Source organism: Hymenobacter convexus (assembly GCF_030580955.1).
In the GTDB taxonomy this organism is placed as follows: domain Bacteria; phylum Bacteroidota; class Bacteroidia; order Cytophagales; family Hymenobacteraceae; genus Hymenobacter.
In genome coordinates this window covers 173,015-230,685 of record NZ_JAUQON010000006.1, presented here as the reverse complement: position 1 = coordinate 230,685, position 57,671 = coordinate 173,015, and the positions used below count along the sequence as shown (strand labels likewise).

At 62.7% G+C, this 57,671-nt stretch carries 46 protein-coding genes (2 of these 46 running past the window's edge); 21 read left to right on the top strand and 25 right to left on the bottom strand.

Annotated features, from left to right (window positions below; translation table 11 throughout):
• The 3 genes from Q4S41_RS14670 to Q4S41_RS14660 form a co-directional block, all read left to right on the top strand.
• On the top strand, positions 1–388 hold the 3' portion of the coding sequence (locus tag Q4S41_RS14670) for a BlaI/MecI/CopY family transcriptional regulator (protein ID WP_305031873.1). The gene continues 38 nt to the left of window position 1, outside the view; only the last 388 of its 426 coding nucleotides appear in the window; the start codon falls outside the window, past its left edge; it ends in the stop codon at positions 386–388.
• Positions 375–3,257, top strand: a complete 2,883-nt coding sequence (locus Q4S41_RS14665; RefSeq protein ID WP_305031872.1) for a M56 family metallopeptidase — start codon at positions 375–377, stop codon at positions 3,255–3,257. Before Q4S41_RS14670 ends, Q4S41_RS14665 begins: the two co-directional genes overlap by 14 nt.
• Positions 3,258–3,417: 160 nt before the next feature.
• Positions 3,418–6,015: a DUF5916 domain-containing protein gene (locus Q4S41_RS14660; RefSeq protein WP_305031871.1), complete on the top strand. Its 2,598-nt coding sequence runs from the start codon at positions 3,418–3,420 to the stop codon at positions 6,013–6,015.
• Positions 6,016–6,109: 94 nt separating this feature from the next.
• On the opposite strand, the gene Q4S41_RS14655 is transcribed toward Q4S41_RS14660, so the two are convergent.
• From Q4S41_RS14655 to Q4S41_RS14645, 3 genes are all read right to left on the bottom strand, one after another.
• The gene (locus Q4S41_RS14655) at positions 6,110–6,490 is read right to left on the bottom strand and encodes a hypothetical protein (RefSeq protein ID WP_305031870.1); all 381 of its coding nucleotides are present in this window, start codon (positions 6,488–6,490) and stop codon (positions 6,110–6,112) included.
• Between the two features lie 99 nt (positions 6,491–6,589).
• Positions 6,590–8,224 carry a S8 family peptidase gene (locus Q4S41_RS14650; protein ID WP_305031869.1) on the bottom strand — a complete coding sequence of 545 codons (1,635 nt, stop codon included), beginning with the start codon at positions 8,222–8,224 and terminating at the stop codon, positions 6,590–6,592.
• Between the two features lie 125 nt (positions 8,225–8,349).
• Positions 8,350–9,240: a carboxypeptidase-like regulatory domain-containing protein gene (locus tag Q4S41_RS14645; protein WP_305031868.1), complete on the bottom strand. Its 891-nt coding sequence runs from the start codon at positions 9,238–9,240 to the stop codon at positions 8,350–8,352.
• A 392-nt stretch (positions 9,241–9,632) separates the two neighbouring features.
• Between Q4S41_RS14645 and Q4S41_RS14640 the strand changes: the two genes are divergently transcribed.
• Positions 9,633–10,106, top strand: a complete 474-nt coding sequence (locus tag Q4S41_RS14640) for a hypothetical protein (protein ID WP_305031867.1) — start codon at positions 9,633–9,635, stop codon at positions 10,104–10,106.
• A gap of 139 nt (positions 10,107–10,245) precedes the next feature.
• On the opposite strand, the gene meaB is transcribed toward Q4S41_RS14640, so the two are convergent.
• Positions 10,246–11,238 (bottom strand): methylmalonyl Co-A mutase-associated GTPase MeaB, encoded by a 993-nt coding sequence (meaB, locus tag Q4S41_RS14635; protein ID WP_305031866.1) that lies wholly within the window; start codon positions 11,236–11,238, stop codon positions 10,246–10,248.
• A gap of 197 nt (positions 11,239–11,435) precedes the next feature.
• Between meaB and Q4S41_RS14630 the strand changes: the two genes are divergently transcribed.
• The gene (locus Q4S41_RS14630; protein WP_305031865.1) at positions 11,436–12,878 is read left to right on the top strand and encodes a DUF5723 family protein; all 1,443 of its coding nucleotides are present in this window, start codon (positions 11,436–11,438) and stop codon (positions 12,876–12,878) included.
• A gap of 142 nt (positions 12,879–13,020) precedes the next feature.
• Here Q4S41_RS14630 and Q4S41_RS14625 read toward each other — a convergent pair whose 3' ends face one another.
• Both Q4S41_RS14625 and Q4S41_RS14620 read right to left on the bottom strand, forming a co-directional pair.
• Positions 13,021–14,109 (bottom strand): TolB family protein, encoded by a 1,089-nt coding sequence (locus tag Q4S41_RS14625; protein ID WP_305031864.1) that lies wholly within the window; start codon positions 14,107–14,109, stop codon positions 13,021–13,023.
• A 159-nt stretch (positions 14,110–14,268) separates the two neighbouring features.
• Positions 14,269–15,012, bottom strand: a complete 744-nt coding sequence (locus Q4S41_RS14620) for a L,D-transpeptidase family protein (RefSeq protein WP_305031863.1) — start codon at positions 15,010–15,012, stop codon at positions 14,269–14,271.
• Positions 15,013–15,276: 264 nt separating this feature from the next.
• On the opposite strand from Q4S41_RS14620, the gene Q4S41_RS14615 reads away from it, so the two are divergent.
• Positions 15,277–17,754: an alkaline phosphatase family protein gene (locus tag Q4S41_RS14615; protein ID WP_305031862.1), complete on the top strand. Its 2,478-nt coding sequence runs from the start codon at positions 15,277–15,279 to the stop codon at positions 17,752–17,754.
• A 146-nt stretch (positions 17,755–17,900) separates the two neighbouring features.
• Positions 17,901–18,566: a DUF2461 domain-containing protein gene (locus Q4S41_RS14610; RefSeq protein WP_305031861.1), complete on the top strand. Its 666-nt coding sequence runs from the start codon at positions 17,901–17,903 to the stop codon at positions 18,564–18,566.
• 40 nt (positions 18,567–18,606) lie between these two features.
• Here the strand turns inward: Q4S41_RS14610 and Q4S41_RS14605 are convergent, their stop codons facing one another.
• From Q4S41_RS14605 to Q4S41_RS14585, 5 genes are all read right to left on the bottom strand, one after another.
• Positions 18,607–19,104, bottom strand: a complete 498-nt coding sequence (locus Q4S41_RS14605) for a DUF6702 family protein (protein WP_305031860.1) — start codon at positions 19,102–19,104, stop codon at positions 18,607–18,609.
• Between the two features lie 151 nt (positions 19,105–19,255).
• Complete coding sequence (gene rseP / locus Q4S41_RS14600; RefSeq protein WP_305031859.1) at positions 19,256–20,599, bottom strand: RIP metalloprotease RseP; 1,344 nt, start codon at positions 20,597–20,599, stop codon at positions 19,256–19,258.
• A gap of 130 nt (positions 20,600–20,729) precedes the next feature.
• Entirely contained in the window at positions 20,730–21,896 is a 1,167-nt protein-coding gene (locus tag Q4S41_RS14595; RefSeq protein ID WP_305031858.1) for a 1-deoxy-D-xylulose-5-phosphate reductoisomerase, read from the bottom strand.
• Between the two features lie 120 nt (positions 21,897–22,016).
• Positions 22,017–22,727 (bottom strand): GAF domain-containing protein, encoded by a 711-nt coding sequence (locus Q4S41_RS14590; protein ID WP_305031857.1) that lies wholly within the window; start codon positions 22,725–22,727, stop codon positions 22,017–22,019.
• 200 nt (positions 22,728–22,927) lie between these two features.
• Positions 22,928–23,635: a GAF domain-containing protein gene (locus tag Q4S41_RS14585; RefSeq protein WP_305031856.1), complete on the bottom strand. Its 708-nt coding sequence runs from the start codon at positions 23,633–23,635 to the stop codon at positions 22,928–22,930.
• A gap of 171 nt (positions 23,636–23,806) precedes the next feature.
• Between Q4S41_RS14585 and Q4S41_RS14580 the strand changes: the two genes are divergently transcribed.
• From Q4S41_RS14580 to Q4S41_RS14560, 5 genes are all read left to right on the top strand, one after another.
• Positions 23,807–24,973 carry an NAD(P)/FAD-dependent oxidoreductase gene (locus Q4S41_RS14580; RefSeq protein WP_305031855.1) on the top strand — a complete coding sequence of 389 codons (1,167 nt, stop codon included), beginning with the start codon at positions 23,807–23,809 and terminating at the stop codon, positions 24,971–24,973.
• A 97-nt stretch (positions 24,974–25,070) separates the two neighbouring features.
• Positions 25,071–25,829: a helix-turn-helix domain-containing protein gene (locus tag Q4S41_RS14575; protein ID WP_305031854.1), complete on the top strand. Its 759-nt coding sequence runs from the start codon at positions 25,071–25,073 to the stop codon at positions 25,827–25,829.
• A 32-nt stretch (positions 25,830–25,861) separates the two neighbouring features.
• On the top strand, positions 25,862–27,034 hold the full coding sequence (locus Q4S41_RS14570) for an FAD-dependent oxidoreductase (protein ID WP_305031853.1): 1,173 nt from the start codon (positions 25,862–25,864) through the stop codon (positions 27,032–27,034).
• 159 nt (positions 27,035–27,193) lie between these two features.
• Positions 27,194–28,210 carry an SMP-30/gluconolactonase/LRE family protein gene (locus Q4S41_RS14565; RefSeq protein ID WP_305031852.1) on the top strand — a complete coding sequence of 339 codons (1,017 nt, stop codon included), beginning with the start codon at positions 27,194–27,196 and terminating at the stop codon, positions 28,208–28,210.
• A 335-nt stretch (positions 28,211–28,545) separates the two neighbouring features.
• Entirely contained in the window at positions 28,546–29,109 is a 564-nt protein-coding gene (locus tag Q4S41_RS14560; protein ID WP_305031851.1) for a hypothetical protein, read from the top strand.
• A 62-nt stretch (positions 29,110–29,171) separates the two neighbouring features.
• Here the strand turns inward: Q4S41_RS14560 and Q4S41_RS14555 are convergent, their stop codons facing one another.
• The gene (locus tag Q4S41_RS14555) at positions 29,172–30,641 is read right to left on the bottom strand and encodes a glutamate synthase subunit beta (protein ID WP_305031850.1); all 1,470 of its coding nucleotides are present in this window, start codon (positions 30,639–30,641) and stop codon (positions 29,172–29,174) included.
• A gap of 230 nt (positions 30,642–30,871) precedes the next feature.
• Positions 30,872–35,413: a glutamate synthase large subunit gene (gltB, locus tag Q4S41_RS14550; RefSeq protein ID WP_305031849.1), complete on the bottom strand. Its 4,542-nt coding sequence runs from the start codon at positions 35,411–35,413 to the stop codon at positions 30,872–30,874.
• A gap of 440 nt (positions 35,414–35,853) precedes the next feature.
• Between gltB and Q4S41_RS14545 the strand changes: the two genes are divergently transcribed.
• Positions 35,854–36,420 (top strand): urease accessory protein, encoded by a 567-nt coding sequence (locus Q4S41_RS14545; RefSeq protein WP_305031848.1) that lies wholly within the window; start codon positions 35,854–35,856, stop codon positions 36,418–36,420.
• 144 nt (positions 36,421–36,564) lie between these two features.
• Complete coding sequence (locus tag Q4S41_RS14540; RefSeq protein ID WP_305031847.1) at positions 36,565–37,305, top strand: urease subunit beta; 741 nt, start codon at positions 36,565–36,567, stop codon at positions 37,303–37,305.
• A 56-nt stretch (positions 37,306–37,361) separates the two neighbouring features.
• Here the strand turns inward: Q4S41_RS14540 and Q4S41_RS14535 are convergent, their stop codons facing one another.
• The gene (locus Q4S41_RS14535) at positions 37,362–37,742 is read right to left on the bottom strand and encodes a hypothetical protein (protein WP_243514725.1); all 381 of its coding nucleotides are present in this window, start codon (positions 37,740–37,742) and stop codon (positions 37,362–37,364) included.
• 44 nt (positions 37,743–37,786) lie between these two features.
• Here Q4S41_RS14535 and ureC point away from each other — a divergent pair, with 44 nt between their 5' ends.
• From ureC to ureG, 3 genes are all read left to right on the top strand, one after another.
• Positions 37,787–39,502 (top strand): urease subunit alpha, encoded by a 1,716-nt coding sequence (gene ureC / locus Q4S41_RS14530; RefSeq protein WP_305031846.1) that lies wholly within the window; start codon positions 37,787–37,789, stop codon positions 39,500–39,502.
• Between the two features lie 70 nt (positions 39,503–39,572).
• Positions 39,573–40,244, top strand: coding sequence for an urease accessory protein UreF (locus tag Q4S41_RS14525; RefSeq protein WP_305031845.1), 672 nt, complete (start codon positions 39,573–39,575; stop codon positions 40,242–40,244).
• A gap of 74 nt (positions 40,245–40,318) precedes the next feature.
• Positions 40,319–41,071 carry an urease accessory protein UreG gene (ureG, locus tag Q4S41_RS14520; protein ID WP_305031844.1) on the top strand — a complete coding sequence of 251 codons (753 nt, stop codon included), beginning with the start codon at positions 40,319–40,321 and terminating at the stop codon, positions 41,069–41,071.
• A 65-nt stretch (positions 41,072–41,136) separates the two neighbouring features.
• On the opposite strand, the gene Q4S41_RS14515 is transcribed toward ureG, so the two are convergent.
• The 3 genes from Q4S41_RS14515 to Q4S41_RS14505 all read right to left on the bottom strand — a co-directional run bounded on the left by Q4S41_RS14515 (position 41,137) and on the right by Q4S41_RS14505 (position 43,899).
• A complete protein-coding gene (locus Q4S41_RS14515; RefSeq protein WP_305031843.1) occupies positions 41,137–41,880 on the bottom strand; it encodes a LytR/AlgR family response regulator transcription factor in 744 nt (247 codons plus the stop codon).
• Positions 41,881–42,049: 169 nt separating this feature from the next.
• Positions 42,050–43,078: a sensor histidine kinase gene (locus Q4S41_RS14510; RefSeq protein WP_305031842.1), complete on the bottom strand. Its 1,029-nt coding sequence runs from the start codon at positions 43,076–43,078 to the stop codon at positions 42,050–42,052.
• Positions 43,079–43,107: 29 nt separating this feature from the next.
• Complete coding sequence (locus Q4S41_RS14505; protein WP_305031841.1) at positions 43,108–43,899, bottom strand: head GIN domain-containing protein; 792 nt, start codon at positions 43,897–43,899, stop codon at positions 43,108–43,110.
• A gap of 231 nt (positions 43,900–44,130) precedes the next feature.
• On the opposite strand from Q4S41_RS14505, the gene Q4S41_RS14500 reads away from it, so the two are divergent.
• Positions 44,131–46,551 (top strand): TonB-dependent receptor, encoded by a 2,421-nt coding sequence (locus Q4S41_RS14500; protein ID WP_305031840.1) that lies wholly within the window; start codon positions 44,131–44,133, stop codon positions 46,549–46,551.
• A gap of 123 nt (positions 46,552–46,674) precedes the next feature.
• Here Q4S41_RS14500 and Q4S41_RS14495 read toward each other — a convergent pair whose 3' ends face one another.
• Positions 46,675–47,577, bottom strand: a complete 903-nt coding sequence (locus Q4S41_RS14495) for an urease accessory protein UreD (protein ID WP_305031839.1) — start codon at positions 47,575–47,577, stop codon at positions 46,675–46,677.
• Between the two features lie 155 nt (positions 47,578–47,732).
• On the opposite strand from Q4S41_RS14495, the gene Q4S41_RS14490 reads away from it, so the two are divergent.
• The gene (locus Q4S41_RS14490; protein WP_305031838.1) at positions 47,733–48,479 is read left to right on the top strand and encodes a J domain-containing protein; all 747 of its coding nucleotides are present in this window, start codon (positions 47,733–47,735) and stop codon (positions 48,477–48,479) included.
• An 84-nt stretch (positions 48,480–48,563) separates the two neighbouring features.
• Positions 48,564–49,064: an ankyrin repeat domain-containing protein gene (locus Q4S41_RS14485; protein WP_305031837.1), complete on the top strand. Its 501-nt coding sequence runs from the start codon at positions 48,564–48,566 to the stop codon at positions 49,062–49,064.
• A 162-nt stretch (positions 49,065–49,226) separates the two neighbouring features.
• On the opposite strand, the gene Q4S41_RS14480 is transcribed toward Q4S41_RS14485, so the two are convergent.
• The 7 genes from Q4S41_RS14480 to Q4S41_RS14450 form a co-directional block, all read right to left on the bottom strand.
• A complete protein-coding gene (locus Q4S41_RS14480; RefSeq protein WP_305031836.1) occupies positions 49,227–49,772 on the bottom strand; it encodes a hypothetical protein in 546 nt (181 codons plus the stop codon).
• Between the two features lie 262 nt (positions 49,773–50,034).
• Positions 50,035–50,826, bottom strand: coding sequence for an SDR family NAD(P)-dependent oxidoreductase (locus tag Q4S41_RS14475; protein ID WP_305031835.1), 792 nt, complete (start codon positions 50,824–50,826; stop codon positions 50,035–50,037).
• 91 nt (positions 50,827–50,917) lie between these two features.
• A complete protein-coding gene (locus Q4S41_RS14470) occupies positions 50,918–51,337 on the bottom strand; it encodes a SpoIIAA family protein (protein WP_305031834.1) in 420 nt (139 codons plus the stop codon).
• Positions 51,338–51,362: 25 nt separating this feature from the next.
• Positions 51,363–51,725, bottom strand: a complete 363-nt coding sequence (locus tag Q4S41_RS14465) for a DUF1304 domain-containing protein (RefSeq protein WP_305031833.1) — start codon at positions 51,723–51,725, stop codon at positions 51,363–51,365.
• Positions 51,726–51,881: 156 nt separating this feature from the next.
• Positions 51,882–52,322: a hypothetical protein gene (locus Q4S41_RS14460; RefSeq protein WP_305031832.1), complete on the bottom strand. Its 441-nt coding sequence runs from the start codon at positions 52,320–52,322 to the stop codon at positions 51,882–51,884.
• A gap of 3 nt (positions 52,323–52,325) precedes the next feature.
• A complete protein-coding gene (scpA, locus tag Q4S41_RS14455; RefSeq protein WP_305031831.1) occupies positions 52,326–54,503 on the bottom strand; it encodes a methylmalonyl-CoA mutase in 2,178 nt (725 codons plus the stop codon).
• 149 nt (positions 54,504–54,652) lie between these two features.
• Positions 54,653–56,434 carry a methylmalonyl-CoA mutase family protein gene (locus Q4S41_RS14450; RefSeq protein ID WP_305031830.1) on the bottom strand — a complete coding sequence of 594 codons (1,782 nt, stop codon included), beginning with the start codon at positions 56,432–56,434 and terminating at the stop codon, positions 54,653–54,655.
• Between the two features lie 290 nt (positions 56,435–56,724).
• On the opposite strand from Q4S41_RS14450, the gene Q4S41_RS14445 reads away from it, so the two are divergent.
• Positions 56,725–57,671, top strand: partial view of an outer membrane beta-barrel protein gene (locus Q4S41_RS14445; RefSeq protein WP_305031829.1) — the 5' portion only. 214 nt of this gene lie beyond the right edge of the window; only the first 947 of its 1,161 coding nucleotides appear in the window; the start codon lies at positions 56,725–56,727; its stop codon lies off the right edge, out of view.

Sequence of the window (57,671 nt, the reverse complement as noted above, 5' to 3'; positions counted from 1 at the left end):
ACTGGAAATCCTGCACGTGCTCTGGCAGCACGGGCCCGCCACGGTGCGGGCCATCAACGACCACCTGAGCCAGCGCCGCCAGGCGGAGGTGGGCTACACCACCACGCTCAAGCTGTGCCAGCTGATGCTGGAAAAAGGCTTGGTGCGGCGCGACGACGCCGACCGCAGCCACGTGTACCGGGCCGCAGTGCGCGAGCAGGAAACCCAGGGCCTGCTTCTCGACAAGTTCGTGGACGCCACCTTCGGCGGCTCGGCCCTGAAGCTGGTGATGCAGGCCCTGGGCAGCCGTCAGACCTCGGCCGATGAGCTGGCGCAAATCCGCCGCCTGCTGAATGACATTGAAATCCAGAATTCCACTCCTAACCCCGACGACGATGACCGCGCTTGAGAATTTCGTTTCGCCTGCTCTGACGCGGGCTTTGGGCTGGACGCTGCTGCACTCGCTGTGGCAGGGCGCTCTGGTGGCCGCCGTGCTGGCCGGCGCGCTGCTGTTGCTGCGCCGCCAGCGGGCCGAGGTGCGCTACGTGGCGTCGGCCGGGGCGCTGGGCATAGTGGTGGCGCTGGCCGGCATCACGTTTGGGCTGTATTTCAACTCAGCTGCTGAACAGAATGGGGCGCTAGTGCCCACTGCTTTGAAAGTTTCGCAGCTGCAATTGCGGCAGGCCGAAGCTCCTGCAAAACATGCTACGCCAGCCACTGCCATGACATCGGCAGCGGAGGCGATGGGCTCAAGAACAACGGTAGCCAACGCCGCAATGCCGCTTCCTGCGGCAAGACCGCAGCGGCCAGCTTCGGCCAATTGGCTGGTGGCTGGGCTGCGCTATTTCGACAAGCACATGCCGCTGCTGGTGGTGGGCTGGCTGCTGGGCCTGCTGGCCATGAGCCTGCGCATGCTGGGCGGCCTGCTGTATGTGCAGCGGCTGAAGCGCTACCGGGTGCGGGCCGTGAGCGCGGCCTGGCAGGAGCGGCTGGCGGCGCTGGCGGCCCGCGGCGGCCTGCGCCGGCCGGTGGCGCTGCTGGAATCGGCGCTGGTGCAGGTGCCGCTGGTGGTGGGCCACGTGCGCCCCGTGATTCTGCTGCCGCTGGGCGCGGTGGCGGGGCTGTCGGTGGCGCATCTGGAAGCCATTCTGGCCCACGAGCTGGCCCACGTGCTGCGCCGCGACTACCTCGTGAACCTGCTGCAGACGGTAGCCGAAGCGCTGTTTTTCTACCACCCGGCCGTGTGGTTTATGGCCAACTGCGTGCGCACTGAGCGCGAAAACTGCTGCGATGACACCGCCACGGCCCTGTGCGGCGGCGATGCGCTGCGGCTGGCCCGCGCCCTCACGGCGCTGGCCGAATGGAGCCAGAGCGCCGTGGTGCCCACCGCGCCGCGGCTGGCGCTGGCCGCCATGGGAGGCCGCGGCGCCCTGCTGAACCGCGTGCGCCGCCTGGTGCAGCGCCGGCCGGCCGCGCCCACGCTCGCCGAGGGCTTTATGGCCGGGGCGCTGGTGCTGGGCGGGCTGGGCTTGCTGGGCGGCAGCGTGGCGCTGGCCGGGCCGCTGGCCCAGCCGGCTACTCCCGCCAAACCGGCCGCAATTGACTGGCAAACCGGCCCGGCCACACCCAAAGCCCCCGGGGCGACTGATACCACGAAAACCATCACCAGAACCGCTACCTCGACGACCAGCTCCGTTTCCGATTCGGCTGAGCCCACCGAACGACGTCGCAAATCCATTGCGACCCAAAACGGAGCCGCCCCCGACCAGGACCGGCCGCGCCCCCGGCGCCGCGACCGCCGCGCCGGTGAGCATACCCAAATCATCAGCCCGATGCCTTTTGCTGGCAACCCCGGCACGGTTGTCATCACCAAAGACAAGAAGGGCCGCGTGACCGACCTCGTGGTGAATGGCCAGCGCGTGGAAACCGAAACCGGCAAGGTCAAAATCAAGGTGAAGAAGGACCGCGACGACCTGGGCCAATCGGTGCAGATTATTCAGGTGCCGATGACGCCCGAGGCGCGGGCCTTCGTGTACCGGACCGATACCGACGGGCAGCGGCGGCTGTTTGGGCGCAGCATCCAACGCGGGCAGAGCTTCCAGTACCAACTGCAGGATTTGCAGCCGCTGCGCAACCAGCAGTTCCAAACGCTCGCGCTCAACGGCAACCGGGGCTTTCAGACACTGACGCTCAATGGTAATCGTAATCTCGATTTGGCGCTCAATGGCTCGTTGAACCGCGCCTTGCAACTGCAGCCCAAAGTCGCCTTGAGCCTGCGGCAGGACGGCGGCGGGCAGCGCGAAGCCCTGCGCAGCGCCGAGCGCGCGCTGCAGGAGGCCAGCACGGCCAAAAACCTCAGTGCCGCGCAACGCAAGCGCATCAGCGAAAGCCTGGAAAAAGTACGCGCTCAACTCAAGCAGTCCAGCCAGGTAGCTTCGACGCAGCGCCTGCGCCTCAGCGGAGCTGATGACCAGGACCTGGCGCAGGAACTGCGCGACCGGGAGCAGGAACTGCGCGACCGGGAGCAGGAAATACGCGACCAGCAACAAGCTTTGCTGGACCGTCAGCAGGAAAAGCGCGACCGGGAACAGGAGATTCGCGAGCGCCAGCAGGAAGCGCGGGTACTCCGGGAGGAATTGCGGGAGCGCATCCACGAAGAGAAAGCCGAGCGCGCCGAGCGCGAGCGGGAACGCGCCGACCGCCGCCGTGAGCAGGACGATGCCCTGGTCGACCAGCTGCTGAAAGACGGTCTGATTAAAGACAAGGACAATTTTCAGCTCAAGCTCACGGCCAGCAGCCTCACGGTGAACGGCAAGGTGCAGTCGCAGAAAGTGTTTCAGAAATACCTGAAGCTGTACGAAAGCACGCACCCCGACCGCAAAATGGGCCCCACCGGTTCGATGGTGATAACCCGCAACGGCAGCCAGTCAACTTTCCGCGACGGTGAGGGCCCCCGGCCACCGCGCCCGCCCCGGCCGCCTCGCGCCCCGCAGGCGCCCGGCGCGATGATGGCGCCGCCGGCTCCCATGGCTCCACCGGCGCCCATGTCGCCGCCGCCGCCGCCGCCCGCGCCGCCCCGTGTCGATTCGGAGGATTTGCGGAGCGAATTGCGCAAGGACGGCCTGATTGGGGCCGACGACAAGAGCTTCCAGCTACAGCTCAGCCCCACGGGTATGACGGTGAACGGCAAGGCCCAATCGGCCGAAGCGGCCGTGAAATACCGCAAGCTGCTGGGCCACGAGAAAGGCACTTATAACATGACGATTTCCAACGACTAAGCCGTTGGAAGCTTAAACGCAAAAGCCGGTTTCCTGCGTGGGAATCCGGCTTTTTGCCATCGTAGGAGTGTGCGAAACGGAATTATTCGCTTGAAATAAGCAACTCTTGGGCCAGGCCTGCATCTCTTGGCCTCCCCGAATCAAATAACCGGGACCGTATATGCTTCGTCTTTTACTGTGTTGTTGGTTGGTGTTGTGTGGGGGCGTGGCCCTGGGCCAGGAGAAGCCAGCGCCGGCTGGCGCTTCAGCTACCACGCCCGCGCCCAAGCGGCAGCTGCAGGCCGTGCGCACCAGCACGCCGCCCAAGCTCGACGGCCTGCTTGATGAAGCCGTGTGGCAGTCGGCGCCCATTGCCACAAAGTTTACCGAGCAGGAGCCCACGCCGGGCCGCCCCGAAAAATACCCCACCGAAGTGCGCGTGCTGTACGACGACAACGCCATTTACGTGGGCGCCATCATGCACGACATGTCGCAGGACTCCATTTTGCGCGAGCTGAGTAACCGGGACAATATTGGCAATTCGGACTGGTTTGGGGTGTTTTTTGATACCTACAACGACCATCTGAACGGCTACGAGTTCATCGTGACCTCCGGGGGCGTGCAGGTCGATTTGCGGCAGTCGCCGGCCAATGGCGAGGACGGCTCCTGGAATGCGGTGTGGGACTCGCGCACGGCTTTGCACGGCAACGACTGGGTGGCCGAATTGCGCATTCCCTACTCGGCCATTCGCTTCAGCAAGGCCACGGAGCAGGTGTGGGGGCTGAATTTTGGGCGCCAGCGCCGGGCCAGCCGGCAGAAGTTTTTCTGGAACGAGGTGAAGCCGCAGGTGTCGGGTTTCGTGAACCAGTGGGGCGAGCTGACCGGCCTGCGCGACCTCAAGCCGCCGCTGCGCCTCTCGCTCACGCCCTACGTGAGCACCTACGTCAACCATTACCCCTTCAACGAGCAGGGCAAGAAGAACATGAGCACCAGCTTCAACGGCGGGGCCGACGTGAAGTGGGGCATCAACGAAAGTTTCACGCTGGACGCCACGCTGGTGCCCGATTTCGGCCAGGTGCAGAGCGACAACCAGGTGCTCAACCTTTCGCCCTTCGAGGTGCAGTACAACGAAAACCGGGCGTTTTTCACCGAAGGTACCGAACTGTTCAATAAGGGCAACCTATTCTATTCGAGAAGGGTAGGGGCCACGCCCATTGGCTTTGGCGGCGTGAGCGGGCAGCTGCGCGTGGGCGCGCGGCAGGCCGACGGCACCCGGCAGGCCGGCGAATTCATCGTGCAAAACCCCGGCGTGACACGCCTGTTGAACGCCACCAAAGTATCGGGCCGTACCAGCAAGGGGCTGGGCGTGGGCGTGTTCAACGCCGTCAGCAACGACGTGTACGCCACGGTGCAGGACAGCACCACCGGTGCCCGGCGCGACGTGCTGACCCAGCCGCTGAGCAACTACAACATCGTGGTGCTCGACCAAAGCCTGAAAAATAACTCCTACGTCTCGCTCATCAACACCAACGTGACGCGCGCCGGCGCCACCTACGACGCCAACGTGACCAGTGCCCTCTTCCGCCTCGCCAACAAGAAGAACTCCTACGCCGTGAACGGCGGTGTAGTGTATTCCAACCGCCGCGGCAAGCTGTTTGGCAAGCCCGACGAGGTTTCGGACCGCGACGGCTACAAGTACTATGTGGGCTTCAATAAAATCTCGGGCAATTTCACCTGGGGCATGGACCACGGCATCGAGTCGCACAGCTACAACCCCAACGACCTGGGCCTGCTCTTCGGCAACAACAATATTTCACAGTCGCTCTATGCCAATTACCGCATCTACAAGCCGTTCTGGAAGCTAAACAAGCTGAGTACCTATGCCAGCATCAGCCATTCGCTGCTGGAGCGGCCCACGCTGTACCAGGACATGGGCTTTTACGCGGGCGGCAACACCACCTTCACCAAAAACTTCCTCAGCGTGGGGCTCGATTTCTCGGCCAACCCCGTCACCCGCGACTACTACGACCCGCGCCGCGCGCCGCTGGGCCGCTACTACGTGCGCAAGCCCGCCGGCGCCAGCTTGAGCGGTTTCATCTCGTCCGACTACCGCAAGAAATTCGCCTATGACATCAGCGGCGGCGTCCGGCTTTTCGCGGCCGACGGCGACCGCACCGGCCGTCGCTCCATGTCGCTCACCCTGAGCCCGCGCTACCGCGTGAGCAACCAGCTCAGCTTCGTGTACGCGCTGAGCATGGAGCGCAACCAGAACCAGATTGGCTACGCCGGCGGCCTCGACGGCAGCCTGCCCTACGACAACGGTTTCCTCACCACTTTCGGCGGCGACGGGGCCGACGTGCTGCTGGGCCGCCGCAACGTAACTACTTTCACCAACACGGCCACCGGCACCTACACCTTCACCAACCGCATGTCGTTCAACATCCGGCTGCGCCACTACGTGAGCAACGTGCACTACCGTGACTTCTCGCGCCTGCACCCCGACGGGCTCGAAACGCCCGAGCCCACCTACGCCCGCAACCGCGACAACACCTTCAACGCCTTCAACATTGACGCCGTGTACTCGTGGTGGTTTGCGCCGGGCTCGCAGGTCAGCATCGTCTGGAAAAACGCCAGCGCCTCCTTCTTCGAGGCCAACGCCGCCACCCCGCTCTACTTCGACAACCTGAACAACACCATCAACACGCCGCACAACAACAACGTGTCCATCAAGGTGCTGTATTATCTGGACTACTTGGCCCTGCGGCCCCGGCGGGGGTAGGAATGTAGCGTGGACTCTGCGAGTCCGCACCTGAGCGAACGATTCAGGCGCGGACTTTCACAGAAAGTATTTGAAACCAGATGTGTTTAAGTTGTCAATTCAACTTTCTGATTGACAGTTGGTCACCATAATCGATGGTGTGCGCGATGGTTATCCCGTTTCCAAGGTGAAAAGTCAAATTCCCCTCTTCGCCTTCGGTTAAATCAACTATCGTTTGTCCTTTGAAAGTAAGTGCTTCGGGTAAATCCCAATTCTCATTTGTTAACTCAATTAGCGTATCGGCGGCCTTCCATTCAAAAAGAGAGTCATAGTCAAAAACCCATTGGCTTTTGTCGTCCAATTCCATGATTGTTGAAAAAAAATAGGCCGGGCGAATCCCCGGCCTATAGTCATAGGGTCCATCCTGCTTGGTGAAAAACAAATTCGTGAGGGTTTTGCCTTTCACCAATCTGCGATATTTTTCAGCATCGTTCATTAAATAGTATGGGTTATTGATTACCATAAGGTGCGAGACAGTATCGCGCGCCTTCCTTACTAACCGACCAAGCGCGGACTCGCAGAGTCCACGCTACAGTTACTTCTTCGCCGTCAGTTGGTCGGCCAGCTTTACGGCTTCGTAGAGGTTGGCGATGCCGCCCGATTTGGAGAGCGTGGCGAAATCGACCATTTCCTTGGTGCCGGGCTTGAGGACCTGCGTGTGGTAAGGCGTGGCCGACTGCTCGATAATCTGCTTGAGCTGCACGGCCGTGAGCTGCGGGAAGTACGACTTGAGCACTGCCGCCATGCCGGCCACCACCGGCGCCGCCATGCTCGTGCCGCTGAGTGGGGCGTAGGTGTTGCCCGTGGTGGACGAGTAGATGTCGACGCCGGGTGCGAAGACGTCCACCGTCTGCTTGCCGTAGTTAGAGAAAGGGGCGGCCAGGGCCGAGGTGTTGAGGCGGCTGCTGGCGCCTACCGTGATTTCGTTCGGGATGAACTTGCCGTTGAGGTAGCGGGCCGAGGGGTAGTTGTTTTCCTTGTCGGTGTTGAGGCTGCTGTTGCCGGCGGCGTGCACCAGCAGCACGTTCTTTTTGGCGGCGTACTGCATGGCGTCGTCCACCACGCCCTTTTCCGGCGAAAAGTCTTTGCCAAAGCTCATGCTGATAATTTGGGCGCCGTTGTCCACGGCGTAGCGGATGGCGTTGGCCACGTCCTTGTCGCGCTCGTCGCCGCTGGGCGTGGAGCGCACGCCCATGATGCGCACCATGTCGCCGGCCACGCCGTCGGCGCCCAGCCCGTTGCCGCGCACGCCCCCGATAATGCCCGCGCAGTGGGTGCCGTGGGTGGCGTCGGGCCCTTGAATGTCGGCGTTGCCGTAGTGGCTTTCGCGCAGGTCGGCGAGGTTGTCGCCCACAATGGCGCGCGGGTTGTAATCGGGGTTGAGGCTCATTTCGACCCGGTCGTGCGAGCGTTTGATGGCGGCATTCAGCGCTTTCACCGCGTCCTCGTCGCTGGCGAAGCCGGCCCGGCGCATGAAGGCGTACACCGGGCCGGCTTCGGCCACGGCGGGCTGCCGGGTGGCGGCCTGGTGCATCAGGGCCGAATCGAGGCGCGTCACGCCCAGGGTTTGCTTCAGCCGCTCGAAGGTGGCCGTGTTGCTGGCCAGGGCGTCGGTGTAGCGGGCCAGCCGGGCTTCTTCGGCTTTTTTGTCTTTCTCATAAGCCGCCTTGGCTAGCTCGTACACGTCGAACTTAGCCCGGTCGGCCTTGGAGAGCTGCTGGCGGGTTTTGCCCTCGAACTGCCCGCGGTACTGGGCATAGATGCGGGTTTGCTCCAGGGTTTCGACGGCGATGTTGCGGCCGTCAGGGCCACCCAGGAAGCTCCAGCCGCGCACGTCGTCCACGTAGCCGTTCTTGTCGTCGTCGAGGCCGTTGCCGGCCATCTCTTTCGCGTTGCGCCACAAAATAGGCTTCAAATCAACGTGCGCTGTGTCAATGCCCGAGTCGATGACGGCCACCAGCACCGGCGTGGGCACGCGGCTGCCCAGCAGCTCGCGGTAAGCCTTGTCGGCGCTGATGCCGGGCACGCCGTCGGCCTGCAGGTCGAGGTGCTGCCAGCGGCGCACCTGCTCAGCCGTTGGGGCCGTTTGGGCGCGGCCGCTGTAGGCACTGATGGAAAGCAGGCCCAGCAGGGCCAGACGCGAAAACGGCAAACGGGCAGCAAACGACATAAGCGGTGGGAAAATGCAAGGAAGAAATGAAAACCCAAGCCGGGAGGAATGGGGCAACGAAGCTATTTAAAAAGAAGCAAAGGCGCCACCGGTGGCATTTCGCCGCGCCGGGTCCGGGTGGCGGGTTAGTCTTTCACCGTCGTGTAAAGGGCCAGGGCCGGCCGCAGGCCCAGCAGCGGCACGTTGCTTTTGAAAGTCGGCTTAATCCAGGCGGCCTGGCTGGTGCGCCGCATGTAGAGCTGCAGGCCGCCCGCCTTCAGCGCGCCCCCGAAGCCGATGCGCTTGGTGAAATCAGCTTCGGGCGCGCCTTGGGGCGCTTTCACCCACTCCAGCGCCAGCAGAAAGTCCTGGTCGAGCACCACCCGGTTGGCGCCCAGGTCCACGCTCAGCACGCCGGCCTGCGGCTGGGCCGTCACGAAAACGTCGTGGGCCATTAGCTTTTCAGTGGTGGGCACGCCCTTGGCGTCGAGCCGGTATAGGTTGAGGCGGAAGGTGAGCGGGCCGGCCTCGTTTTTCACCACGGCCACGTGCAGGCTTTGCACCAGCGCCGGGTGCCGGTCGAGGTGCACAATGGTTCCGATTTCGGTGCCCAGCTCGTTGGACATCATGTGAAAGTTCAGGTGAGAACTGGGCTTATCCAGCCCCACCGTGTGCGTGCGGCGGTAAGCCCCGGCGGCCGTCACGCTCACTTCGTTGAGGGCCACCTCTTCCGGCACGAGGCGGATGGCGGGGGCGGCCAGCAAAGCCGCAAACGGCACGAGTTGCGCCCGGAAACCGACGCTGGAAATCCGCACCGTGTCGGTGGCGTACGCGGCGTTGTAGGCCAGGCGGTAGTGGCCCTGTTCGTCGCTCACGGTGCCCAGGCCCCGGCGGGGCAGGCCAATGTTCACGAACGGCACGCCCTGCTGGGTGGCCTCGCTGGTAACGGTACCGCTGAAGGTTTGGGCCAGAATGCGGCCGGGTAACAGGCAAAAAGCAGCCGGCAAAAAGGTTAGCAACAGGGAGCGAAGGACCAAGACAGGCGAATAGAGAAGGTGAGCCGGTAAAAAACGAAGGTAGCAAAACCGCACCACCAGTCGCGGCCAGCCCCGGCTTGCTGTCCAATAGTAGTGTTCGCCTTGTTAAAAATGGCTTTTTCAGGCCTGAAATCTACCTTTTCAAATTGGTGTAGCCCGGAGTGTTCGGATTTGAACACCTGCCCGACAGTGAACAGAATTATACAGCGTGATTTGGTTGTTATGTTAATTAAAGTACTGATTTTGAAAGAGATAAAAAGTTGGCACAGGAATAGAATTCTACCACATGACCCTGGGCCGCTACCGCTCAAAACCGGACACGAGCGGCGCGCTGGCGCCGGCCTTGCCAGGGACGACCATTCATCCAACAAACCCCTTTTTTCTGCAAAACCATGAAAACTACCTTCCACTTCCGCCTGGCCCAACTTGCCACTCCAGTTTCAGCCGCTGCCCAAGGCGCTCGCGCATTCGCCATCGGCGCCCTGGTCCTGCTGGGGGCCGCCGTAACTCAGCCGGCACAAGCCCAAACGTTGGCCACCGAGCCCGTGCAGGTGACCCAGCCCGACGCCGAAAGCCTGCGCGTCCGCATCAGCAACCCCGCTCAGCAAAAGGCCAGCATGCAGGTCATTGACCTCAACACCAACCAGACGCTGCTCAACGAAACCTACCGCACGCCGGCCTACGGCACCCGGCTCAAGTTCAACGGCTTGCCGACGGGCCGCTATGTGGTGCAGTGCCGGGTGGGCGCCAGCCGCTACCGCTACACTGTAGACGTGGATGCCAGGCAGGTCGGCAGCACCAGCATCGCCGTGCGCGAAACCGCCACGCGCCGCGTGGAAAGCGGGCTGGCGACGGCGGCGCTGTAGGGGTTTAGTAAGCGCCGTCCGCCGGTCATGCTGAGCGCAGTCGAAGCATCTCTGCCGCAATAGTAAATCCTTGTCGATTGGATTAGTGCTGCGGTAGAGATGCTTCGACTGCGCTCAGCATGACCAGTTATGAACCGGCCTATTCTCCCGCCGTCAGGTCCAGCAGCTCCGTGGCCGCTGCGAAGGGCGTAACCCTTCCGGCGGCCACGGCTTGTTGGAGGGCGGGCAGGCGCTGGCGCACGGCGGCATCGGCGTAAAAGCGCGTTTCCAGCTCCTGGGCAATGCTTTGGTGCAGCCATTGGAGCTGTTGCTGCTGGCGGCGCTGCTCGAAATAACCGCTTTGCCGGGTGGCCGCGGCGTAGGCTTCGATGGCCTGCCACACCTCGGCCAGGCCCGTGCCGCTCACGGCCGAGGTGAGCAACACCGGCGGCACCTGCCCCGACGGCGCGGCCGGAAACAGGTGCAGGGCGCTCTGGTAATCGACTTTGGCGCGGCGGGCGGCCTGCTCGTTGCCGTGGTCGGCTTTGGTGATGCACAGGGCGTCGGCCATTTCCATGATGCCGCGCTTCATGCCCTGCAGCTCGTCGCCGGCGCCGGCCAGCAGCAGCAGCAGAAAGAAATCGACCATGCCGTGCACAGTGGTTTCGGACTGGCCCACGCCCACGGTTTCGACGAAAATGACGTCGTGGCCGGCGGCTTCGCACAGCAGCACGGCCTCGCGGGTGGCGCGGGCCACGCCGCCGAGGCTGCTGCCGGCGGGGGAGGGGCGGATGAAGGCGGCCTCGTGCGCGGCCAGCCAGGGCATGCGGGTTTTATCGCCCAGAATGCTGCCGCCGCCGCGCTGGCTGCTGGGGTCCACGGCCAGCACGGCCAGCCGGTGGCCCTTGGTTTCGACCAAAAAGCGGCCCAAAGCTTCAATAAACGTGCTTTTGCCCACGCCCGGCACGCCCGTGATGCCCACGCGCAGGCTGCGGCCGGTGTGGGGCAGCACGGCCTGGAGCACCTGCTGGGCCAGGGCCTGGTCGGAGGGCAAGGTGCTTTCGACCAGCGTGATGGCCCGGCCCAGCACCGTGCGGGACCCGGCCCGGATGCCGGCAGCGTATTCGGCGACGGAAAGACGTTTGGGAGGCAAAATATTGAAAAGGAGGCGTTAGCTTGCGGCTGCAAAGAACGGGCGTTTCGGCCATCAAGGTCGAAGCCCGGCAGTGGTCGACGCTCCCCCGGCGTTGGGCGACTGTGCTTGGCACCGCTGGCCGCACGCGGGTTCTTTGCGCACGCCCTTCCCCTCCCGCCTCCCCATTCGTCCACCTTTTTCACCTGCCTTCAACTATGAAAGCACCTTTTCACTATGCGCTGCTGGCCCTCGGGCTGGCGCTTCCGGGCTCGGCGTGGGCCCAGAACGAGTTGAGCAACTTCTCGGCCACTGGCCGGGGCGGTGTCATCAACACCTTCGCCACCGACTACCAGGTCATCGGCATCAACCCGGCCAACCTGGGCCGCGGCACCGACTTCAAGGTGGCCTTCACCATCGCCGAAACCGGGGCGGGCGCGGGGTCGCAGTCGCTCACCAAAACCATGTTCAAGCACATCCTCTACGATGGCAAGCAGGCCCTGACACCCGCCGACCGCACGCTGCTGGTGCAGCAGCTTTCGGGCGACAACGTGCTGAACCTGAACGTGGACGTGACCACGCTGGGCCTGGCCGTGACCTTGCCCAACGGCCTGGGCGGCATTGCCTTCAGCAACCGCCAGCGCGTGGCCGGCCACCTGGCCCTGAACGGCAACGCGGCCGACATCATCGTGAACGGCCAGAACGCGGCCATCGTGAAGCAGTATTACCCCACGCCCAACACCAGCGGCAACGCCACGCCCACCAACCCCAACGCCCCCCTGATTTCGACGGTGCTCGATGGCACCAACATCCAGGCGGCCTGGACCAGCGAATACAATATTTCCTACGGCCTGCAGGTGCTTGATAAGACGGGCTTCAAGCTTTCGGCCGGCGTGGGCTACCGTTATATTCAGGGCATCGGCATTGCCGATGTGCGCGTGAGCGGCGGCAACTTGTATGCCTACAGCGCACTGTCGCCACTGTTTAATATCAACTACGGCAGCCTAGCTACCAACCCCAACTTCAACCTGGAAAGCGGCACGGGCCTGCGGCCGGTGGGCAAAGGCAACGGGTTCGACTTCGGCCTGGCGGCCGAGGTGGGCAAAATCGTGCGGCTGGGCGCGTCGGTTACCGACATCGGCTCGATGACCTGGACCGGCAACGTGCTGCAAGCCAGCGACCAGAAGCTGCAGCAAACCGCCTCGACCGGCCTGACGACCTACGACGTGTTCACCGAAATCAGCAAGCAGTTCGACCAGGACAAGCAAAGCCTGTTCACCTACGAAGCGGCCAAGGAGCGCAAGGCTTCGTTGCCGGCCAAGTTGCGGCTGGGCGGCGGCGTGCGCATCAGCCAGTTTTTCGAAGCCGGCCTCGACGTGACCTTGCCCCTCAACAAAGTGGCCGGCAACCTCACCTCGCCCTTCGTGGGCGTGGGCGTCGACTACAAGCCCCTGCACTGGCTCAAGCTGAGCAGCGGCTTCACCGACGGCGCCGGCTACGGCAAAAGCCTGCCGCTGGGCCTCACCTTCGTGACGCCCGTGTGGGAAGCCGGTATCAGCACCCGCGACCTGGTGGGTTTGCTGAGCGAAGAATCACCCTATACTTCGGTGGCATTCGGCGTGCTGCGCTTCAAGATTGGCGGCGAGTCGACGACGAACTAAGGGCTGAAGAACAAGAGAAAACGCCTGTCATCCTGAGCGCAGCGAAGGACCTTATCCCGTTGACAGCAGTAATTACTGCAAATGTTCTATCGTGATAAGGTCCTTCGCTGCGCTCAGGATGACAGGCGGTTTGTTTCTACGCCTACGGCACCACCACAAACGCCGGCAGGCCCAGCTTGCTGCGCCGGCCGCCCAGCTTCAGGCCTTCGTCCACGTACTTGCAGTCCTTGCCCAGGGCGTTGGGCTGCTCGATGACGCCGAGGTTGGGGTTGTCTTCGCGGGCCACGTAGATGCGGCCGTCGGGCCCGAGTTGTAGGGCGCCGATTTTGCGGTTGGCCGAGGTGCCGACCAGCGTTTTGCTCTTGGTTTTGAGGTCGAACTGCCAGATTTGAGTTTCGCCGCCGCCCACGCCGTTGCAGGTGCCGTACACCTTGGAGCCGTCGGGCGAAAACTCCACGCCGTAGGCTTCGGCAAAGGGCCCGAAGCTGCGCGGGTTGGTCACTTTGCCGGTGGCGCGGTCAAAATCGTAGATTTCAAACTTGTTGGTTTCGCGCCAGAGCGCGGCGGCCAGGTGCTTGCCGTCGGGCGAGAACTTGAGGGCGCCGATGGCGTTGCGGCCGGGGCCGGCGTTCATGCTGCCCACGTTGCTCATGATGGGCTTGCCGGCCACGCCCTCGGCCGTGACGAGGTAGCTCACGAAGGCGTTGGAGTTCCAGCGGTGGGCCACCACCCAGGTGTCGCGGCCGTTCTGGTGGCGCACGGCGGCCAGCTTTTCGGCCACCGGCTGAATGAGCAGCAGGTTCACGCGGGGCAGGTCGCCGAATCCGTCGTCGCGGGTCATGTCCACTATCGAGTAGCGCAGACCGTTGGGCGTACCCTGCGGCGCCACCGTGAAGATGTAGAACACGTTGCCGGAGCCGGGGTCGGGCACGATGAGGGCCGATTGGGTGCTGCTGCCGCTGCCCATCAGCTTGCGGCCGTTGGGCATGGGCTGGTGTTTGCGGTTCCACACGGTTTCGCCGTTGGTGTAGAAGAGCAGCTCGCCCTTGGCGGTGGTGGCCACGGCGCAGCCTTCGTAGGTGCTCATCTTGCCGTCGTTCAGCGGCTTGGGGGTGCCGTCGGCGAAGGTGAGGCCGGCTTGCTGGCCGAAATACCACAGGTCGGTAGGCCGTTGGGCCTGGGCAGCGAGGGTGAAAAACAACGACGACAACGCAAGAAAAAGGCGTTTCATGGGCAAGGGAAATCAGGTTGGTTTTGCGGCTAAACGAAAAAACCGTGCCCAATGGTGCGTTTGGAGGTAGGGGTGACCCGTAGCGTGGACTCTGCGAGTCCGCGCATTGCTGGAACGTTCGCCCAGGCGCGGACTCGCAGAGTCCATGCTACAAGCCCTCTACCGCGCCACTACCAGCGCCCCGGCTCCCATTACCTCATGGTGCTGCTCGAAATACGCGTAGCCCGGCAGCAAACCCCGCCAAAAGGCCTGGTGCGGGCTATTGCGGCGTTTGGCCAGCTCGGCTTCGGTGATGGCAAAGGGGAAAAGGTGCACCGGAATGACAGCCTGCCCGGCGGCCCGCGCCGCCACGGCCAGCAGGTACACCTCCTCGATGCCGGCGTCGGTGATGGGCAGGCAGCCGATGGAGGCCGCGCCGCCGTGGATGAAGATGTCGCCACCTGGGTTGGGCTCGCCCAGGGCGCGGTCGGCGGCGTTGGGGTAGTTCAGGCCCAGCGAGAGGTGGTAGTTGCTTTTGGGATTGAAGCGGTCGATTTCGTAGAAGCCCTCGGGCACCTGGTAGTCGCCGGCCCGGCGCTTGGGCCCTAGCGTGCCCGACGTGGCCGATAGCGGGTAGGTTTCGAGCAGCTGAAAAGGGCCGCTGCCTTGGTTGCGGGCCCACACTTCCAGCTCGGCGCGGCTTTTTATCATTCGAATGAAGATTTCCAACTGCTTGGAATCGAGCGAGTGCGTACGCAGCCGCGTGGCCAGCGCCGGCCCTATGGCTGCCTGCGCCGCCCGCACCCGCGGAAACCGCAGCTGCTCTTTCCAGAAAGCCGCCGGGTTTTTGCCAATCAAACTATCGGCAGCCGTTGTGCTGCTCATGGTGCAGCCCTGGGCAAACAGTTGGAAAACAGACAGCATGAGCAACCCGCAGCACGACAGACGACGCAGCATAAAAACCCGATGATGAGATGGAGAGTGCGCTTACAACGGCACTCGGGTGTTTCTATTTTGTGGCTGAATGCAAATGGTTGTTCTGGTGAGGCGTTTTTCGTAATCGTTCGGCTTCCTCTTTCCTTTGGGAGAGGTGGCCGGGCGGTGAGGTGCCCGTAAGAACGACCTCCCGCGCCCACCGGCTACCTTCGCATCGGCTAGCGCCGCCAAGCCACGGCGCTGCTTTTGCTTATGATTTTATCCAAAATAAACCGCCGCCTCGCCCCGCTACTGCCGCTGCTCGCGCTGCTCAGCTGCACCGGCAACTCCGGCCAAAAACCTGCGCCCGAGGCGCCCGGCGTGCTGCCCGGCCCCATTGCCGGCACCACCCAAACCCGCCTGCCCAACGGCTGGAAGCTGAGCCCGGCCGGCACCGCCACCCCGCTCGGCGACCTGCCCCTGAACCTGCAAATCAGCCCCGACGGCCGCCTGGCCGCCGTGGTGAACGCCGGCTGGGGCAAAAACTCGGTGCAGCTGCTGGACGTGGCCACCGGCAAGCTGCTCGACACCCAGGAGGTGCCGGCCGCTTGGGCCGGGCTGGCCTTCGCGCCCGACGGCCGCACGCTTTACGCCTCCGGCGGGCAGCACAACCGCATTCATTCTTTCAAAATAGAGGGCCAGAAACTGCGCGTCGACAGCGCCCTGGTGCTGGGCCAGAAGTGGCCGAAGCAAAAAATCGGGGTGACCGGCCTGGCCGTGGACGGCCGCCGCCAGCAGCTCTACGCCGTGACGCGCGAGGATAATTCGCTCTACACCTTCGACCTGAAAACGCGCCAAATCCTGCGCACCCTCAAGCTGCCGGCCGAAGCCTACGCCGCCCTGCTCAGCCCCGACGGCGCGCGCCTCTACATCAGCCTGTGGGGCGGGCACGCGGTGGCGGTGTACGACGTGGAGAAGCAGCAGTTGCTGCCCAGCGTCCCCGTTGAAAGCCATCCCAACGACCTGGCCCTGACCCGCGACGGCCGCCGCCTGTTCGTGGCCAACGCCAACAGCAACTCGGTGTCCGTCATCGATACCCGCGCTGGCCGCGTGACCGAAACCCTGAACACGGCCCTGTTTCCGGCCTCGCCCGCCGGCAGCACGCCCGACGGCGTGGCCCTGAGCGCCGACGACTCCCAGCTGTTCATCGCCAACGCCGACAACAACTGCGTGGCCGTATTCGACGTGCGCGACGCGGCGGCCAGCCGGCCGCTGGGCTTCGTGCCCACCGGCTGGTACCCCACGGCGGTGCGCGTGGCCGGCGCGCAGCTGTTGGTAGCCAATGGCAAAGGCAGCACCTCGCTGCCCAATCCCAACGGCCCCAACCCTGTGCGCGACGTGGGAGAGAAGGGCGCCGGCTACATCGGCGGGCTGCTGAAGGGCGCGCTCACGCGCCTGCCCCTGCCCGATGAGAAGGCCCTGGCCGCTTTCTCGGCCCAAGTGTACGCCAACACGCCTTTCAGCAAAAACCGGGAAGCGGCGCCCGACGTGCCGGCCGGCAGCCCCGTGCCGCAGCGGGTGGGGGAGCAGTCGCCCATCAAGCACGTCTTCTACATCATCAAGGAAAACCGCACCTACGACCAGGTTTTGGGCGATTTGCCGGCTGGCAACGGCGACGCTAGCCTCTGCCTCTTCCCCGAAAAGGTGACGCCCAACCACCACGCCCTCACCCGGGAGTTTGTGCTGCTCGATAATTTTTACGTCGATGCCGAGGTAAGCGCCGACGGCCACAACTGGAGCACGGCCGCCTACGCCACCGATTTCGTGGAGAAAACCTGGCCCAGCAACTACAGCGGCCGGGGCGGCGACTACGACTTCGAGGGCAGCAAGGGCGAAGTGGCCGAGCCCAAAGATGGTTTCCTGTGGGACTACTGCCTGCGCGCGGGCCGCACGTTCCGCAGCTACGGCGAGTTCGTGTTCGGCGGCAAGCCCACCAAGCCGGCCATCGCGGCCAACTACTGCAAGGAGTACGCGGGCTTCAACCTGCACGTGAAAGACGTAGACCGCGAGAAGGTGTGGGAAAAGGATTTCGACCAGCTCGTGGCCGCCGGTAAGCTGCCCGACCTCAGCATCATTCGCCTGCCCAACGACCACACCTACGGCGCCCGCAAGGGCGAGCTGCACCCCCTGAGCTACGCCGCCGACAACGACCTGGCCCTGGGCCGCCTCATCGAGCACCTTTCGAACAGCCCCGTCTGGAAAGAATCGGTGGTGATGATAGTGGAAGACGACGCCCAGAACGGCCCCGACCACGTCGATGCGCACCGCTCCACGGCCTACCTCATCGGGCCCTACATCCGGCGCAATGCCGTGGTGCATACGGCCTACACCACGTCGGGCATGCTGCGCACGCTGGAGCTCATTCTCGGCCTTCCGCCCATGAGCCAGTACGACGCCGCGGCCCTGCCGCTCTGGGCCTGCTTCACGCCGAAACCCAATTTCAAACCTTACACCCTGCGTCCCGCCACCACCCCGCAGGACGTGCGCAACACCGCCTTCAACGCCCCCGCCCGCCGTTCCCTCAAGTTCGATATGAGCCGCGAAGACGCCGCGCCCGATTTGGCTTTCAACGAAAATATCTGGCAGGCCATTCGAGGCGAGAAGAGCGTCATGCCCGCCCCGCGCCGCGCCGCTTTTCTGCGCGAGGCAAAGGCCGAGCGCGAGGAGGCAGAGGAGGGCGACGACGACTGAAAGAAAAGAAAAGCACTTCATGCTGAGCACAGCCGAAGCATCTCTACCGCGCAACTAATCAGATTTAGTATGGCAGTAGAGATGCTTCGGCTGTGCTCAGCATGACGTTCAGTGTAGAAACACTTTATCGCCCGAACCCACCGCTCATGCAGCTCAAGCCACTTTTTACTTTCCTCACCGCCCTCGCCAAGCACAACGACCGCGCCTGGTTCCAGGAGCGCAAGCCCACTTACGACCAGCTGCGCAAGCAGTTCGAGGAAGACGCCGATTTCTGGTTCAGGGAACTGCAGAAGCTCGACCCCGCGCTGGCCGGGCCGCAGGGCCGCAAAAGCATCTTCCGCATCTACCGCGACGTGCGGTTCAGCAACAATAAGGACCCGTACAAGCTGCACTTTTCGGCCTATTTCACCGCCAGCGGCAAAGACATTGAAACGCCCGGCTACTACGTGCAGCTGGGCCCCAACGGCAGCACGCTCATCGGCGGCGGCCTCTACCAGCCCGACAAGGAGCAGTTGGCCGCCATCCGCCAAGAAATCGACTACAACGCCGACGAACTCAAGGCGCTGTTGGCCGCGCCCGATTTCCAGCGCTATTTCGGTGGCATGAGCGGCGAGCGGCTGAAGAAATCCCCCGCCGCCTACTCCGTCGACCACCCCGAAATTGAGCTGTTGAAGCACAAAAGCTTCATCGCCTCGCACCACATGGCCGATGCTGACGTGCTGGCGCACCCCGATTTCCGGGCGCATGTAGTGGACGTGTTTCGGGCGATGGTGCCCTTCAGCCAGTTTCTGCGCGGGGCCTTGGACAAGTAGCCGGAGGGCCGCGGAATGAAATTTTTTGGTGCCCGGTGGTTTACCAGTTGATGGTTTCCTGTTCGTGGCCGGCGCGGAAGAGGGCGCTCTGTTTCTTGCCATTGGCTTCGATGTTGACGATGTTCATCTCGTCGCCGAACACATCGAGCATCATGGCCTGCCGGAGCTGAATGCCAGACAGCGCATCTGCCACCGGTACCTTGCAATAGAGCCAGTAGCCGTCGTTTTCGGCCTGCATGCCCAGCACCTGCACCTGCAGCGGCGCCCCCGCAAGGGTCCGAATCTGCAGGGTGCGCTGCACGTAGGCCGTGGCCAGGGCTAGCGGGCGCGGGCCGGCGGCAGCCAAGCTGACGGAGGCCGGCTGGCCCTGCGACAGCGCCTTCTCAAAATCATCGGTAAACACCTTCACCGACAGCTCCAGCTGCTTCTTGGCCGCGTTGTAGCGCAGCTCCGTGATGGTGCTGTGGTAGGCGTGCAGGGCCGCGCCGGTGAGGGGCAACAGCAACACGAGTGCAACAAAAGCAGCAAGCAGGCGCATGAGATGGGAATAGGGAAAGGGGAAAAAAGAACGTCATGCTGAGCGTAGTCGAAGCATCTCTACCGAGGAAGTAAATAATTACTACTGCGATAAAGATGCTTCGACTTCGCTCAGCATGACGAGCAGGCTACTTTCGTGCCAGCGCAGCCGCTTAGTTAAATAGCTTCAGCACCTGCTTGAACACCAGTACGTAGGCCATCAAAGCCAGAATCAGAAACGTGCCCACGCGCTGGGCGCCTTCCAGAAACGCATCCGACGGCTTGCGGCGCAGAATCATCTCGTAGAGCAGGAACACCACGTGACCGCCGTCGAGGGCCGGCACGGGCAGCAGGTTCATAAACGCGAGCACCATGCTCAGAATGCCGGCCAGGCCCCAGAAGTGCTGCCAGTCCCATACGCCGCCAAACTGCTGGGCAATTTCGACGGGGCCGCCCAGGTTCTTGGCCGAAGCCTTGCCGGTCAGAATCTTGCCGAAGGCGCGGGCCTGCACCCACACAATGCCGAAGGCCTTCTTCGTACCCACTGGCACGGCCTCGGCCACCGAGTAGTGGCGAGTGCCAAAGGTGAGCGTCGACTTGCGCTCGAAGCCGATGTGGCCTTCGCCGTCCACCGCCACTTGGAGGGTGGTGGGCTGGCCGGCGCGCTGCACGTTCAGGTCGATGGTTTTGCCTTTGTTGGCCAGCAGGGTGGCCTGTAGCTCGTCGAAAAACTGCACCGGCCGGCCCGCCACCGTCGTGATGACGTCGCCAACCTGCAGGCCGGCTTTGGCAGCGTTGCCGCCGGGCGTCACGCGGTCCACGGCAAAGGTTTCGCGGGGGCGGAGCAGCAAGCTGTCCTCGGTTTGTTTGCTCGATTTGTCGAGGAAGTTGGCGGGCAGCTTCACGTCGGCCAGTTGGCCGTTGCGCTCCACGGTGAAGTAGGTGTTGTCGCCGAGCAGCACCTCGGGCTTGTAGATTTCGTCGAACTCAGTGAACGGGCGGCCGTTGATTTTCACCACCTTGTCGCCGGTCTGGAAGCCCACTTCGCGGGCCAGGCCGTTGGGCAGCACGCCGTATTTCACGGCCGAAGCCGGCAGGTAGGTTTCGCCGTAGTAGGCCGTCATGGCCGTGAAAATGGCAATGCCCAAAATGACGTTCATGATGATGCCGCCGAGCATCACCAGCAGGCGCTGCCAGGCCGGCTTGCCGCGGAATTCGTCGGGCTGCGGCGGGCCGGCCAGCGCGTCGGCGTCCTGCGTCTCGTCAATCATGCCGTGAATCTGCACGTAGCCGCCAAGCGGAAACCAGCCGATGCCGTACTCCGTCCCGCCAATCTTCTTTTTGACCAGCGCGAAATTGGCCACGTTGGGCATCGGAAACAGAAAGTCGAAGAAGATGTAGAACTTATCGACCCGGATTTTAAAGAGCTTAGCGAAGGCGAAATGGCCGAATTCGTGCAAGCCAACAAGGATGGAAAGCGCCAGCACAAGCTGGCCAATCATGGTGAGGATAGCCAAAGGAAATTTTTGTTAATCTGTCATCCTGAGCGGAGCGAAGGACCTTATCACGCTCGCGCTGCCTATTGTGAGTAAATCTGACGAAGGCAGCCGTGATAAGATGCTTCCTTCGTCAGCATGACAACGATTATTAAACCAAGGTTTCGGCCAGTCGGCGCGTCTCCGCGTCGGTGGCCACCAGGTCGGCCAATATTGGCTCCGCAAGGTACGATACCCGCGCCAGGCATTCGGCCACGAGGTCGGACATCTGGCGGAAGCCGACCTGCTCCCGCAAAAATGCGGCCACGGCCACTTCGTTGGCTGCGTTGAGCACGCAGGGCGCGTTGCCGCCCCGCCGCATGGCTCCAAACGCCAGTTCCAGGTTGGGGAAAGCCACGCGGTCGGGCGCCTCGAAGGTGAGGGTGGGGTAGTCGAGGAAGGAAAAGCGCGGGAAGGTGTTGGCCAGCCGCTGCGGGTAGCCCAGGGCGTACTGGATGGGCAGTTTCATATCAGGCAAACCCAGCTGTGCCTTCAGCGAACCGTCCTCGAACTGCACCAGCGAATGCACGATGCTCTGCGGGTGCACCACCACGTCAATCTGCTCATTGGTCAGGCCGAACAGCCACTTGGCCTCAATTACCTCCAAGCCCTTGTTCATGAGCGAGGCCGAATCGATAGTGATTTTGGCGCCCATGTCCCAGTTAGGGTGCTTCAGGGCCTGGGCCTTGGTGACGGCTTCCATGTCGCGGGCCGAGCGGCCGCGAAAGGGGCCGCCCGAGGCCGTGAGAATAATTTTCTCAATGGGATTCTGCTCTTCGCCCACCAAACACTGGAAGATGGCCGAGTGCTCCGAGTCGACGGGCAGCAGGCGCACGTTGTGCTGCTTGATGAGGCCCGTAATCAGTTCGCCGGCTACCACCAGGGTTTCCTTGTTGGCGAGGGCAATGTCCTTGCCGGCTCGGATGGCGGCCACCGTGGGCAGCAGCCCGGCGTAGCCCACCAGCGCGGTGAGGACGATGTCGATTTCGGGCCGGGTCACCACCTCGGCCAGGGCGGCCGAACCGGCCAGCACTTCGGTTTCGGGCTGGTCGGCCAAAGCGGCTTTCAGGGGCTGGTAAGCGCTTTCATCGCCGATGACGACCACGGCGGGCCGGAACTCGCGCGCCTGCTGCGCCAGCAGCTCCCACTGCCGCTGCGCGCTGAGCACCGCCACCCGAAACCGGCCCGGCTGCTGCCGCACCACCTCCAGCGCCTGCGTGCCGATGGAGCCCGTGGCGCCCAGCAACGCCAGCGTTTTTACCTCGTTTTTTTCAACCATAATGCTACAGACACAGAAACGTCGCAAAAGTACGCCTGTTGTTATTCCGACGCGGGAGGAATCTGGTAAAACGGCTTCATGGCTTTCTCCGGATTCCCTCCGCGTCGGAATGCCAGAAAGCTACACCCGTTTCAAAGTGGCGGCCACGAACTGGTCGACGGTGCCGGCAATGGCTTTCACCTCGGCCACCACGGCGTCGGTGAGCTGGGCGGAACCGCCGGGGGGGGTGGTGCGCTCGGCCAGCGCATTGAGGCGAGCCAGCTGCCCGCCGATGGCGCCGTACACCGGGGTCCAGAGCACGGCGGTGCTGTCGGCGTGGGCGCCCAGGGTGCGGCGCAGCTCCAGCAGGCGCATCACCAGGCCGGCCAGGGTGGCCAGCAGGGCGCGCTCGACGGGCGAAAACTGCCGCGGTGGGCCGTCGTACACGCACAGCGAGCCGAGGTTGAAGCCTTCGGGGGTGCGCAGGTTGTGGCCGGCGTAGAAGCTCAGGCCCAGCTGCTGGAGCAGGGAAATATCGACGCCGGGGGCGCTGGCCAGGTTCATGTTTTCGTACACCGCCGTCTCATCCTGCAAAATGGTGGCCGAGCACAGGCTTTGGTTCCGCGGCACCCGCTCAATGGCCACGGGCAAGTTGTAGGGGGCTTTCACCAGCACCTCGTCCTTCTCCACGATGGAGAGCATGGCGTTGGACACGCCGAAGAGCCGGGCGGTGGCGGCCACCACGTCGTCGAGCACTTTTTCGCTGCGCGCGTCCAGCAGCTGGTAGCCTTCGAGGGCCTGCAGGCGGGCCGCGTCGTTGGCCGGTATGAGGGAGGGGGAATTATCAACCAAAATAAGGAGTCAAGGAGAGCCGACCGGCATGAAACAGCCGCTTGCCGGCCGCGAGGCAAATGCCCACACTGCTGCGCTGTCAGCTGCTGCTTGTACCGCTGGCGCGGGGGCAGGGTTGCGTAGCCGAACTGGTATTGGGCCATTTTCCTCCGACAAGCCTTTTTCCGCAGATGTTCCCGCATCGGTAGGCGGCGCGGCAATTAGCGGCGTTGCAGCGTCGAAGCCAGAAACTGGTCGATAATACTCACGATGGCACTGGCTTCCAGCGCCACGGCCGGCGAGAGCTGCCGGCTGGCCGCGGGCCGGGCGCGCTGGGTGAGGGCGGCCAGCCGCTCCAGCTGCTCACTGATGGCCCGGTACACGATTTCCCAGAGCGACGACGTGGCGCCGGCGTGGGCACCCAGGGTGCGGCGCAGCTCCAGCAGGCGCATCACCATGCCGGCCAGGCGGCTCAGGAGCGTGCGTTCGGAGGGGGTGAACTGGCGGGGCGGGCCATCGAGCAGGCACAGCGTGCCGAGGTTGAGGCCGTCGGGGGTGCGCAGGCGGTGGCCGGCGTAGAAATGCAGGCCCATCTGCCGCACCAGCGTCAGGTCGACGCCGGGCACGCCGGTTTTTTCCACGTCTTCGAACACCGTCGTGTCGTCCTGTAGAATGGCGGCGGAGCAGATGCTCTGCTCGCGGGGCACCCGCTCAATGGGCGCGGGCAGGTTGTAGGGGGCTTTCACCAGCACCGTGTCCTTCTCCACGATGGAGAGCATGGCGTTGGACACGCGAAACAGGCTGGCGGTGGTGGCCACCACGTCGTCGAGTACTTTTTCGCTGCGCGCGTCGAGCAGCTGGTAGCGGTCGAGGGCCTTTAAGCGGGCATCCTCGTTGGCCGGAATCAGGGAAGCGAGTAGAGAATTCACAGTCCGGAAGGGTAAGGAGATGGTAGCAAGCTAACGAAAAAACAGAACGGTTGGCTGCCCCGGCGCGGCTTTGGCCCAAATTGGGAAAACAGCCTGGTACTCTTGTTTCGAAATAAAATCGCCCGTTGGCGCATGAAAAGCCGCACGGCGCCACTCGTTACCTTTGGCATCGTGTCTGTTTCTCCCGAAAATACTCTTGCCTACGACGTCGCCATCATCGGGGCCGGGCCGGCCGGCGCAGCCTGCGCGCTGGCCCTGCGCCAGCGCGGCCTGCGCGTGGCGCTGCTGGACAAAGCCCAATTCCCGCGCGACAAAGTGTGCGGCGACGCCATTCCCGGCCAGGCCTTCAAGGCCCTGCGCCAGCTCGACCCCGCGTTTGTAGCGCAGCTCTGGCCGCTGCAGCCGCGCGACGATGTGCGCGATTCCCGCCTCGTGGCGCCCAGTGGTGCCAGCCTCACGCTGCAATGGAAGCTGCCCAGCTTCAACAGCCCCCGCGAAACGTTTGACGCGGCCCTGCTGGGCTTGGTGCGGATGCATTCCGACACCACTATTTTGGAAAATACGGTGCTCAAAAGCGTGCACATTGATGCGGAGTGCGTGCACCTGCACCTGGCCGAAGGTGCCGAACTCACCTGCCAGGTCGTCATCGGCTGCGACGGGGCCAACTCCGTGGTGGGCCGCAAGCTGCTGCCCGCGCCGCTCGACCGTGCCCATCACTGCGCGGGGGTGCGGGCCTACTATGAAAACGTGGCCGGCGCCAGCAGCGGCACCACCGAGTTTTTTCTCAGCAGCGACTATCTGGCGGGCTATGTGTGGTTGTTTCCGGTGGGCGCGGGCCGTTATAATGTGGGGCTGGGCATGCTGTCCGAAATTGTGGCCAAGCACAAAGTCGACCTGAAGGAAGTGATGATGCGCGTGCTGGCCACCCATCCCGAACTGGCCGGCCGCTTCGCCGGGGCGCGGCAGCTGGGGCCCATTGTGGGCTTTGGGCTGCCGCTGGGCGGCGGGCGGGAGCGCAGCATCAGCGGCGCGCGGTTTATGCTGTGCGGCGACGCGGCTTCGCTCATCGACCCGCTGCAGGGCCACGGCATCGATACGGCCATTCAGAGCGGGATTCTGGCCGGCGAGCAGGCAGCGGCCTGTTTTGAAAAACAGGATTTCAGCGCCGAACGCATGCGGGAATACGATGCGCGGGTGGCCCACAAAATCGGCCGGAAGCTGGCCAAAAGCTACCGCCTCATGCGTTTCCTCAGCAATAAGGCGTGGCTGGTGAATGCGGCCGTGCGCCTGGCCCGCGTGCCCGGGCTGAAGCCGTGGGTGCAGCGGGCGATAGGGTAGGCCCGTTTGGCCAGCGAAGCGGTTTGTAGGATGAGGTGCCGTCGAACGACGTAGGGGCGTACAACGATTAAGAAACCGCTCCAATCAACTGTATCCAATGGCTTTCAGCGACATCGAATACCGGGAGATGAAGCCGCCGGCGGCGCTGGTCGAATTCGTGGAAAGCTTTTGGATGCTCGTCAATCATTCCGCTGCCGAGCAGCCGGTGGTGCTCGTGCCCGACGGCCGCGTGGACACCTTTTTCTCCTGTTCGGCGGCGGAGCCCTACCACGTCATGCTGCGGGGGCTGGATGGCGGGCCGGGCGCTCAGGTGGTTTCCGGGCGAATAACCACATTTGCCATTAGCTGGAAGCTGCTGGCGGTGGAGTACCTGCTGCCGGTGCGGCTGGCCGGCCTGCTGGATGGCGGCTGCTACCTGCCGCCGGATTTTCTGGGCATCACGGAAGCTGACCTGGGCAACTTTGATGCGTTTTGCGCCAAAGCCACTGCACGCATTGCGCAACTGATTCCCCCTGAAATCGATGCCCGGAAGCGCCAGCTATTCGACTTGCTCTACGCCTCCGATGGGGCGCTGCCGGTGGAGGCCCTAGCCAAGGCGGCGGGCTGGAGCAGCCGGCAAATCAATCGGTACTTCACCCGGATGTTTGGCCTTTCGCTGAAGAACTACGCCAATATTTTGCGGTTTCGGGCGTCGCTGCCGCAGCTCAAAGCCGGCCGGCTTTTTCCCGAGGAAAACTTCGCCGACCAGGCCCATTTTATTCGGGAAATTAAAAAATACGCGGGTGTGGTGCCCAAGGAGTTGGCCCGGAACCAGGACGACCGATTTATACAATTATCCGCTTTGCCGAAGAAATAATTTTGGGCTGAATCTTACTTATTCAGTCAGTTATGTTGCTTCAAAACAAACAGGTAGCCATTGTGGGCGGCGGCCCCGGCGGCCTTACCCTGGCCCGCCTGCTCCAGCAGGCGGGCGCTGCCGTCACCGTGTATGAGCGCGACCTGAACCGCCACGAGCGGGTGCAGGGCGGCACGCTGGACCTGCACGACGAATCGGCCCTGGCCGCCCTGCGCGCGGCGGGCCTGCTGGAGGAATTCAAAGCCCGCTACCGCCCCGGGGCCGACAAGCTGCGCCTGACCGACCAGCACGCCACCGTCGTGTTTGATGAGCACGCGGAAGCCCCCACCGGCACCTTCGGCGATGCCGCTTTCCGCCCCGAAATTGACCGCGGCCCCCTGCGCGACATGCTGCTTGATTGCCTTCAGCCCGGTACCGTGGTTTGGAACAGCCAACTGGCTTCGATGCAGCCCGTGGGGGCCGGTTGGCAGCTCACGTTCCAGAATGGCGCCACGGCCCCGGCCGACCTTGTCATCGGAGCCGACGGGGCCAACTCCAAAATCCGTCCGCTGCTGACCCCCATCCGGCCGTTCTACTCGGGCGTGACGGTGGTGGAGGGCACGGTGTTCGATTCGGCGCGCAATGCGCCGCGCATCCACGAGCTGCTGGCGGGTGGAAAAATTTTCGCGCTGGCGGACTCGAAAACACTGGTCGTAAGTGCCAAAGGCGATGGCAGTCTGAACTTTTACACCGGCTGCAAAACAGCCGAAACCTGGGCTCACGACAGCGGCATCGACTTCGCCGAGGCCGCGCAGGTGCGGGCCTGGTTCCGTCAGGCGTTTGCGGGTTGGGACGACATCTGGCAGGAGCTTTTCGCTTCCGAAACGACGCGTTGCGTGCCCCGCCCGCAGTACTGCATGCCGCTCGACCAAACCTGGCCGGCCCAGCCCAACCTCACGCTCCTCGGCGACGCCGCCCACCTCATGCCGCCCTACGCCGGCGAGGGCGTGAACATGGCCATGCTCGACGCGCTGGAGCTGAGCAGCTGCCTGACCAGCGCCCAATTTCCGGATGTGCAAGCTGCCATTGCCCACTACGAAGCCCAGATGCGCCAGCGGTCCTCCGCTGTGGCCGCCGAAACGATGGAGCAGACCGAGGCTTTGCATTCGCCGGGGGCGCTGGAATATTTGGTGGGCCTGTTTGGCGGCCACGAAATGCCGGAATAGGATAGGATTGAAGTGCAGTTGACAATGCCTGGCAAGTGCGTCGGCAGCGTTATTGAAAGCCCGTATTTTAACGTGTTTTTAATTCCGTTTTTAACGGCCTTCTTTTTAATAGCACGTACAAGCAGTTGGTTCATTCAATGACTATTAACGCTGCTTATTATGCTGTTTTCTTTCCTTTCGCCCAAAGCCTGGCCGGTACTTCTCCCACAAATTATTCGGCCGGCTGCGCTGGCAGTTGGTTTTTTGAGCCTGCTGGCCAGCTGCTCCAAAGACGACACGCCCGCCACCCCGGCCGCCGCCGCTCCGGCGCGCATCAGCGTGCCGCAGGCCGGTATCTATCCCGAAGGCATTCAGTGGGACGAGGCCAGCAAGCGCTTCTACGTGAGCTCCCGCGCCAAAGGCACCGTGGGCACCGTGCGCGACGACAGCACCTACACGGAATTTGGCAAGGATTCCCGCCTGATTTCCACCATCGGCCTCAACCTCGACGCCAGCCGCCAGCGCCTGCTGGCCGCCGTGTCGGACAACGGCTTCAACCCCAGCGTGGTGAACGCCCCCACCAAGGGTAAGCTGGCGGCGCTGGCCGTCTTCAACAGCAGCACCGGCGCGCTCACCAGCTATGTCGATTTAGGGAGCCGTGCTGACCCCGTAAGGTACCCCAACCACTTCGCCAATGATATTGCCGTGGACAAAGACGGCAACGCCTACATTACCGACAGCATGTCACCCATTATTTACAAAGTGGATTTGCAGGGCAACGCCACGGTTTTTCTGGAGAATGCGCAGCTAAGCGGCGGTGTGGGCTTCGGCCTGAATGGCATCGTGTACCACCCCGATGGCTACCTGCTCACGGCCAAAACCAGTGACGGCACTTTGTTCAAGGTGCCCATTAACAACCCTTTGAATTTTACAACGGTAACCAAAACGCAAAGCCTCGTAGGTGCCGACGGCCTGCTGCTGTTCGATAACACTACGCTGCTGGTGGTGGCCGGCAGCCAGAGCACCGTGTACCGCATGACCAGCGCCGATGCCTGGGCCAGCACCACCGCCACGGGCAACTTTGCCACGGGCGCGGTCAGCCCCACCACCATCACCAAGCGCGGCTCCGATGCTTATGTACTGTACCCCTACACCGCCACCGCGCCGCGGTTTAAGATTGTGAAGGTGAGTTTCTAATCGTAGGTGAGCTTGTTGAAACGGCGGGCTGCTGGCGTACCACAGGTGTCGCCAGCAGCCCGCCGTTTTTTTTGAAGCCGGCGTCAGGTATGGTTGAGACGCCCTCCACAAGCTGACCGAACGCTACCACCGCGCCGGCAAAACCCTGCACCTGCGCCACCTCAGCCCCGATTGCCGCCAGCTGCTGAGCAACGCGGGGGCGCTTATTGATATGAACGTGGAGGAAGACCCGCTGTACACTGTGGCGGGGGAGGAGCGGGCGGGTTGATAGCAAGTATTTCGTCGCCCCACAGTATGTTTAGGTGCAAAACACTTCACACTTTGAGCTAACTGCCATGGGAATGGATTACTACATAATACCGGAAGAGGAAACAGCCTGTGAGGACAGTTTTCCCGATGGCCTTTCTTTCTTTTTTGAACAGGTAGGCGGCTATGGCGAAGCAGCCGAAGTAGAACAGATTAGCAGAATATTGCAGATTGATTTATCTGTATTTCAGGAAACAAGCCTCAATGAAGACGCTGGATTTGAGGATGAGGACGGGACGATGTATGAAGGAAATGAAGCAGAGGATATTTGGCACGATACTGATGCTGTCGCTGCGGTAGTCGATGAGTTTTTGACCAAGATTGAGGCATTTCCCGATTACTATAAGCAGGTTCTGCACAATCCGAACCGGAATCAGGACCTTGAATCATTGTTGCAGATAACTACTATCGGCGACGAAGCCAAAATGGTCCGGCAGTTTCAAGAACTGGAAAACCAACCGCTTTTTTCTTACCCTCCCGACCATGGGTATTTGAGCCAAGGAAAAATTGTGGAAGACTTGAAAATGCTACGGCAAACTCTAGCGTGCTATAAAAGCAACGGTGTTACCCGATTTAAGCTACTTTATATGTAGTCAATTGAAAAGGCCCGGAATTGGTTAATTCCGGGCCTTTTCAATTGATAGCTATAGGACATTTACGCAAACATCCCCACCGCATTCTTGCTCGGCAGCGCGGTCTTGCCGGTCAGCAGCAAATCCACTTGCCGGGCGGCTTCGCGGCCTTCCGAGATGGCCCAGACGACCAGCGACTGGCCGCGGCGCATGTCGCCGGCCACGAAGACGTTGGGCTGATTCGTAACGAAAGTTTTGTCGTCGGCCAGCACGTTGCCGCGCTGGTCGAGGTCGATTTCCAGCTCGTTCAGGAGTCCTTCCACGCGGGGGCCAGTGAAGCCCAGGGCCAGTAGCACGCGCTGGCAGGGGATTTCGCGGTCGGAATTGGGCACTTCCTCGAAGCGGATGCGGCGCCCCATGACGTCGGTTTCCCAGGTCACGTCGCTCACGCGCAGGGCCCGGAGCCGGCCGGCCTCATCGGCCAGAAACGCCTTGGTATTGATGCCCCAGTAGCGCTGGCAGCCTTCTTCGTGCGAGGTGCTGCTGCGGAAAATATGCGGCTCCAGCGGCCAGGGCGTGTGGGCGGGACGCTCGGCGCCGGGCTGGTGCATGAGGGCAAACTGCGTGACGGAGCGGGCCCGCTGGCGGTTGGCCGTGCCCACGCAGTCGGAGCCCGTGTCGCCGCTGCCGATGACCACCACGTCCTCGCCTTCCACCCAGATGGGCGCATCGGGCAGGTCCAGCTCGCTCACCCGGCGGTTGTGCTGGGTGAGGTAGTCCATGGCGAAGTGGATGCCCGGCAGCTCCCGGCCGGAAATGTGGAGGTCGCGCGGCACGCTGGCGCCGCCGGCCAGCACCACCGCGTGAAAGTCGCGGGTGAGCTGGGCGAAGGGCAGGTCGCGGCCGATTTCGGTATTGCAGCGGAAGCTGATGCCGTCTTCCTTCAGCAGGTCGATGCGGCGGTCGATAACCCACTTATCGAGCTTGAAATCGGGGATGCCGTAGCGGAGCAGGCCGCCGGGCCGGTCGTCGCGCTCGAAGACGGTGACGGTGTGGCCGGCCCGCGCCAGCTGTGCTGCGGCCGCCAGTCCCGCCGGACCAGAACCTACCACGGCCACCGTTTTGCCCGATTTTAACACCGGAGCCGTCGGCTGCACGTAGCCCTTCGCAAAGGCGATTTCGATGATGTGCTTCTCGATTTCCTCAATCGCAACCGGGCTGCTGTGGATGCTGAGCACACACGCCGCCTCGCACGGCGCGGGGCAGATGCGGCCGGTGAACTCGGGGAAGTTGTTGGTGGCGCTGAGAATCTGATAGGCATCTTCCCACTTTTCCTCGCGCACGGCGTCGTTGAATTCGGGGATGATGTTGCCCAGCGGGCAGCCGGAATGGCAGAACGGGATGCCGCAATCCATGCAGCGGGCCGCCTGCTGGGTGAGCTGCCCTTCGGAGTAGGTGCCGACGAACTCGTGGTTGTGGGCCACGCGCTCCTGCGGTGCGGCTTTGGGAGGGAGTTCGCGGGAGAATTCTTTGAAACCGGTTGGGTTAGGCATAATTGTGTTGAATTAGTTGTTTTGGCGGCGCGGCCGTGGGGCCTCACTCCCTGACCCCTCTCCGGTGGAGAGGGGGCACCGGTTCTGCGCGGACTGTAGCGTGGACTCTGCGAGTCCGCGCATGGGCGAACGTTCCGGCAGGCGCGGACTCGCAGAGTCCACGCTACAAGTCGGCTGGCTCCCCTCTCCTTTTCGGAGAGGGGTCGGGGGGGAAGCGCCCCTGTGAGGAATTACCCTACTTCCGCATACCGCGCCCTTTGCAGCACCTTCTTGTACTCACTCGGAAACACCTTCACGAACTTCCCGGCCTCCTCATTCCAATTGCCTAGCAGAAACGCCGCCACCTGGCTACCCGTCAGCTCCACATGCTTCCGCAGCAGCTCCTGAATCTGGTCTTCGTCGTCAGCATCGAGCGGGTCAAGTTCCACCATTTCGGGGTTGCAGTTGGCAGGGAAGGTGCCGTTGGGGTCGTAAATCCAGGCGATGCCGCCGCTCATGCCGGCGGCGAAGTTGCGGCCCGTCTGGCCCAGGATAAGGGCACGGCCGCCCGTCATGTACTCGCAGCCGTGGTCGCCCACGCCTTCGACTACGGCCGTCGCGCCGGAATTGCGGACGGCAAACCGCTCGCCGGCCTGCCCGCGCACGAACAGCGCGCCGGAGGTGGCCCCGTACAGCGCCACGTTGCCGATGATAATGTTTTGCTCGGGCACGAAGTGGGCGGCGGGGGAGGGGAAAATGGCCAGCTGCGCGCCGCTCAGGCCCTTGCCCACGTAGTCGTTGGCCTCGCCTTCGAGCGCAAACGACAAGCCGCGCACGCTGAAGGCCCCGAAGCTCTGCCCCGCCGAACCGCGGAAGCGGTAGTTGATAGTATTGTCGGGCAGACCAGCGGCGTGGTAGCGCTTGGCAATTTCATTGGAAAGCAGCGTGCCGATGGTGCGGTCGATGTTCTGCACCTCAAACTCACCGAATACTGGCGTCTGCTCGTTCAGGGCCGGCTGGGCGTGTTCAAGCAACTGCCAATCCAGGATGCCGCGGATGCCGTGGTCCTGCGCCTCGCTGTGGTAGAGGGTGCCGCCGGAGATGTTCACGGCGGGGTGCAACATGTCGGTCAGGTCGAGGTGGCGGGCTTTCCAGTGGGTAATGCCTTCGCGCACTTTCAGGAATTCGGGGCGGCCCACCATCTCATTGATGGTGCGGAAACCCAGCTCGGCCATGATTTCGCGCAGCTCCTCGGCCAGGAAGCGGAAGAGATTCACGACGTGCTCGGGCTGGCCGGTGAAGAGCTTGCGCAGCTCTGGGTCCTGGGTGGCGACGCCTACGGGGCAGGTGTTGAGGTGGCATTTGCGCATCATCACGCAGCCGCCGGCTACCAGCGCGGCCGTGGCTATGCCCCATTCTTCGGCCCCCAAAAGCGCGGCTACGGCCAGGTCGCGGCCGGTTTTTAGCTGGCCGTCGGCTTGCAGCACCACGCGGCTGCGGAGTTGGTTGCGGACCAACGTTTGGTGGGCTTCGGCCAGGCCCAGCTCCCAAGGCAGGCCGGCGTGCTTGATGGAACTGATGGGCGAAGCGCCCGTACCGCCGTCGTATCCGGCAATCAGAATCACGTCGGCGTGGGCTTTGGCTACGCCGGCCGCGATGGTGCCCACGCCTGCCTTGCTCACCAGCTTCACGTTGATGCGGGCGGCGCGGTTGGCGTTTTTCAGGTCGAAGATGAGCTGGGCCAGGTCTTCGATGGAGTAGATGTCGTGGTGGGGCGGGGGCGAAATCAGGCCGACGCCGGGCGTGGCGTGGCGCACTTTGGCAATCCATTCGTCCACCTTGTGGCCGGGGAGCTGGCCGCCCTCGCCCGGCTTGGCGCCCTGGGCCATTTTGATTTGCAACTCGTCGGCGTTGGTGAGGTAGTGCGCCGTGACGCCGAAGCGGGCCGAGGCCACCTGCTTGATGGCCGAGCGCATGGAGTCACCGTTGGGCATCGTTTCGTAGCGCAACGGGTCTTCGCCGCCCTCGCCGGTGTTGCTCTTGCCGCCGATGCGGTTCATGGCAATGGCTAAGGTGCTGTGCGCCTCGTGCGAAATCGAGCCAAACGACATGGCCCCGGTCGCAAACCGCTTCATGATACCCTCGGCCGGCTCCACTTCGTCCAGCGAAATCGGGTCGCGGTGGTGAGCAAAATCCAGCAGGCCGCGCAGGGTGAACATGCGCTCCGGCTGCTCATTAATCAGCTTCGCATAGCGCTGATAGGTAGCGTAGTTGTTGGTGCGCGTCGCCAGTTGCAGCAGATGCACCGTTTCGGGGTTGAACATGTGCGCCTCGCCGCGCCGCCGCCAGTGGTAGAGGCCGCCGTCGGGCAGCAAAGTCTGCTCCTCAGGCGTGGTGCTTTTGAAGCCTTGGAAGTGCTTGTAGAGCGTTTCGCGGGCAATTTCATCCAGCCCCAGCCCGCCGATGCGCGTGACGGCACCGCAGAAATAGGCGTCCACCACGGCCTGATTCAGGCCTAGAATTTCGAACACCTGCGCGCCGTGGTAGCTCTGCAAGGTCGAAATTCCCATCTTCGAGAAAATCTTCAGCAGCCCGTCGCATACAGCTTTGATGTAGTTGTAATTCAGCTGCTCATGGTCCAGCGTGGTGTTAAACTGGCCCGCCTCGTGCATGGTCCGGATGGTGGCCAGCGCCAGGTAGGGGTTGATGGCCGTGGCCCCGAACGACAGCAAACAGGCGAAATGGTGCACTTCCCACACGTCGCCGGCTTCCACCACGAGGCCCACCGTGCCCCGGCAGCCCAGCTTAATGAGATGGTGATGCACGGCCGAAACCGCCAGCAGCGACGGGATGGGTGCGTGCAGCGAATCCACACCGCGGTCCGACAAAATCAGGACTTCGTAGCCGTCGTTCACCGCATCCTCGGCGTAGCGGCAGAGGCGGGCGAGGCCGCGTTCCAGCGCGCCGGGCTGCTCGTCGGCCTTGAAGTAGGTCAGCAAGGTCTTGGCGTTGAACAGGCCCGTATCGATGCTGCGCAGCTTTTCCAGTTCCAGATTGCTGAGAATGGGCTGGCGTAGCGCTACGCAGTGGCAGTGGTGCTTGTCCTCGTCCAGAATGTTGCCGTTGTTGCCCAGGAACGTGGCCAGGCTCATCACCAGCCGTTCCCGAATGGGGTCGATGGGCGGGTTGGTGACCTGCGCGAAAAACTGCTTAAAGTAGCTGCTCAGGTGCTGCGGCTGGTCACTCAGCACCGCCAGCGGCACGTCTACGCCCATTGAGCCGATGGGTTCCTTGGCCTCCAGCGCCATGGGCGTGATGAGTACGTCGATGTCCTCGCGGGTATAGCCGAAGACCTGGTGGTATTTGAACACCGAATCGGCGGCTAACTCCGTGAACACCTGGCGCGGCTCGGGCAATTCCTCCAGCCGAATCTGGTACTCGTTCAGCCACGCTCCGTAGGGCTGGCGGCCGGCGGCCTGGGCCTTCAATTCTTCATCGGTGATGATGCGGCCGGCCACGGTGTCGACCAGCAGCATTTTGCCGGGCTGGAGGCGGCCCTTCTGCACCACGGTGGCGGGGTCGATGCCCAGCACACCGGCTTCGGAGGCCACCAGCACGCGGCCGTCGGTGGTTTCGAGGTAGCGCAGCGGGCGCAGGCCGTTGCGGTCCAGCATGGCCCCGATGAGCTTGCCATCGGTGAAAAGCAGGGCGGCCGGGCCGTCCCAGGGCTCCATAAACGTGGCGTGGAACTCGTAGAAGGCCTTTTTGAGCGGGTCCATCTGGGTGTTGCCGTCCCAGGCTTCGGGCACGAGCATCATCATCACGTGCGGCAGCGGGCGGCCCGAGTGCAGCAGGATTTCCACCACGTTATCGAGGCAGGCCGAGTCCGACTGCCCGGCATCGACCACCGGCAGCAGCATGTCCATTTCCTCGGCCGAGAAATACGGCGACACGTAGCTGCGCAAGCCCGCATAAAACCAGTTCAGATTGCCCCGCAGCGTATTAATCTCGCCATTGTGCGCCAAAAACCGGAACGGCTGGGCCAGCTTCCAGCTCGGAAACGTGTTGGTCGAAAACCGCGAATGCACCAGCCCGAACGCCGACGTCACCCGCTCGTCGCTAAGGTCAGGGAAGTAGCCGCGCACCTGGTAGGTGGTTAGCTGGCCCTTGTACACAATGGTTTTGCACGAGAGCGAGGCGAAGTAAAAAACATCCATCGCGGCCGTCACCGTCTCGCGCACTGTCTTGAAAATCAGCCGGCGCAGCACGTACAGCTTGCGCTCGAAATCATCAGGATTGGTAATGCCCACCGGACGGCCGAAAAATACCTGCTCCATCACCGGTTCGGCCGCCAGCGCCGTGGGGCCGATACCGGTCGGGTTCACCGGCACCGGCCGGTAGCCCAGCAGCGGAAATCCCAGCCGTGCCGCGGCCCCGTTAATAACCTCGCGACAGGCTTCGCGCAACTTTTCGTCCTTGGGTAAATAGGCAAAACCCACGCCGTAGCTGCCCGGCTCGGGCAGGCGGATATTCAGGGCCACGCACTCTTCCAGCAGAAACCAGTGCGGAATCTGGATGAGCAGGCCGGCGCCGTCGCCGGAGTCGGAATCGCAGCCGCAGGCGCCGCGGTGCTCCATGTTTTCCAGCATGGTCAGCGCGTCGCCGATAGTTTGATGCGTTTTGCGGCCGTTTAGGTAGGTGATGAAACCGGTCCCGCAGGCATCGTGCTCAAATTCGGGGCGGTACAAGCCCTGCGGAGCGTCGGTGGATGGTATCGGGGCGTTGAAAGTCATAGGGGAGGGGCCGCCGTTCAGCGGGTACATTAGCAGTGGCCGGCGTAAAATCAGCCATCGGCACGCAGTCATTTACAAGAAACGTCTCGGCGCTGGCGGGTAAAATGGTTGTATCAGCAGCTTTACTATTTCCACTTAGTGGTGTTGGTCAGTAAACTATTGGTGGTTAGTAGCTTGTATATATGGTTTGTACAAAGTCAAAATCGGCCACCAACACGGCATATAGCTTCTGGAGGCCCTTCGCCAGGCAGCACCGGATTCCAAGTTACGGGCGCTTTTTCCAGATTCAGCAGATAATCCAAGAAGTTTGGGTTACTTTTTCGAAAAAATCCAACCTGCCTTAAAATTCGGGTGCCCCAAACGTTTCCAATATTCATTTCCATCAAATCCCCTACTAAATGCAAGGCCTGCTACCCATTTTATTTGCTTCCGTAGCCGGAATGGGTCACGCATTTGAACCCGACCACCTACTGGCCGTGGGCAACCTTATTTCGCGCCGTGACACCCTGGCCAAAGCCCTGCGCGACGGCATCTATTGGGGCCTAGGCCACACCACCACGCTGGTAGTCGTGGGTGCCATCATCCTGCTGGGTCGCGTCACGTTCCTCACCTCTGGCTACTTCGAAGCCGCCGTGGGGCTGATGCTCGTTGTCATGGGCATCAGCCGGCTGCTGGAGCAGCGTAAGCCTCCCGCCAAAGTCCGGCCCGGCGCCACGCCCTCCCGCGCCGCCTACGCCGTGGGCCTGCTCCACGGCCTGGCCGGCAGCGGCGCGCTGGTGCTGCTGGTGATGAGTGAAATTCGCGACCCGTGGCTGAGCGTGGGGTACTTTGTGGTATTCGGCATCGGTTCCATCCTGGGTATGTTCATCGTGGCCGGGCTGTGCAGCGTGCCGTTCACGAAGCGCATGAAAATCAGTCGGACGTTGAAGTTTAGTACCATTACCTTGTCGTCGCTGCTATGCATCGGGTACGGCGGCTGGATGATTTATGGGAATGTGCGATGGTAGAACGACGACCCAGAACGTCATGCCGAGCGCAGCCGAGGCATCTCGCGTGCCACCACTAACCAATGACGCCCTCACGATTGAATTACCACCCCACGCGAGATGCTTCGCTGCGCTCTGCATGACGTTCTTTATCGCTTCCTGATTATGCATCTCTCCCCCAAAGACCTCGACAAGCTCGTTCTCCACCAGGCCGGTTTCGTGGCGCAGAAGCGCTACGCCCGCGGCCTGCTCCTGAACTACCCCGAAGCCCTGGCCCTCATTGCCACGCAGCTGCTGGAGTTCATCCGCGACGGCGAGCGGGTGGCCGTGCTCATGGACAAGGGCAAGCAGCTGCTGGGCCTGGCCGACGTGCTGCCCGGCGTGGCCGACATGCTCCACGAAGTCCAAATCGAAGGCACCTTCCCCGACGGCACCAAGCTTGTGACCGTGCACCACCCCATCTGCCGCGAAACCGGCGATGCCGCCCTGGCCCTCTACGGCTCTGGCCTGAGCAAAGCCCCGGCCCCCGGCGCCGCGCCCGCCAACGCCAGCCACCCCCAGCCCGGCGAATACCAGTTGCACCCGGCCGATATCATCCTCAACGAAAGCCGCGCCACGGTGGACGTGGACGTCGTGAACATGGGCGACCGGCCCGTGCAGGTCGGCTCGCACTATCCCTTCTTCGAAACCAACGCGGCGCTGCACTTCGACCGCGCCGCTGCCTATGGTTTCCGCCTCAACATCCCGGCCGGCACGGCGGTGCGCTTCGAGCCCGGCGAGCGCAAGCGCGTGCGCCTGGTGGCCCTGGCCGGCGAGCGCATCGTGTACGGCGGCAATGGGCTCATTGATGGGAAGCTGGATGAGGCTGGAAAGAAGCAGCAGGCGCTGGAGAAACTTGAGAAATAATATTTACTAATCAGCGACTATTATACTTTTTTTGCTGGGTCAATTATGAACTGTAATTACAAATTCATAAACGCCTTTTTATTGAGCAGAATATCACCTTTCTCAAGTAATAAATCCCGCAACGACCGAGCATATTTCATGTTCTGTTCTTCTTCAGACAAAACTTCATAAGCATTTCCTTTCAAATTCAGCAGCTTATAAATCTCGTGGTCTTCTAAACATTTAATCGTTTCTTCTTTCGTTCTACAGCATATATAAAAGCCGTGGTCCTTTGTAAACGAGTAATCATACGAGAAATTAACTTCCAAATAACTAGAGGAGAATAATGTTCTGCTTGAAGAAAATTCAACCTTGCCCTTATACTCCCTTGTCACTTTAAAGCCTCTACTTTCCAACACAGGAGATAAAATCTGTTTTACGATTTCGTTAAAGAACATAATTGGTTGGTTTCAAGAGTGCGGTTAAAAATACACACATATCCATGTCCCTCCCCATCTCCCGTCGCGCGTATGCCGACATGTACGGCCCCACCACCGGCGACCGGGTGCGCCTCGGCGATACCGGCCTGCTGATTGAAGTTGAACGCGACTACTGCGTGTACGGCGAGGAATGCAAGTTCGGCGGCGGCAAGGTGCTGCGCGACGGCATGGGCCAGGCCGCCGGCATCGGCCCGGCCGATGCGTTGGATTTGGTCATCACCAACGCGCTGGTGGTCGATTACACCGGCATTTTCAAGGCCGACATCGGCATCAAGGGCGGGCGCATCGTGGGCATCGGCAAGGCCGGCAACCCGCACATTATGCCCGGCGTGACGCCCGGCATGGTGGTGGGCGTCACCACCGAAGTCATTGCCGGCGAAGGCCAGCTGCTCACCGCCGGTGGCATCGACTGCCACATCCATTTCATCAGCCCCCAGCAGATTCCCGAGGCGCTGGCCTCCGGGGTGACGACCATGATTGGGGGCGGCACCGGGCCGGCGGCGGGCACCAACGCCACCACCTGCACGCCCGGCGCGTTCTACCTCGAAACGATGCTGAAGGCCACTGAGGCCTACCCGCTCAACTTCGGGTTTCTGGGCAAGGGCAACGCCTCGAAGCCCGAGGGATTGCGCGAGCAGGCCGAGGCCGGGGCGCTGGGCTTCAAACTGCACGAGGACTGGGGCACCACCCCGGCGGCCATCGATATGTGCCTCAGCATTGCCGAGGAATACGACGTGCAGGTCTGCATCCACACCGATACGCTGAACGAGAGCGGCTTCGTGGAAACCAGCACGGCCGCGTTTAAGGGCCGCACCATCCATTCCTACCACACCGAAGGCGCCGGCGGTGGCCACGCGCCCGACATCATCAAAATCTGCGGCGAGCCCAACGTCATCCCATCCAGCACCAACCCCACGCGGCCCTTCACGGTGAACACCATCGACGAGCACCTCGACATGCTCATGGTCTGCCACCACCTCGACCGCAACATTCCCGAAGACGTGGCCTTCGCCGAAAGCCGCATCCGGGGCGAAACCATCGCCGCCGAAGACATCCTGCACGACCTGGGCGCGCTCAGCATCATCAGCTCCGACTCGCAGGCCATGGGCCGGGTGGGCGAGGTCATCACCCGCACCTGGCAAACGGCCCACAAAATGAAGCAGCAGCGCGGCCCCCTGCCCGAAGACGCCGCCAGCGCCGCCGACAACTTCCGCGTGCGCCGCTACGTGGCCAAGTACACCATCAACCCGGCCCGCGCCCACGGCATCGCGCACGAAGTCGGCTCCGTCGAAATCGGCAAGCTGGCCGATTTGGTGCTCTGGAAACCCGCCTTTTTCGGAGCCCGCCCCGAGATGATAATCAAGGGCGGCATCATCGCCCAATCCCAGATGGGCGACGCCAACGCCTCCATCCCCACGCCGCAGCCCTCGTTCTCGCGCCCCATGTTCGGCGCGCTGGGCGGGGCCATTGGGAAGAGTTCGATGGTGTTCGTGTCGGGGGCTTCGGTAGAGCGGGTGCGGGCTGATTATGGTTTGACGAAGCAGGTGGTAGCCGTGAAAAACTGCCGGAATATTGGGAAAAAGGATATGGCCTTGAACGACTACCTGCCCAATATTTCTGTCGACCCCGAGACTTATCGGGTTATGGTGGACGGTGTGCACCTTACCTGTGAGCCGGCTGAAGTGTTGCCGCTGGCACAGCTGTATAATTTGTTCTAAGGTGTAGCGCGGACTTTTAGTCCGCGAGTCAACCCACCCGCTCGCGGACTAAAAGTCCGCGCTACAATCCATGCAATTCGCCCGCCTCCTACACCTCGTCGATTCGGCCATTCCCACTGGCTCGTTCGCCTATTCCTACGGGCTGGAAAGCAGCATCACCTTCGGGCTGGTGAACACGCCGTTTGCGCTGCGGAATTACCTATATTCCTACTTGCAGCAAGCCGGCAGCGCCGAATTACCCTTCATTCATTCCACCTTCCACCTCACCGAAAAAGCCACCGAATTTCAAGCCGTCGCCGAAGAATACGACGCCCAGCTACTCGTGCCCGCGCTCTACAAAGCCAGCGCCGTGCAGGGCCGCAACTGGCTGAAACTGCTGGCCACTTTCTACCCGGAAGTTGCCTTGGAAACCATCACGAACTGGTTTGCCGCGCAGGAAATTCCGCCACATTTCACGCTGGTTTTCACGCTGGCCTTGCAGCGAGTCGGCTTTGGGCTGGAGGAGCTAAAGGCCATGTACCTGCATATGCTGCTGCGCGACCAGCTCAGTGCCGCCATTCGCCTCGGCTTCCTCGGGCCGCTGGAGGGGCACCAGTTGCAGCACGATTTCTACGCGGTGTTCGAGCATATTCTGGCGGCGCAGGCGGGGAAGGGGTACGGTGAAGCAACCCGTTCGGCATTTTTGTTGGATGCGGCGCAGGTGCTGCACGAGGATATTTATTCTAAGCTTTTCCAGAACTAATGTAGCGCGGACTTTTAGTCCGCGAGTACCCATCATTCCAATTATTCGCGGACTAAAAGTCCGCGCTACTGCTTATGGCTTTTGTCGAAAAACTCGCCCTTCTCCTCCACGGCCACCAGCACGAAGCTTACGAATCACCCGGCGACTTTAACGAGCGCGAAACCCGCCGGCTGCCCAGCTACCGCAACTTTCGCAAGCGCGCCTTCACCGTGGGCATCGGCGGGCCGGTGGGCACGGGCAAAACGGCGTTGCTAAAAGCCTTGTGCGAGCGCATGCGCCACGAGTTTGAGCTGGGCGTAGTTACCAATGACATTTTCACCCGCGAAGATGCCGAATTTCTCATCCGTAATAGTGCACTGGACGAAAACCGCATTGTAGGCGTAGAAACCGGTGGCTGCCCGCACGCCGCCATCCGCGAGGATATTTCCCTGAACATGGACGCCCTCGAAGGCCTCATGCAGCGCTTCGACTACGGCCTCGATTACCTCTTCGTGGAAAGCGGCGGCGACAACCTGGCCGCCCACTTCAGTCGCGAGCTGGTGGACTATTCCATCTACGTCATCGACGTGTCGGGCGGCGACAAAATCCCGCGCAAGGGCGGCCCCGGCATCACGCAGTCGGACCTGCTCATTATCAATAAAATCGACCTCAAAGATTTGATAAAAGCTGATTTGGGCGTGATGGAGCGCGATTCCAAGAAGATGCGCGGCGAAGGCCCGTTTCTGTTTGCGCGGGCCATTGATGGGCATGGGCTGGAGGAAATTATCGACCACATCAAAGCTGCAAAAGCCCGCGCCCTGGCCGCCGTGCGGGAGGATAGGCGGTAGTAGCGCGGACTTTTAGTCCGCGAATGTTTGGAAACGTTGCTTCACTCGCGGACTAAAAGTCCGCGCTACTGCTCCCGTATCAACTTATACAGCTGCTCACGGTACGTGTCGCTCACCGGAACTTCCTTGTCCTGGATGTAAATCGTGTTGCCGTCCACCATCCGAATCTTGTCGAGCGACACAATAAAGGACTTGTGCACCCGCAGAAACGGCGGCTGCGGCAGCGTCTCGGCCAGTTCCTTCAGCGTTTGGTAGGTGACCACGCGCTGCGCCGGCAAGTGGATGGACACGTAGTTGCTCAAGCCTTCGATGTAGAGGATATCGGCGTAGTTGACGCGCAAAAATTTGTTCTTGCTCTCGCCCTTCACGAACATATGACCGGCGGCGGGCGGCGCGGCTACCGAAACGGGCGCGCCTGCGGGAACTGGAGCAACGGCCTGCATCGGCGGCGGGCCGGGCAGCAGCGCCAGCGCCTTCTGGGCCGCCTTGAAGAACCGCTCGAAGGAAATGGGCTTGAGCAGGTAGTCCACCACGTCGTTTTCGTAGCCTTCGAGGGCGTATTCGGGGTAGGCGGTGGTGAGGATGACCTTGCACTTGTTGCCGGCCAGCTTGAGAAACTGCAAGCCGGTGAGCTTGGGCATCTGAATGTCGAGAAACACCAAATCGACCTGGCCCTGCTGCACCAACGTCAGCGCCTCGATGGGGTTGGTGGTGGTGCCCACCAATTCCAGGAAGGGTAGCTGGCCGATGTAGTCGGCCAGGATGAGCAGGGCAGGAGCTTCGTCATCGACGGCGAGGCAGCGAATCATGGGCGGAGTGGTTTGGAGGGGTGAAGAACGGCGTGTAAGAGCACATCTGTCATCCTGAGCGCAGCGAAGGACCTTATCACCAATGAACAATTTGTAGTGAATAAGTCGATTAATGCGTTTCGTTCAGCAGTGATAAGGTCCTTCGCTCTGCTCAGGATGACAGACGATTCTACCCCACCAGCCGCAGCGAAGTCGTGAACTGCCCATCTTCTGCCGCCACTTGCAGCGCGTGCCGCTCCGGATACAGCAGCTCCAGTCGGCGGCGCAGGTTGGGCAGGCCAATGCCGGTGGTGGTGTCTTTGTTATCGTCGCTGCGCTGGTTTTCGACTTCAAATTGCAGCTGTTTACCTTCGATGTTCAGGCGAATGTGGACCGGGTTTTCCGGGTCATCCAGCACGCCGTGCTTGATGGCGTTTTCGACGAAGGGGATGAGCACGAGCGGGGCCACGCGGCGGCCGACGGGGTCGCCGGTTACCGTGAAATCGACGTGGAAGCTGTCGGGGAAGCGCAGGCGGTAGAGGGCCAGGTAGTTGCGCAGGTAGTCGATTTCCTTTTCCAAATCAACCAGGCCGTCGGGCGTGTCGTGCAGCATGTAGCGCATCAGCTCCGAGAGTTTCAGGATGGCGTTGGCGACCGGTTTGGCCACGGGGTAGGCCATGCTGAACAGCATATTGAGGGTATTGTAGAGGAAGTGCGGGTTGATTTGGGTTTTAAGAAAAGCCGCTTCGGCGGCGCGCTTCTCCGCGCGGAGCTGGCGGTTTTCGCGCTCGCGGCGCAGGGCCGTTTGCGTTGCCCAGATAGCCGCGCTGACGACAATCACAGGAACGACAAAATAGAGGTTATCGCCGAAATAATACCCGATTTTATAAGTCAAAGGGCCGTCGATGGTATAGTTATGAAACCCCAGCACTGCCGGGTAGATGACTTCCTCAATGAAGGCGCGCAGACCCATATAAAAGACCACCACGCTGCCCAGCGCCGCACCCAGCGCCACCGTGCGTTCGGCACGCAAAAACCGGGGATACAGCAGCAAGTAGCACACGTAGAATACGACCAGCCGGACAAGTACAAATGAAAGCGCGAACCACAGCTTCATGCGCAGCGGAGTGTTCGAATGCTCCAAAAACTTGCCTGCTACCTCGTAGCTGCTATAGAGCAGCCAGCCCAGGATATGCCAGCGGATGACCTTGTTTTTCATGCGAAAAAAGCAATGTAAGCGTGGTAAAGCTAGCCCCGGCGCACCCGGCCGCTGCCGCTGGTGCGGCTGCTGATGCGGGCCGGGCCGGTGACCAGCACCGAGCCGCTGCCGCTGATGCGGGCCTCCACGGTGCGGGCCGCCTGCACCTGGCAGCCGCCCGAGCCGCTAAGCCGGGCCAGGCAGGTTTCGGTGGCCAGCCCGGCCGCCCGGATGTGCCCGGAGCCGCTGATGCCCACCGACAGCCGCGGGCAGCTGCCCGCCACCGTGATGCTGCCCGAGCCGGCCGTGGCCGCCCGCAGCGTATCGGCCCGCAACTGGGCAATTTCCAGATGGCCGGAGCCCGACACGCCGGCCCGCACCGTGGTGGCCTGTACCGGCCCGGTGGCCAGCCGGCCCGAGCCGGAAACGGCCAGCGCGAGCCGGCCGGTTTGAAACTCATCCGCTTTCAGCACGCCCGAACCGCTCACGGCCAGCCGCTGAATGGCGGGCACGGTGAGGCGCACCGTGACCTTGCCCAGATGGGGAAAATTTCCCCAGAAGCTTTTCCAGCCTACTTCTTTCTTGACGCGGATGGTGAGCTGGCCGTTGTTGACGAGCGTTTCGAGGCGGCCCAGGTCTTCCGCCGACGCTTCGACCGTGACCTGCTGCGGGCTGCCCTGCCGCACCAGCACCGTGGCCGAAGTGGCCAGCGCCACGCCACTGAAAACGGCTACTTCGCGCACCTCCGCAGTAGGAGCGGGACCGGTGGCCAGCGGCCGGAAAGAAACCAGGAAGCTGGCTGCCACAAGCAGCGCCGGGCACAGGAAACGGGACATCATCATAACGGAGGGGTTGAAGCAGGTGCTGAACGGAACCTGGAAGACGACTGCAAACCTACCGCCCCCCGCCAGCGCCCGCACCTTTTTTATGCGAAAGCCCGGTTTTGGAATGCGAAACCGGGAAACGCCGAAAACGGCCGGTAACAGCCGGTTTTGGGGCGTTGGAATAATGTTTTTTACCCGGAAAAAGGCCCGGCTCACCTTTGAGCCATCAAACCGCTAACGCCTTTTTCGATGCACGCCTTCTTCTGCTTCCGCCGCTTTTTTATCCTGTTGCTGCTGGCCCTGCCGATGCTCTCACAGCGGGCCGCCGCCCAGGCCACCGCCACCGGCACCGTGCTCGACCGCGCCGGCCAGCCGCTGGCTTTCGCCACCGCCGTGCTGGTGGCGCTGCCCGATTCGGCCATTGCCAACTCCCAGACTACCACCGAGCAGGGCGGCTACGCTTTCAACAATATAAAGCCCGGCCGCTACTGCGTGAAGGCCCTGCTGATGAGCTACCGCAGCGCCCACAGTGCCGCCTTCGTGGTGGGCCAGGAGCCGGTAGCGGTGCCGGCCCTGCGCCTGGCCCCCGCCGCCACCGCCCTGAAAGAAGTGACCGTAACCGGCACCACCCCCATGCTGGAGCAGCACGCCGACCGCACCGTGGTGAACGTGGACCGCCTGAACACGGCCGGCGAAACCGCCCTCGAAATTATGAAAAAAGCACCCGGTGTGACGCTGGACAAGGACGACAACATCGTGTACCGGGGCAGCACCGGTGTGAACGTGATGATTGACGGCAAGCTCACTTACATGAGCGGCGCGGCCCTGAGCAACTACCTCAAGTCGCTGCCCGCTTCGGCCATCAGCCAGATTGAGCTGCTGCCCAACCCGCCCGCCTCGATGGACGCCGCCGGCACGGCCGGCGTGCTCAACATCAAGCTGAAGCGCAGCCAGCTGCCGGGCCTGAGCGGCACCTACAACCTGGGCCTGGGCTACGGCCGCTACGAGAAAAGCTGGGCCGGCACCAACCTGAGCTACAACGTGGGCAAGGTGCGCCTCTTCGCCCGCCTCGACGGCGGCCGCTACAACTCCTTCAACCGCCTGACTATGATTCGCACCATCCGCGACAGCCTCTTCAACCAGGAAAACCTCTGGCGGCCGCTCATGTACTCCGGCACCTACGCCACCGGAGCCGACGTAGCCCTGACCGTCCGCCAGAACATTGGCCTGCAGCTGCGTGGCAGCGCCGACCAAACCACCGCCCTGCGCACCAGCAACTCGGTAACCACCGACCTGGCCGGCAACCCCGGCAGCCGCCGCCAGCTGCTGAACCCCAGCAACGGCACCAACTCCAACCAGGCCCTGAACCTGTACTACCGCTTCGCCCTCGACAGCACCGGCCGTGAGCTGAGCGCCGACGCAGACTACGTGCGCTACGCCAGCAACAACGACCAAAGCTTCAACAACGTGGTATTTGCCGCGAGCAGCGAGCAGGGCCGCCCGGCCGAGCAGCTGCGCAGCGCTACGTCGTCGGAAACCACCATCCGGGCTGCCAAAATCGACTACGTGCATCCCTTCGCCGGCACCAAGTGGCGGGCCGAAACGGGCGCGAAAACCAGTTGGGTGACTTCGCGCAGCGCCATTCAGTTTGATAAATTGATGGACAGCGGCTGGCAGCTGGATGCCCTGCGCACCAACCAGTTTCAGTACGACGAGCACATCACGGCCGGCTACGTGAGCGCCAACACCAGCTACGGCCGCCTAGAGCTGAAAGCCGGCCTGCGCGGCGAGCTCACCCAGACCACCGGCCGCTCGGCCACCACCGGCCAGCAGGTCGACCGTAGTTACTTCCAGCTGTTTCCCAGCGTCTTCGCCAGCTACAAAATCACGGAGCACGACCAGGTGAGTGCCTCGGTGAGCCGCCGCATCAGCCGCCCCAACTACCAAAGCCTGAACCCCTTTCTCAACTACAGCGACTTCTACACCGCCCAGCAGGGCAACCCCTTTCTGGCGCCCTCGCTCTCGCAGTCGTTCGTGTTCAACTACCTGCACAAGGGTTTCCAGGTGCTGAGCCTGAGCTACCTGCACGAAACCAACTCGGTGAACAACGTGCTGACCCAGAACGACGACACCAAAGTATCGACCAGCACCCCCCAAAACCTGGCCCAAACCAGCACCCTCATCCTGAGCTCGGGCGGCCACACCGACATCACCAAGTGGTGGGGCGTGGATAACCAGCTGAGCGGCAGCTACACACAGGTCGAAACTCAGATTCAGGCCCAGCCCGTGCGCCTGGCCAGCTACAGCTGGGAGGCCAGCTCCGACCACACCTTCCTGCTGCCCCGCCGCTACAAGCTGCTGGTGGGCGGCGGCTACAGCTCGCCCGTGGTGCAGGGCCTCTACCGCGCCAAAGCCAGCGGCTTGGTGAACCTGGGCCTGAAAAAGCAAATCTGGGCCGAGCGCGCCAGCTTCAGCCTCAAAGTGGCCGACGTGTTCAACACCAACCGCTTCCGCAGCACCATCCAGTACGCCAACGTGAACCAGACCTGGAACAACCAGTGGGAAAGCCGCCGCGTGACGCTGACCTTCACCTGCAAAATTGGGAGTGGCAAAACCCAGGCCCGCCACGCCGCCGCCAGCGCCGACGAAGAAGGCCGCGTGGGGAATTAGAAGAAGCCCGTTCGTCATGCTGAGCGTAGCCGAAGCATCTCTGCCGTTCAACTAATCCAATCGACCGGATATAGTATTGCGGTAGAGATGCTTCAACTGCGCTCAGCATGACAGGCTGTTTTGCTAATACTTCCGCGCCAATGGGTTATAGCCCAGCAGCCGTTCATCGGCCAGTGCCGCCAGCATCTGCTCGCACAACGGCTGCAGGGCCATGCGGCTATGCGCCGCCGCCCGCAGCACCCACACATTCTCCCGTGCCCGCGCCACCGACACCACGTACGGCTGGCTGCTGATGCTGAAATGCGGGCCCGTGCCGCCCGGCATCTTCTGACGCGTCAGTATTTCTCCCAAAAACTGAAACCGCGCATCCTCGGGGCTGCCCACCAGGAAGACGGAGAAGAAGGTTTGATACTCGGCGAAGTTGGCGGGCGAGGTGGCAATGTTTTCAGCGGGCTCAAAGCCAAATCGGTCCAGCACCACCAGCCGGCCCGCCACCCGCACGCGCAGCTCCGAGTGCAGCGAGGTAAAGGCGAACCGCTCGCCCCGGTCCATACGGCCGGAGTGGAACCAGTCGACCAGCAGCAGCAGCGACGTGGGCTGCAGGTGCCATTCCTGCACCTGGCGGTAGCGGCTCTCGGCCTGCAGCACCACCGGGTCGGGGAAGATGACGGCCAGCGCGTTTTCTGCCAGCTCGCCCACGGTGTGCTGCTCGGCCACGGCTCCATCTATCGAGCGAAAAACCCTGGTGCTGGCCTGCGTGGTGAGAACAAGCCGCGAATCGGCCTGCCCCGTAATGCGCAGCCGTATAACGTCGCCGGCCACCAGGCCGCCGCCGTAGCTGCTCAGCACCACGTGGGCGGCGGGGCCGTGCGAGGCCGGCTGTAGCAGCTTCAGCGGCTGGATATTCTTGCAGGCCACCAGGCGCGAGCGGCCGCGCACTTCGGCCACGTCCAGCACGCTCCAGGCGGGCGCGGCAGGCGTTGGGGGAGGAGGAGGAAAGAGCGGGGCAGCCGAATCGATAGTCATCAGGTTGCGAAGTACGGCCCGGCGGCCCGTCAATCCCGCACGGCGGCGCCCGCCGGAAAGCAGCTTTTGCCCGGCCGAAGCAATAGCCCGCGGCCCGGTTGCGTTTTGAAATGGCCCGGCGGCCTGTATTTTAGGACCTTGCCGCGCTTTCACTTATGCAGAACTATTACCGCGTGCTGGGCGTGCCCCCGGCGGCCACGAGCCAGGAAATCGAGCAGGCCTACGTGCGCCAGCGCGCCCGCCTCAAGCGCCTGGCCGCCGCCGACCGCGCCATGAAAGCGCGCCTGGCCGAGGTCGAAACCGGCTACGAAATCCTGGGCAACCCGCGCCGCCGCGTGGCCTACGACCTGCTCCTGACCCAGGAGCCCGCGGCTCCGGTGTCGGAGCGCCAGCGCTACGACGAACGGATGGGCCGGCTGGCCCGCGTGGGCCGCCGCCTCAACGCGGCCCTGTTGGCGTGCTGCCTGCTGCTGGGCCTCGACTGGGGCCTGCCGCTGCGCCACTTTGCCCACGAAACCGTGCGCAGCCGCTTCCCCGTCTCGGTTTCCGTGTCGCTCTCCGACCCACAGCTGGCCTACCGCGTGCACACCGAGCACACCGAGTTCCGGCTGCCCAGCGCCATCAGCTACCGGGTGCGGGCCGGGCAGCGCATCGAGGTGTGGCAAACGCCGCTGCTGGGCGTGGTGAGCCAGGTGCGCGCGGCCGACTCGCCCGACGGGCCGGCGCCGTTTCGGCCCTATGCGGGCACCATCTACGGCACGTTTTTGCTGCTGCCGGTGCTGCTGGCGGCGGTGGCCGCCGTGGGCGTGTGGCCGGGCCGCTCCGCCGAAACTTACGTAAACACGGCCGTCGTGAGCGGGTTGTTGGCCATCATCACCATCACCATCATGGTGCGTTTTTGAGGCCGGTGCTGCGGGCGGGGCAGCCCGGACCCGGGCTTTGCCGTATCAGCAGCCGATTGTCAACCATCACCGTTTTCCGATTTCATGTCACCTACTTCCGCGCAGCCCGAAGATTTGTTGTTTGATGCCGCCCGCCGCGGCGACGTTTCCACCCTGCACGAGCTGCTGGGCCGGGGCCTCAATGTCGACACCACCAACGACAAGGGCTTCACTCCCCTCATCCTGGCCGCCTACGACGACCACTACGATGCCGTGGTGATGCTGCTCAATTCCGGCGCCAACCCCAACGTGCAGGATGCCAGCGGCAATACCGCCCTGATGGGCGTCAGCTTCAAGGGCTACCCCGACATTGCCCGCCTGCTCATCGAGCGCGGCGCCGACCTCAACCTGCAAAACGGCAACGGCGGCACGGCCCTCATGTTCGCCACCATGTTTGGCCGCAACGCCTTGGTGCGCCTGCTCCTCGATGCCGGCGCCAGCCAAACCATTGCCGACCGCCGCGGCCTCACCGCCCTGCACCTGGCCGGCCAGCAAGGCAACGAAGAAGCTTGGGCCCTGCTCGGCGGCGAGCCCCCGCAGGCGTAGGGCATCGCGGGCCGCTTATTGCCTGTTTCCGGCTTTCAGCACGTCATGCTGAGCGCAGCCGAAGCATCTCGCGTGCCGAAGTAATCTAATCGCGAGAAAAGAATTACTACCACACGCGAGATGCTTCGGCTGCGCTCAGCATGACGTTTATGTCTTGATTGTCTACCCCTTGCGGCTGGTGCACTGCCGCCGCAGTTCGTCGAGGCGCCGGGCCAGGGCGGCTACCTCCTTTTCATTATCTGTATTGAGGCCGAGGGTGATGGTGGAGGCCAGGCTCGACGAATTCGACTTGCCCTTGGGTTGCTCGCGGCGTTTCACGGTCAGCTCGTAGTAGCGGCCACCACCCTTGTCGTGCTGCTTGGCGGCGTAGGTCACGGAGCCCACTTCGGCCCATTCCTGGGCCAGGGTGAGTTCCATCTCCACGTTTTCGTTGCTTTTGAAGCCCCAGCTGCTGCCGTTTTTGCTGTTGCTCACGGCAATGTTGGTGGTGCTGGTTTTGTCGGGCTTGCGGTATTTGCGAATGGTTTGGCGGAACCCGCAGTCGGCCAACGACACCCGCACTTCGGTGTCGTCGTCCTGGTCTTTGGGGTCCACCAGCAATTGGTTGAGGCGGGCGGTGAGGGCCTTTACCTCGGCGGCCGGGGCCTGGGCCCGGGCTACGCTGCTCACCAGCAGGGCGCTGGCCAGCAGGAGCTTCGATTTAAACATTTGCAGAAAGGTGAGGCGTGCAAGAAAAAACGCGGTGGTGCCGGCCCCGCACGGGTAAGGCCGGCACCACCGCGCCAGATGCACGCCGCGCACCGCCGGTTGCCCGGCGCTACTAAAAAGTTAAAGGGCGGTTATGCCGAGCGTAGCAAGCATCTCGTGTGCCGAAGTAACTCTTTCTGTTGACTTTCTATTGAGTTACTCCCACACGCGAGATGCTTCGCTGCGCTCGGCATGACCGCCCTAATTAATTTCGAACTGCTGCTTAGCCGATGCTGCGAATCACGCCGCCATCCACGCGCACGGAGGCGCCGTTGGTGGCGGCCGCCAGCGGGCTGCACAGGAAGGCCACCATGTTGGCCACCTCGTCGGTGCTGATGAAGCGCTGGAGCAAAGAAGTTGGCCGGTCGTTCTGGAAGAAGTCGTGCTCGGCTTCCGCTTTGCTCTTGCCATCGGCGGCCATTTTTTTGATGAACTCGTCGACGCCTTCCGAGGCCGTGGGGCCGGGCAGCACCGAGTTGACGGTGATGCCGGTGCCCTTGGTGAGCTCGGCCAGGCCGCGCGCTACGGCCAACTGGGCGGTTTTGGTGGTGCCGTAGTGTATCATCTCCTGCGGAATCTGCAGGGCCGATTCGCTTGAAATAAACAGGATGCGGCCCCAGTTCCCGGCCAGCATCAGCGGGAAATACTGGCGCGTGAGGCGCACCCCGCTCAGCACGTTCACCTCGAAGAACCGCACCCAGTCCTCGTCGGGAATTTCGGTGAAGGGCTTGGGCTCGAAGATGCCCACGTTGTTCACCAGAATATCGACTTTGGGCACTTCGCGCAGCAGGTGCGCTACTTCCTCGGCCTTGCCAAAATCGACGGCCACGCCGCGCACCCGGGCCTGCGGCGTTTCGGCCAGAATGGTGGCGCAGGCCTCCGCAATGCGCCCTTCGGTGCGGCCGGTGATGATGACTTCGGCGCCCTCGGCGGCCAGGCGGCGCGCAATGGCCAGCCCAATGCCAGCCGTGGAGCCCGTGACGAGGGCCAGTTTATGAGTGAGTTGCAAATCCATGGGAATAGCCAAGGGGGAAAGTGAAATTCCCTCCTAAACCAGCCAGCGCCCGAATAGTATGCCGCGCCGGCCACAAAACCGGTTGCAATGACTATTTGCCGCCGGTGGCCGGCGTGCGCAGCCACGCCCGGGCCGCTTCCGGCGTGTCGAAATACTGAAAGCGCAGGCCCGTGCCCATGTCGGCGCCCACGGCGCGGGCCGCCAGCCGGCTGAGCGGGGAGTTGGCCTCCACCACGGCGCATCGGGCGTAGCCCACCGTGGCCACGGCGCGGGGCATCCAGTCGTGCGCCAGCCAGGCCTGTACCTCGGGCGGCATGGGCGGGCGCTGGTTGTGCACGGTCATCAGGGCCGTGGTGCGGTGGTGCTGCATGGCGTGCAGCACGTGTTCGTAGATGGCGCGCAGCTCGTTGGCCGACGCCGCTATCGGCTGCCAGTCGAGGCACACGTAGCCTTCCGGCGCGTAGGAAATAACGGCGGCAGGGTTGCTGAAATAGCGAAGGGCGGGGCTCACCCAACAAAAATAGGCCGCCGCGTTGTTACGCCAGCCACACCGCCGCCAGGGCCAGTAGCGCCGGGACGGTTTGCACCAGCAGGATGCGCCGCCCCGCCGTGGCGGCCCCGTACAGCCCCGCCACCGCCACGCAGCCCAGAAAAAAGCTGGCCACGTTGCGATGCCAGGCCGGGTCGGCAATCAGCAGCGCCCAAATGAGGCCGGCGGCCAGAAAACCGTTGTACAGCCCTTGGTTGGCGGCCAGCACCTTGGTGGGTTCGAACAGCTCGGGCCGTAGCGAACGGAAGGTTTTGGGCCCGCGTGTGGTCCAGGCAAACATTTCCAGCCACAAAATATAGAGGTGGATGGCGGCTACGAGGCCGATGAGAACTTGGGCGAGCAGGTGCATGGCTGATGTATAGCAGTTTGATTACGCCAAGCTAAGGTTTATTCGAGCTGAAACTTTTGCAGCACCCGCTGCTCCTGTTCCGGCGCCAGGGGGCGCAGGTCGTCGAGGTCGGCTTTGAGGCGGTCGAGGGCGGGGAAGGGGAGCATGAGGAAGGGATTATGCTTTTGCTTTGGTCAATATCCTTCGAGCTGTTGTAATGGTGATTGGCTCATCACTTTGCTGAATCAGGGTGGTTAGCGTGCCGAAATAATCAGGTAGAAACAGGTAGCTTCCGGATGAGGTACGCAGGCGGGAAGGCCACATTAAGCTGGATTCAAGCCAGATGAATTCGCTGGCGGGAAACTGCACCCAAAGCCCATAATTCCTGACGCGGATGAAGGATTCATTATAGGCAACGTGGCGGATTCTCACGGAGATTATGAGCACAAACAGCAGCCACATGGCTAAACCGAAAGCCGCTACCACCGCATGTAATTCTAACAGCCAATGCTGAGTAATTATCAGGACCACATACACTCCCAATCCCAACAGCGTTACGATGGGAATAACGACCTTATAAGCCAGTGTCAGGCGACTGGAAAGAAGGGTAAATGGCATGGCTTACTCCCCAAGCTTCCCCAGAATCTCCAGCGCCGCCGTGGCGATGACCGTGCCGGGACCGTACACGCCGGCCACGCCGGCATCGTATAGAAACTTATAGTCCTGCGCCGGAATCACGCCGCCGGCAATCACCAGAATGTCCTCGCGGCCGAGCTGTTTTAGCTCCGTCAGTAGCTGGGGGAGCAGGGTTTTGTGGCCGGCGGCGAGGCTGCTCACGCCCACTACGTGCACGTCGTTGTCAGCGGCCTGGCGGGCTACTTCGGCGGGCGTCTGGAAGAGGGGCGCGAGGTCGACGTCGAAGCCCACATCGGCGAAGCTCGTGGCGATGATTTTGGCGCCGCGGTCGTGGCCATCCTGGCCCATTTTGGCCACGAGCATGCGGGGGCGGCGGCCTTCGCGGGCGGCAAAGGCATCGGCCGCAGCGCGGGCTTGTTCGAAGGCTGCGTTATGCGACATTTCCTGTGAATAAACGCCGGCCACGGTACGCGTGGTGGCCTGGTGCCGGCCAAACTGGGCCTCAAGGGCATCGGAGATTTCGCCGAGGGTGGCACGGGCGCGGGCTGCGGTGATGGCCAGGGCCAGTAGATTATTAGTTGTTAGTTGCTCGTTGTCAGTTGTCAGTTTCGATTTAGCTAGTTCTTCTACTCTAATGCCGGCGGCTTCGGTGAGCGCAGCTAATGCCACTTTCACGGCCACGGGGTCGCGGTCGGCGCGCACTTGCTTGAGGCGGGCAATCTGGCTTTCGCGTACGGCGTCGTTGTCGATGTCGAGCACTTCGACTTCCGTGCGTTCGGTGGTTTGGTACTTGTTCACGCCCACGATGATTTCCTTGCCCGAGTCGATGCGGGCCTGCTTGCGGGCGGCGGCTTCCTCGATGCGCAGCTTGGGCAGGCCGGTTTCGATGGCCTGGGCCATGCCGCCCAGCGCTTCCACTTCCTGAATGAGGGCCCAGGCCTTATCGGCCAGTTCGTGCGTCAGGGTTTCGACGTAGTAGGAGCCGCCCCAGGGGTCCACGACTTTGGTGATGTCGGTTTCGTGCTGGAGGTAGAGCTGGGTGTTGCGCGCGATGCGGGCCGAGAAGTCGGTGGGCAGCGCAATGGCTTCGTCCAGCGCGTTGGTGTGCAGGCTTTGGGTGCCGCCCAGCGCGGCGGCCAGCGCCTCAATGGCGGTGCGGGCCACGTTGTTATAGGGGTCCTGCTCGGTGAGGGAGTAGCCCGACGTCTGGCAGTGGGTGCGCAGGGCCAGGCTTTTGGGGTTGGTGGGGTTGAACTGCTGGATGAGCTTAGCCCAGAGCAGGCGGCCGGCGCGCAGCTTGGCAATCTCCATGAAATGGTTCATACCAATGGCCCAGAAGAAGCTCAGGCGCGGCGCAAACTCGTCAATCTTCATGCCCGCCGCCAGGCCGGCGCGCACGTATTCCAAGCCGTCGGCCAGGGTATAGGCCAGCTCCAAATCGGCCGTTGCGCCGGCCTCCTGCATGTGGTAGCCCGAGATGGAAATCGAGTTGAATTTGGGCATCTTCGCCGCCGTGAAGCTGAAAATATCGGCGATGATGCGCATGCTCGGCGCGGGCGGGTAAATGTAGGTGTTGCGCACCATGAACTCCTTCAAAATGTCGTTCTGAATGGTGCCGGCCAGCTGTTCGGGCTTCACGCCCTGCTCCTCGGCCGCCACAATGTAGAAGGCCAGCACCGGCAGCACGGCCCCGTTCATGGTCATGCTCACCGACATCTGGTCCAGCGGAATCTGGTCGAAGAGAATTTTCATGTCCTCCACCGAGTCGATGGCGACGCCGGCCTTGCCCACGTCGCCCTGCACCCGCGGGTGGTCGGAGTCGTAGCCCCGGTGCGTAGCCAAATCGAAGGCCACGCTCAGCCCTTTCTGCCCACCGGCCAAGTTGCGGCGGTAAAAGGCGTTCGATTCCTCGGCCGTCGAAAAGCCGGCGTACTGCCGGATGGTCCACGGGTTCTGCACATACATGCTGGCGTAGGGCCCGCGCAGGTAGGGCGCCTGCCCCGCGCCAAAACCCAGGTGGTCGAGGTGGGCCACATCGGCCGCCGTGTACACGGGCTTGATGGCAATGCCCTCGGGCGTGGGCGTAGCGGCGGTTTCGGAAGCAACAGCGGCGGCGGGGGCAGCCGCCGCGTTGTAGGGAATCGAAGAGAAGTCGGGCTTCATAGGGTGGGATTATTGGAACTGGTAGAACGTCATGCAGAGCGCAGCGAAGCATCTCGCTTGCAGTGGTAATTCAATCAGAAGGATTAGCTGCACGGTAGAGATGCTTCGGCTTCGCTCAGCATGACGTGCTTATAGACGTTCATTTAAGTTTACCGTCCCTGCAAACGCGCCAGCACTTCTTCCGTGGTGTAGCCCTGCACCTTCATCTCCTTGAAGCCGAACACGCGCACGGCCTCGTGCAGCGTAGCCATGTCGGAACTGAGGAGGGCGGGCGGAATGAAGTGCTGCTTTTCGGTCGGAATCTGGTAGATGAAGCGGGCGAATTTCTGGAACTGCTCGGGCGTGGCGTACATCAGCGTGGCCTCCTCGGGCGAGGAGTACAGCAGCGAAAGCGTGCCCAGCGGGTGGCTGGCCGCTATTTCGGGGCGCTCGTGCGGCTGGAGCATCTGCACGAAAGTTTCGACGATGACTTGGTTGGTGTTGGTGCCCAGCAACACCACGGCGGCGCGCTTGCTCTTTTTCTCGCGGCGCTCGAAGTGCAGGGCCGTGGCCAGGCGCAACACCTCGGTGGGGTAGGCCGCGCGCGTCACATCGAAGGCCGAGGAGCGCAACAGCTTCTTGGGGTGGAAGCTGAACTGCTCCTGCTGGTTCTGAAAGCGGTTCGTGCCCACAATCACCTGCTGGCCGCTGGCAATGCGCCGGAAGGTCTCGGTGGTCACGGCCTTTATTTCTTCCAGCATCTGCCCGCGCGCGGCCGGGAGCCCCCCGGCCGCCTCAATGCGCTGGAACTGCAGCCAGGCTTCCTGGGCCAGCTGGTCGGTGAGGGTTTCGAGGTAGTAGGAGCCGGCGGCGGGGTCCTGCACCCGGCCCAGGCTGGCTTCCTCGCGCAGCAGCACCGAGAGGTTGCGGGCCAGCCGACCGGAAAAGTCGTTGGCTTCGGCAAACAGCGCGTCGAACGGTGCCACGCTCAGCGAATCGGCGCCGCCCAGCACGGCGCTCATGGCCTCGGTGGTGTGGCGCAGCAGGTTGGTGTGCGGGTCAAGCGTCGTAAGCGTCCACGAAGACGTAGCGGCGTGAATGCGCAGATTGGCATTCAGCGAAGCCGGCAGCCCAAAGCTGTGCAGTAGCGTGGCCCACAGCTGGCGCAGGGCGCGCAGCTTGGCCAACTCGGGGAAGTAGCTGGGCGCCACCGCCATGTGCACATGCAGCGTAGCCGCCACCTGCGCGGCGCTGATTTCTTCGTTTGGCAGCTCGGCCAGCAGCGCGGCCGCCGTGTTCAGGGTGAAAGCGAGCTGCTGCGTGGCCGTGGCGCCGCGGTTGCCAAAAAAGGCCCCATTCACCGCCAGGGCGCGGAAGTCGGGCATGCCTGTAGTCAGGCTCACGCAGCGACGCAGGGCGGTGCGGTAGTCGGCCATTTCGGCGCCCTCGGGCACGGGGCCGGGGGCAAAACGTAGAAAGCCGCGCAACGCCGTACCGGGCGCGGCTTCCACCAGCTGGCTGAGCAGGGAGTCGGGGCCGCCCGTCACGGTGTAGCCAATGAAGGTGCGGGCCAGCGGCAGCCGCTCGGCCAGGTAATGCACGGCAAAGGCCGCAGCATCGGTCAAAATAAAGTGAATGCCGTCGGCGCCGTTGGCCAGGGCCGCCGCGGCCTCGTCGATTTGCTCGCGGCCTTCGCCGGCCGGCACCTGCAGGGCGGGCACGTTCAGCCAGGGCGCCACGGGGTGGGGCAGGGGCGCGGGGGCGCCGCCCAGGGCCGCCAGCGCCTCGCGGTGGTAGAAAGGCTCCACGCTGAAGCCATCGGGCAGCGGCCAGCGCAGGGTGGCCAGGTCCTGGCCCTTGAGGTCGCGGGCGAGGCGGGCCTGCCATTCGGCGGTGGTCACGGCCGGAAATTCGGCGAAGGAAACGGGGAGCGCGACCGGGGTATCGGACATAAAGACTTTTCGTAGCAAGCAGGACGCAGCCGCACCACTCCGGGCAACTAGCATCGTTCAAAATAGGCCGAAAGATACCGCCTTGCCCGGAGAAAAGTCGTTGCGTTGCGCAACGGGCGTAGCTTTGTGGGGCAGCATCTGCTTCCTGCTTTTTTATTTATACGCCGGGTTATACGCCGGGCTTCGCCTTTGTGATGAAAAGACTTTACCTGCTACTGCTTGGGACTGTTGTGCTGAGTGGACTGACGCCTACGCGCCTGCTGGCCCAAGCCAACTTCCAGCCTGGCTATGTGCTACCGCTGGTCGGTGATACGTTGCGTGGGGAAGTTGATTTGCAGGAGGGCCGGCTTAATGCGCAAGCGTGCCGATTCCGGCCTATGGCAGCGGCCGAGGTTGTGGCGTATCGGCCCGAGCAGTTGCGCGCCTACGGTTTCACCACCCAGGTCCGCCACTACCGGAGCCTGCCGGTGACGTTGGAGGAAAATGCGGCCCCGCAGCGTTATTTCCTGGAAGTGCTGGCGGATGGGCCGGCCAGCTTGTACTTCCTGCGCACGGCCAGCCAGCGGGAAGAGTACTTTGTGGGACTGCAAAACCAGCCGCTGGCCATTCTTCGGCACGGCATGGTGCAGCGGGCCGCGGGTGCCACCGAATTCAAAACGGTGATGGATACCGGCTACCGCAACACGCTGCAGGCCGCGCTGGCGGATTGTCCGGCCGTCGAGAAAAAACTGCGAACCCTGCCGTTTCAGGAAAATGCGCTCATCAGCGTCATCAACACCTACAATGGCAAATGCCGCGGCCAGCAGTCTCGCAACCAGAGCGTTGCCGCCGTATCGCATTTTACGATTGGCCTTGTTGCCGGTGGCGCTTTGCACACCTTAACGTATGACGGGTTTCCGTTTGGGAATGATTTTAAGCAAAAAAATACCTCTGTTGGATTTGCACTCGGCCCCACAGTGCAATACCGCTCTGAACGGCTGAGCCAGCGAATTTCCCTGGTGGCCTCGCTGCTTTATGAGCCGGAGAAGTACGAGATTGGCCTTGATAATATAAATCTCGCGGGTGCGGGTGCCCGCATTCAGTTTGATTTTGCCTACCTGCGCCTCCCTTTGATGGTGCGCTACACTTACCCGCGCGGCAAAGTTGTGCCAATTGCGGAGGTGGGCCTGACGGCGGCTTACGCGGTGAAAACCGATGTATCCTCCGGCACGGTTACGAACGGGCAGTACACGGCCTA

Coding starts and splice junctions, on each gene's coding strand:
- ureG (WP_305031844.1), top strand. CDS start 40,319: ATGGCTTTTGTCGAAAAACTCGCCCTTCTCCTCCACGGCCACCAGCAC.
- Q4S41_RS14545 (WP_305031848.1), top strand. CDS start 35,854: ATGGGTCACGCATTTGAACCCGACCACCTACTGGCCGTGGGCAACCTT.
- Q4S41_RS14495 (WP_305031839.1), bottom strand. CDS start 47,577: ATGACTATCGATTCGGCTGCCCCGCTCTTTCCTCCTCCTCCCCCAACG.
- Q4S41_RS14525 (WP_305031845.1), top strand. CDS start 39,573: ATGCAATTCGCCCGCCTCCTACACCTCGTCGATTCGGCCATTCCCACT.
- Q4S41_RS14660 (WP_305031871.1), top strand. CDS start 3,418: ATGCTTCGTCTTTTACTGTGTTGTTGGTTGGTGTTGTGTGGGGGCGTG.
- Q4S41_RS14485 (WP_305031837.1), top strand. CDS start 48,564: ATGTCACCTACTTCCGCGCAGCCCGAAGATTTGTTGTTTGATGCCGCC.
- Q4S41_RS14610 (WP_305031861.1), top strand. CDS start 17,901: ATGCAGCTCAAGCCACTTTTTACTTTCCTCACCGCCCTCGCCAAGCAC.
- Q4S41_RS14465 (WP_305031833.1), bottom strand. CDS start 51,725: ATGCACCTGCTCGCCCAAGTTCTCATCGGCCTCGTAGCCGCCATCCAC.
- Q4S41_RS14615 (WP_305031862.1), top strand. CDS start 15,277: ATGATTTTATCCAAAATAAACCGCCGCCTCGCCCCGCTACTGCCGCTG.
- Q4S41_RS14565 (WP_305031852.1), top strand. CDS start 27,194: ATGCTGTTTTCTTTCCTTTCGCCCAAAGCCTGGCCGGTACTTCTCCCA.
- Q4S41_RS14570 (WP_305031853.1), top strand. CDS start 25,862: ATGTTGCTTCAAAACAAACAGGTAGCCATTGTGGGCGGCGGCCCCGGC.
- Q4S41_RS14620 (WP_305031863.1), bottom strand. CDS start 15,012: ATGCTGTCTGTTTTCCAACTGTTTGCCCAGGGCTGCACCATGAGCAGC.
- Q4S41_RS14505 (WP_305031841.1), bottom strand. CDS start 43,899: ATGATGATGTCCCGTTTCCTGTGCCCGGCGCTGCTTGTGGCAGCCAGC.
- Q4S41_RS14450 (WP_305031830.1), bottom strand. CDS start 56,434: ATGTCCGATACCCCGGTCGCGCTCCCCGTTTCCTTCGCCGAATTTCCG.
- Q4S41_RS14460 (WP_305031832.1), bottom strand. CDS start 52,322: ATGCCATTTACCCTTCTTTCCAGTCGCCTGACACTGGCTTATAAGGTC.
- Q4S41_RS14540 (WP_305031847.1), top strand. CDS start 36,565: ATGCATCTCTCCCCCAAAGACCTCGACAAGCTCGTTCTCCACCAGGCC.
- Q4S41_RS14535 (WP_243514725.1), bottom strand. CDS start 37,742: ATGTTCTTTAACGAAATCGTAAAACAGATTTTATCTCCTGTGTTGGAA.
- Q4S41_RS14500 (WP_305031840.1), top strand. CDS start 44,131: ATGCACGCCTTCTTCTGCTTCCGCCGCTTTTTTATCCTGTTGCTGCTG.
- Q4S41_RS14605 (WP_305031860.1), bottom strand. CDS start 19,104: ATGCGCCTGCTTGCTGCTTTTGTTGCACTCGTGTTGCTGTTGCCCCTC.
- Q4S41_RS14510 (WP_305031842.1), bottom strand. CDS start 43,078: ATGAAAAACAAGGTCATCCGCTGGCATATCCTGGGCTGGCTGCTCTAT.
- gltB (WP_305031849.1), bottom strand. CDS start 35,413: ATGACTTTCAACGCCCCGATACCATCCACCGACGCTCCGCAGGGCTTG.
- Q4S41_RS14640 (WP_305031867.1), top strand. CDS start 9,633: ATGAAAACTACCTTCCACTTCCGCCTGGCCCAACTTGCCACTCCAGTT.
- Q4S41_RS14630 (WP_305031865.1), top strand. CDS start 11,436: ATGAAAGCACCTTTTCACTATGCGCTGCTGGCCCTCGGGCTGGCGCTT.
- ureC (WP_305031846.1), top strand. CDS start 37,787: ATGTCCCTCCCCATCTCCCGTCGCGCGTATGCCGACATGTACGGCCCC.
- Q4S41_RS14665 (WP_305031872.1), top strand. CDS start 375: ATGACCGCGCTTGAGAATTTCGTTTCGCCTGCTCTGACGCGGGCTTTG.
- Q4S41_RS14595 (WP_305031858.1), bottom strand. CDS start 21,896: ATGGTTGAAAAAAACGAGGTAAAAACGCTGGCGTTGCTGGGCGCCACG.
- Q4S41_RS14480 (WP_305031836.1), bottom strand. CDS start 49,772: ATGTTTAAATCGAAGCTCCTGCTGGCCAGCGCCCTGCTGGTGAGCAGC.
- Q4S41_RS14560 (WP_305031851.1), top strand. CDS start 28,546: ATGGGAATGGATTACTACATAATACCGGAAGAGGAAACAGCCTGTGAG.
- Q4S41_RS14655 (WP_305031870.1), bottom strand. CDS start 6,490: ATGAACGATGCTGAAAAATATCGCAGATTGGTGAAAGGCAAAACCCTC.
- Q4S41_RS14515 (WP_305031843.1), bottom strand. CDS start 41,880: ATGATTCGCTGCCTCGCCGTCGATGACGAAGCTCCTGCCCTGCTCATC.
- Q4S41_RS14575 (WP_305031854.1), top strand. CDS start 25,071: ATGGCTTTCAGCGACATCGAATACCGGGAGATGAAGCCGCCGGCGGCG.
- Q4S41_RS14475 (WP_305031835.1), bottom strand. CDS start 50,826: ATGGATTTGCAACTCACTCATAAACTGGCCCTCGTCACGGGCTCCACG.
- Q4S41_RS14625 (WP_305031864.1), bottom strand. CDS start 14,109: ATGAAACGCCTTTTTCTTGCGTTGTCGTCGTTGTTTTTCACCCTCGCT.
- Q4S41_RS14555 (WP_305031850.1), bottom strand. CDS start 30,641: ATGCCTAACCCAACCGGTTTCAAAGAATTCTCCCGCGAACTCCCTCCC.
- Q4S41_RS14650 (WP_305031869.1), bottom strand. CDS start 8,224: ATGTCGTTTGCTGCCCGTTTGCCGTTTTCGCGTCTGGCCCTGCTGGGC.
- Q4S41_RS14490 (WP_305031838.1), top strand. CDS start 47,733: ATGCAGAACTATTACCGCGTGCTGGGCGTGCCCCCGGCGGCCACGAGC.
- scpA (WP_305031831.1), bottom strand. CDS start 54,503: ATGAAGCCCGACTTCTCTTCGATTCCCTACAACGCGGCGGCTGCCCCC.